Annotated in this window: 42 protein-coding genes and 1 tRNA gene (1 of these 43 only partly in view); 33 read left to right on the top strand and 10 right to left on the bottom strand. The window is 42.6% G+C overall.

Features of this window, described 5'->3' with window-relative positions; translation table 11 throughout:
• Window positions 1-1,434: golvesin C-terminal-like domain-containing protein (locus PGR74_RS10575; protein ID WP_270517110.1), on the top strand; the 1,434-nt coding region annotated here is incomplete at its 5' end.
• Window positions 1,435-1,645: 211 nt separating this feature from the next.
• Here the strand turns inward: PGR74_RS10575 and PGR74_RS10570 are convergent.
• From PGR74_RS10570 to PGR74_RS10540, 7 genes are all read right to left on the bottom strand, one after another.
• Window positions 1,646-1,717, bottom strand: a tRNA-Arg gene (locus tag PGR74_RS10570).
• Between the two features lie 125 nt (window positions 1,718-1,842).
• Window positions 1,843-2,307 (bottom strand): ExbD/TolR family protein, encoded by a 465-nt coding sequence (locus PGR74_RS10565; RefSeq protein WP_041503098.1) that lies wholly within the window; start codon window positions 2,305-2,307, stop codon window positions 1,843-1,845.
• On the bottom strand, window positions 2,307-2,888 hold the full coding sequence (locus PGR74_RS10560; protein ID WP_041503097.1) for an ExbD/TolR family protein: 582 nt from the start codon (window positions 2,886-2,888) through the stop codon (window positions 2,307-2,309). Before PGR74_RS10560 ends, PGR74_RS10565 begins: the two co-directional genes overlap by 1 nt.
• A 31-nt stretch (window positions 2,889-2,919) precedes the next feature.
• Window positions 2,920-3,366 (bottom strand): hypothetical protein, encoded by a 447-nt coding sequence (locus PGR74_RS10555; RefSeq protein ID WP_041503096.1) that lies wholly within the window; start codon window positions 3,364-3,366, stop codon window positions 2,920-2,922.
• Between the two features lie 6 nt (window positions 3,367-3,372).
• Complete coding sequence (locus tag PGR74_RS10550; RefSeq protein ID WP_041503095.1) at window positions 3,373-4,185, bottom strand: MotA/TolQ/ExbB proton channel family protein; 813 nt, start codon at window positions 4,183-4,185, stop codon at window positions 3,373-3,375.
• Window positions 4,186-4,313: 128 nt separating this feature from the next.
• On the bottom strand, window positions 4,314-5,354 hold the full coding sequence (locus tag PGR74_RS10545; protein ID WP_041503460.1) for an asparaginase: 1,041 nt from the start codon (window positions 5,352-5,354) through the stop codon (window positions 4,314-4,316).
• 34 nt (window positions 5,355-5,388) lie between these two features.
• Entirely contained in the window at window positions 5,389-6,168 is a 780-nt protein-coding gene (locus PGR74_RS10540) for a TatD family hydrolase (RefSeq protein WP_041503094.1), read from the bottom strand.
• A 127-nt stretch (window positions 6,169-6,295) separates the two neighbouring features.
• On the opposite strand from PGR74_RS10540, the gene PGR74_RS10535 reads away from it, so the two are divergent.
• The 13 genes from PGR74_RS10535 to PGR74_RS10475 all read left to right on the top strand — a co-directional run bounded on the left by PGR74_RS10535 (window position 6,296) and on the right by PGR74_RS10475 (window position 28,890).
• On the top strand, window positions 6,296-6,832 hold the full coding sequence (locus PGR74_RS10535) for an RNA polymerase sigma factor (RefSeq protein WP_041505468.1): 537 nt from the start codon (window positions 6,296-6,298) through the stop codon (window positions 6,830-6,832).
• A 225-nt stretch (window positions 6,833-7,057) separates the two neighbouring features.
• Window positions 7,058-8,278, top strand: a complete 1,221-nt coding sequence (locus tag PGR74_RS10530) for a FecR family protein (protein ID WP_052649431.1) — start codon at window positions 7,058-7,060, stop codon at window positions 8,276-8,278.
• Between the two features lie 87 nt (window positions 8,279-8,365).
• The gene (locus PGR74_RS10525) at window positions 8,366-11,824 is read left to right on the top strand and encodes a SusC/RagA family TonB-linked outer membrane protein (protein WP_041505469.1); all 3,459 of its coding nucleotides are present in this window, start codon (window positions 8,366-8,368) and stop codon (window positions 11,822-11,824) included.
• A 14-nt stretch (window positions 11,825-11,838) separates the two neighbouring features.
• Window positions 11,839-13,389 carry a RagB/SusD family nutrient uptake outer membrane protein gene (locus PGR74_RS10520; RefSeq protein ID WP_041505470.1) on the top strand — a complete coding sequence of 517 codons (1,551 nt, stop codon included), beginning with the start codon at window positions 11,839-11,841 and terminating at the stop codon, window positions 13,387-13,389.
• Window positions 13,390-13,415: 26 nt separating this feature from the next.
• Window positions 13,416-14,177, top strand: a complete 762-nt coding sequence (locus tag PGR74_RS10515; RefSeq protein ID WP_041505471.1) for a DUF4843 domain-containing protein — start codon at window positions 13,416-13,418, stop codon at window positions 14,175-14,177.
• Window positions 14,178-14,196: 19 nt separating this feature from the next.
• Window positions 14,197-15,930, top strand: coding sequence for a PKD-like family lipoprotein (locus PGR74_RS10510; RefSeq protein ID WP_041505472.1), 1,734 nt, complete (start codon window positions 14,197-14,199; stop codon window positions 15,928-15,930).
• A 36-nt stretch (window positions 15,931-15,966) separates the two neighbouring features.
• Window positions 15,967-16,887: an ABC transporter ATP-binding protein gene (locus PGR74_RS10505; protein WP_041503088.1), complete on the top strand. Its 921-nt coding sequence runs from the start codon at window positions 15,967-15,969 to the stop codon at window positions 16,885-16,887.
• A 24-nt stretch (window positions 16,888-16,911) separates the two neighbouring features.
• Window positions 16,912-19,275, top strand: a complete 2,364-nt coding sequence (locus PGR74_RS10500) for a Gldg family protein (protein WP_041505473.1) — start codon at window positions 16,912-16,914, stop codon at window positions 19,273-19,275.
• Between the two features lie 622 nt (window positions 19,276-19,897).
• Complete coding sequence (locus tag PGR74_RS10495) at window positions 19,898-20,371, top strand: hypothetical protein (RefSeq protein ID WP_041505474.1); 474 nt, start codon at window positions 19,898-19,900, stop codon at window positions 20,369-20,371.
• 385 nt (window positions 20,372-20,756) lie between these two features.
• The gene (locus tag PGR74_RS10490) at window positions 20,757-21,230 is read left to right on the top strand and encodes a hypothetical protein (RefSeq protein ID WP_041505475.1); all 474 of its coding nucleotides are present in this window, start codon (window positions 20,757-20,759) and stop codon (window positions 21,228-21,230) included.
• 200 nt (window positions 21,231-21,430) lie between these two features.
• A complete protein-coding gene (locus PGR74_RS10485) occupies window positions 21,431-24,760 on the top strand; it encodes an ABC transporter permease/M1 family aminopeptidase (RefSeq protein ID WP_041505476.1) in 3,330 nt (1,109 codons plus the stop codon).
• Between the two features lie 244 nt (window positions 24,761-25,004).
• Window positions 25,005-25,541, top strand: coding sequence for a hypothetical protein (locus tag PGR74_RS10480; RefSeq protein ID WP_041503083.1), 537 nt, complete (start codon window positions 25,005-25,007; stop codon window positions 25,539-25,541).
• 19 nt (window positions 25,542-25,560) lie between these two features.
• On the top strand, window positions 25,561-28,890 hold the full coding sequence (locus PGR74_RS10475) for a golvesin C-terminal-like domain-containing protein (protein ID WP_152614114.1): 3,330 nt from the start codon (window positions 25,561-25,563) through the stop codon (window positions 28,888-28,890).
• A 225-nt stretch (window positions 28,891-29,115) separates the two neighbouring features.
• On the opposite strand, the gene gdhA is transcribed toward PGR74_RS10475, so the two are convergent.
• The 3 genes from gdhA to PGR74_RS10460 all read right to left on the bottom strand — a co-directional run bounded on the left by gdhA (window position 29,116) and on the right by PGR74_RS10460 (window position 35,096).
• Window positions 29,116-30,450, bottom strand: coding sequence for an NADP-specific glutamate dehydrogenase (gdhA, locus tag PGR74_RS10470; protein WP_041503081.1), 1,335 nt, complete (start codon window positions 30,448-30,450; stop codon window positions 29,116-29,118).
• A 193-nt stretch (window positions 30,451-30,643) separates the two neighbouring features.
• On the bottom strand, window positions 30,644-31,756 hold the full coding sequence (gene dprA / locus PGR74_RS10465) for a DNA-processing protein DprA (RefSeq protein WP_041503080.1): 1,113 nt from the start codon (window positions 31,754-31,756) through the stop codon (window positions 30,644-30,646).
• 109 nt (window positions 31,757-31,865) lie between these two features.
• Window positions 31,866-35,096: an ATP-binding protein gene (locus tag PGR74_RS10460; RefSeq protein ID WP_236685013.1), complete on the bottom strand. Its 3,231-nt coding sequence runs from the start codon at window positions 35,094-35,096 to the stop codon at window positions 31,866-31,868.
• A 505-nt stretch (window positions 35,097-35,601) separates the two neighbouring features.
• On the opposite strand from PGR74_RS10460, the gene rpsL reads away from it, so the two are divergent.
• The 19 genes from rpsL to rpsH form a co-directional block, all read left to right on the top strand.
• Window positions 35,602-36,003 (top strand): 30S ribosomal protein S12, encoded by a 402-nt coding sequence (gene rpsL / locus PGR74_RS10455; protein ID WP_041503079.1) that lies wholly within the window; start codon window positions 35,602-35,604, stop codon window positions 36,001-36,003.
• 111 nt (window positions 36,004-36,114) lie between these two features.
• A complete protein-coding gene (gene rpsG / locus PGR74_RS10450; protein WP_041503078.1) occupies window positions 36,115-36,594 on the top strand; it encodes a 30S ribosomal protein S7 in 480 nt (159 codons plus the stop codon).
• 20 nt (window positions 36,595-36,614) lie between these two features.
• Window positions 36,615-38,717 carry an elongation factor G gene (gene fusA, locus PGR74_RS10445; protein WP_041503077.1) on the top strand — a complete coding sequence of 701 codons (2,103 nt, stop codon included), beginning with the start codon at window positions 36,615-36,617 and terminating at the stop codon, window positions 38,715-38,717.
• 81 nt (window positions 38,718-38,798) lie between these two features.
• Window positions 38,799-39,104 carry a 30S ribosomal protein S10 gene (gene rpsJ, locus PGR74_RS10440; RefSeq protein WP_041503076.1) on the top strand — a complete coding sequence of 102 codons (306 nt, stop codon included), beginning with the start codon at window positions 38,799-38,801 and terminating at the stop codon, window positions 39,102-39,104.
• A 64-nt stretch (window positions 39,105-39,168) separates the two neighbouring features.
• On the top strand, window positions 39,169-39,786 hold the full coding sequence (gene rplC / locus PGR74_RS10435) for a 50S ribosomal protein L3 (RefSeq protein WP_041503075.1): 618 nt from the start codon (window positions 39,169-39,171) through the stop codon (window positions 39,784-39,786).
• Window positions 39,786-40,424 carry a 50S ribosomal protein L4 gene (rplD, locus tag PGR74_RS10430; RefSeq protein WP_041503074.1) on the top strand — a complete coding sequence of 213 codons (639 nt, stop codon included), beginning with the start codon at window positions 39,786-39,788 and terminating at the stop codon, window positions 40,422-40,424. Before rplC ends, rplD begins: the two co-directional genes overlap by 1 nt.
• A gap of 3 nt (window positions 40,425-40,427) precedes the next feature.
• Window positions 40,428-40,718 carry a 50S ribosomal protein L23 gene (gene rplW, locus PGR74_RS10425; RefSeq protein WP_041503073.1) on the top strand — a complete coding sequence of 97 codons (291 nt, stop codon included), beginning with the start codon at window positions 40,428-40,430 and terminating at the stop codon, window positions 40,716-40,718.
• A 5-nt stretch (window positions 40,719-40,723) separates the two neighbouring features.
• Window positions 40,724-41,548 carry a 50S ribosomal protein L2 gene (gene rplB, locus PGR74_RS10420; RefSeq protein ID WP_041503072.1) on the top strand — a complete coding sequence of 275 codons (825 nt, stop codon included), beginning with the start codon at window positions 40,724-40,726 and terminating at the stop codon, window positions 41,546-41,548.
• Window positions 41,549-41,567: 19 nt separating this feature from the next.
• Window positions 41,568-41,837: a 30S ribosomal protein S19 gene (gene rpsS / locus PGR74_RS10415; protein WP_041503071.1), complete on the top strand. Its 270-nt coding sequence runs from the start codon at window positions 41,568-41,570 to the stop codon at window positions 41,835-41,837.
• Window positions 41,838-41,873: 36 nt separating this feature from the next.
• Window positions 41,874-42,293: a 50S ribosomal protein L22 gene (gene rplV / locus PGR74_RS10410; protein ID WP_041503070.1), complete on the top strand. Its 420-nt coding sequence runs from the start codon at window positions 41,874-41,876 to the stop codon at window positions 42,291-42,293.
• Window positions 42,294-42,298: 5 nt separating this feature from the next.
• Entirely contained in the window at window positions 42,299-43,027 is a 729-nt protein-coding gene (gene rpsC, locus PGR74_RS10405) for a 30S ribosomal protein S3 (protein WP_041503069.1), read from the top strand.
• 28 nt (window positions 43,028-43,055) lie between these two features.
• Window positions 43,056-43,475 (top strand): 50S ribosomal protein L16, encoded by a 420-nt coding sequence (gene rplP, locus PGR74_RS10400; RefSeq protein ID WP_041503068.1) that lies wholly within the window; start codon window positions 43,056-43,058, stop codon window positions 43,473-43,475.
• A gap of 44 nt (window positions 43,476-43,519) precedes the next feature.
• Window positions 43,520-43,717 (top strand): 50S ribosomal protein L29, encoded by a 198-nt coding sequence (gene rpmC / locus PGR74_RS10395; RefSeq protein WP_041503067.1) that lies wholly within the window; start codon window positions 43,520-43,522, stop codon window positions 43,715-43,717.
• 6 nt (window positions 43,718-43,723) lie between these two features.
• On the top strand, window positions 43,724-43,978 hold the full coding sequence (rpsQ, locus tag PGR74_RS10390; protein WP_041503066.1) for a 30S ribosomal protein S17: 255 nt from the start codon (window positions 43,724-43,726) through the stop codon (window positions 43,976-43,978).
• A 2-nt stretch (window positions 43,979-43,980) separates the two neighbouring features.
• Complete coding sequence (rplN, locus tag PGR74_RS10385) at window positions 43,981-44,346, top strand: 50S ribosomal protein L14 (RefSeq protein ID WP_041503065.1); 366 nt, start codon at window positions 43,981-43,983, stop codon at window positions 44,344-44,346.
• 89 nt (window positions 44,347-44,435) lie between these two features.
• A complete protein-coding gene (gene rplX, locus PGR74_RS10380; protein WP_041503064.1) occupies window positions 44,436-44,792 on the top strand; it encodes a 50S ribosomal protein L24 in 357 nt (118 codons plus the stop codon).
• A 209-nt stretch (window positions 44,793-45,001) separates the two neighbouring features.
• On the top strand, window positions 45,002-45,550 hold the full coding sequence (gene rplE, locus PGR74_RS10375) for a 50S ribosomal protein L5 (RefSeq protein WP_041503063.1): 549 nt from the start codon (window positions 45,002-45,004) through the stop codon (window positions 45,548-45,550).
• Window positions 45,551-45,562: 12 nt separating this feature from the next.
• Window positions 45,563-45,832, top strand: a complete 270-nt coding sequence (gene rpsN / locus PGR74_RS10370) for a 30S ribosomal protein S14 (protein ID WP_018337673.1) — start codon at window positions 45,563-45,565, stop codon at window positions 45,830-45,832.
• Between the two features lie 19 nt (window positions 45,833-45,851).
• Window positions 45,852-45,914, top strand: the start of a protein-coding gene (gene rpsH / locus PGR74_RS10365) for a 30S ribosomal protein S8 (protein ID WP_041503062.1). It continues 333 nt past the right edge of the window; the window shows 63 of its 396 coding nt (coding positions 1-63); it begins with the start codon at window positions 45,852-45,854; the stop codon falls past the right edge of the window.

Here is a 45,914-nt window from a genome sequence, read left to right as displayed (position 1 = left end):
GGGGATGAATTTTTCGCGGTGTTTAACCCCTTGTACCAGTCCTTGTTCAGCGGCAATTGCCCGGTTGATAATAGTCACCCGTTACGGGGAATCGGGTATGAAGTGAAAGAACCGTATTACACGGGTAGCCGGGTGAAGTCTCTCGATAACGATAGGAATGTTTGGGTACATTCTTTAAAATACCCGTTTATAGGAAGGGTTTTCGAACTTTTACAAAACAGGAGACCTCCTGTTAACAGTTTCTCGTTCTCGGAACAGGCGTTCATGCTTGATTACTTTTTGGAGCATACCCTGGAAGATATATTATCGGATCCCGGTTTGCGGGAAGATTTGCGGGAGTGGATCTTGTATCTTAAAACAGAAGACTTGCGGTCTCGTTTCTCGATACACGTCCCCCGGCAGGTGTGGCGTGGCAGTCTCGATAGCCTTCGCGGTCACGGGGAGGTCGATTATGACTCTTTAGCGGGAGCGTGGAGCGCTCGCTGGGGTGTGGACGTGGATAGTATCGTGATGGAGTGGGTACACGCTAAACACCAGCAGTTTTTCAGGGTAAAAAATGATGGGGTGTATTACGATCCCGTGATGAAACTCTCGAAAGTGGAGGGACGGGTCATGAACGCGGGCAAGACGGGAGGGGTGGTCTCCATGGAGTACAACTTGACGAGTGAATATGGCGACGTGGAAGATTTTGCTTGTTACGTGGGCCCCGGGGAAGCGAAGGCGTACACCCTCGTGTCGAAAGGGGGATCCGGTATTCTCACGAGACTATCCGCTAACCGCCCGACTGGTTTTGTTTTTGATAATAGTGAAGAGAGAGACGGGAGAAGTTTCGGTGAAATAGGCGGGGAATGGCGTTCAATTTCGGTAGAAGAATTTCTGGCAGGCGAGAACAAAAACGAGTTCGTGGTGGACGACCAGGATGCCGGTTTCGAGCTGGCGGACGGTAACCTCACCTTGTTTCAAAAATGGTTCAGGAAGGACCCTCCCTTGAGGCGTAGTTTTCGCCAGGGCGGCAATACCTCCCGCTGGGGATTCGTGATCACGCCGGAGGCGGAGGGGGACTCGATTCGAGGCTGTTACTGTATCGAGGGAGGAGAGGGAAAATCGACGGCCACGTGGCGGGTGAATCTCCCGGAGGCAGGGCGTTACCGGGTCATGGCTAAAGTGCATGTACAATCTCTTGCTATCGGGATTGGTCGTCCGGGAGGAGTGGTTAATCGCTACACGGTTTTCCACGGGGATAAGAAAGAGGAAGTGGCGGTGGATCTGGATATTGCGATACCCAAGCGCATGGGCTCCCGTGGCTGGGTTTCTCTTGGCGAATACGATTTCCCGGCGGGGGAGGCCAAGGTGGTACTTTCCGACAAGGATCCCCGGCGGAGAAAAGACGTGGCGATCGTGGCTGACGCGGTGAAGTGGATAAAAATAGAGTAGCACCCTGGTAGCACCCTGGTAGCACCCTGGGACGGGGTAAAAGTGCTATATGCTAAAGATTCGGTGATTAAAAGGTCCCGTGATCCCGGATTTACGATTTGGGGATGCCAGGATCAGCATTTAATCATGAGTTGAATAGATTAATATACCTTGTGTGTATTATTCTGCAAAAAAATAAAACCAACTGGTTAAGGTTGGTTTTATTTTTGGGTGATTCCGTGGGGACTCGAACCCCAATCAAAGGAACCGGAATCCTTCATTCTATCCATTGAACTACGGAACCGTGAGTCGGATGGTCAGTTTGACTTTCCGGGGACAAATCTAATCATTTTTTTTTAGATTCGGAAAGGATGTTGAGAATAAAAAAGGGGACGAATGTCCCCTTTACTTCTATTCGTCATAGAGATATTATAACTTTTTACGAGTGGCATAACTCACGCGCAAAGAATTTACTTTACGTAATTCCTGTTTTACGTCTGTTACGATACCCATTTTAGTATCAGCTTGGATCTTCAAGTTATTGGTAATCCTGTTTTTATCTTCTTCTTTTCGGGTTTCCTGTTCCGCGTAAACAAATTCAGCTATATCTCCGACCGTGGCCAGTTTATCATTTAACTGAATGCGAGGTTCACTTCCGTAAGCACCGACAAACTGTGCTTTGGGTTTCCCGATATAGATATTACTGATCAAGGATTTCTTCTCCAACTTGGTAATCTCCCTGGCTTCTGGCATCGCATTTTCAATCATAAGAGTTACTTCCCGCATCGTCGTACTTACCATGAAGAAAAATAACAACATGAATACGATATCCGGAAGAGATGCTGTTGAGATAGCAGGGGTCTCTTTTTTTCCTCCTTTGTTAAACTTAGCCATTATTTCTTCCCTCCTTTCTTTGCGATGTTTCTCGGTTCAGCTTCGGATATGGCCGTCGGGACGATCTGCCTTACAGCCTCCTGTTGTTCTTCTGATAATTCGGTATATTTTTTTCCCCATTGCTTCATGGCCATTACGTCTCTTACTTCATTATACGCGGCAGCAAGTTCGTCTTGCACGGCAATATACATTTTGTAAGAAGTGCCTCGGTCACTTTGCAAAGAAATAATACCTTTTGAGACTTCCACCTTTCCGAAGAAAGGAACATCCTTGCTCACTTTTTCCGGTAGATTGTCTTTGTTTTGGGGGTTCAGAATGAATTCTTTCGCCTTTTCTTTTAATTCGGATATATCAATTATCTTTGACTCTACGGATAAGAGATCATCTCTATTTACCAATATCTCCAGAATATTTCTTTTGGCGTATTTCGGAGGAGCTTGATTCTCCGGTGCCATGGGCGGTAACCGTCTGAACAATCCCGAGTCAACATCCATTGTCGTTGATACCAAGAAGAAAATCAACAACAAAAAGGCAATATCTGCCGTTGACGTGGCATTAATTTCCGGTGTTTTTTTTGCCATATTCTTTTTATTATTTATTCGGAAGAACGAGTTATCTCAATCTTCTGATAATTTCTGTTACAAAAATAGACCCGATCGCTCCAATTCCCAAGAAATACATGGTAAATAGGATGGTATCGGCAAACTTTAATGCACTCGGATTGTTATCCGGTCCATCGTAACCCTTCATGTCTAATAATGTACCGTCGGACAATGAATAAGCAATTAACACGAGAACAACGATCCCCACGAGAGCGATAAGACTCTTGATTGCTTGTTTCGGTCTGGTAAACAGTCTGGCAATAGGGAATACCAATGCTGCCACAGCACTAAGTCCGAACAGAATATAAGCCCACCATATCAATTGGTCCGTATAGACAGGAGTGGTGTATTGGGCATTTGGAAGATCTCCTCCTCCAAAAAACAATCCAATCAACACAACTGTAATTACGAGCATTACAATGGTTAGGATATTCAATAACTTATTAATCTTCTGCATGGTGATTTAGTGTTTTTGATTATATTTTACAAGGATGTCTAATAAAGTTACGGAAGCATCTTCCATGTCGTTCACGATTCCTTCGATTTTTGCAACACAATAGTTGTAGAACACTTGAAGAATCATGGCAACGATCAAACCGGCAACGGTCGTAATCAATGCAACTTTAATACCTCCTGCAACCAAAGACGGTTGAATATCACCAGCAGCCTGGATTTTATCGAAAGCGTCGATCATACCGATTACAGTTCCCAAGAACCCTAACATCGGGGCCAACGCGATAAACAAGGCAATCCAAGACATACCTTTTTCCAATAATCCCATTTGAACGGATCCGTAAGATACAACCGATTTCTCAACCATATCTATACCTTGGTCGTAACGGGAAAGTCCTTGATAGAAAATACTTGCAATAGGGCCTCTTGTCGTTCTACAAACTTCTTTGGCAGCCTCAACTCCTCCATTTTCCAAAGCATCTTCTACTTTGTCGATCAATTTTTTAGAGTTGGTAGAAGCCAAGTTCAAATAAATTACTCTCTCGATAGAAATAGCCAAACCGAAGATTAGAGCCAAGATAACGAAGCTCATGAAAGCGGCACCACCTTCGATGAATTTTTGTTTTACTACCGCGTGGAATGAAGAACTCTCGATGTTTTCTTCGTCATCCATGGATTGGGACGGGGTGCTTGTTGCAGGTTGTTCTGTTTCCGTGGTTTGGATGTCGACACTTACTGTCTCATTTTCCTGTGCCATTAGCATAGATGATGCTCCAATAGTAAGCATTCCAAAAACTGCTATTAGTGCAAATAATTTTCTCATGATCTATTTAACTGATTTTTAGTTTATAAATAATTAAAATTTAACTCTATATTTTGTTTTCTTCTCCATTTCGTTCTCTTCTTCTTCCTTTTCACCACAAATTAGAGCGGCAAGGTATAAAAAAAATGTTAAAAGCCAATGCGTTTTGGGGATATTTCTCCTTTAAGCGTGTTATTTAAACATTTTTTTATTTCGTTAGGGTCTTTATATTTGCCTAACACGTACATCATCTTGGTTACCGCCGCTTCAGTCGTGATGTCATAACCGCTTATTACCCCGCAATTTAATAATTCCCTACTGGTCTCGTATTTTCCCATTTCCACGCTTCCGCCCTGGCATTGGGTCACGTTATAAACATATATTCCCCGGTGTAATATTTTCTCTATTTTGTTAAGAAAAACTTTATTCGTGGGAGCGTTTCCGGAACCGTAGCTTTCTAAAATGAGCCCTTTTAATCCGGGAATATTCATAATGGCGTCCATGATTTCGGGACGCATACCCGGAAATATTTTAAGGATGGCGATATTCGTGTCTACATCGCAGAAAGCGGAAACGGATTCCGTGCGGGGGGTGTAATCGATAGCACCGTAATTGTAATGTATATGAATCCCGATTTTTGCTAAAGGGGGATAATTAAACGATTGGAAGGCGTCGAAGCTTTCGGCATTGATCTTCGTGGTACGATTTCCCCGGAATAGTTTGTCGCCGAATAACACGGAAACTTCAGGTACAATCGCTTTGCCTTCGTCGTATGCCGCGGCAATTTCTACGGCGGCGATCAGGTTCTCTTTTCCGTCCGTTCTGATTTTTCCAATAGGTAGTTGTGAACCTGTAAAAACCACCGGTTTGTCTAAGTTGTTCAGCATAAAACTCAGGGCCGAGGCCGAATAAGCCATCGTGTCGGTACCGTGTAGAATTACGAATCCCTGGTATTTATCGTAATTTGTCAGGATAATTTGGCATAATTGTTTCCATAGTCCGGGTTGAAGGTCGGAAGAATCGATAATCTCGGGTAAGGTGTAGCTGTCGATCAGAAAGCCGAACTCTTTGATTTCCGGAACTTCCAATGCAATCTGGTCGAAATTGAACGGACACAATGCCCCGGTTTCAGGATCATTTACCATACCGATGGTTCCCCCGGTATATATGATTAATACTGGTTTTTCCATAAACGAGGTTTTGGATTTTAAAACAGGAATAATTTTATTCGCACCTTTCACTATGCAAATTAAATAAATTAGTTGCATTGTTTGACGTGGTCGTCTCTATTTTTTTTACGTCAACCCCTAATATTTCAGCAATTTTAGCGGCTATATACGGAATATAACTGCTTTCATTCCTTTTTCCACGGTAAGGAACCGGGGTAAGATAAGGAGCATCCGTTTCCAATACGAGGTGATCCGTTCCGATTTCTTTGACCACTTCGGCCATAAGCGAATTCTTGTAGGTAACAACTCCCCCGATTCCTAAAAGGAATCCGAGGTCAACGGCACGTTTCGCATCTTCCGTGTTGCCGGGAAAGCAATGGAGTATCCCTTTCATATTGTAATGTTGGCGTTTTAACACTGTAAAAATTTCGGACAAGGATTCTCTTGAGTGAATGATGACCGGCAAGTTCATTTCCCGGGCGATATTCAGTTGTCTTTCGAATACCTCGATTTGTTCCTTGTAGTAAGTTTTATCCCAATAAAGATCGATACCGCATTCGCCGATACCGTAAATCGTATATTTCCCGAGAAGTTTTTCAAATGCCGCGTACTCTTCCTTGTAGGAAGCGTTAACGGAAGTCGGGTGAACTCCGAGTAAGGGAAGCATTATACGCGGGTATTGTTCCGCGAGTGTCAGCATGGAAGAACGGGTCGTTCGGTCTATATCCGGTAGTATGATGTATTTTACATCGGCGGACAATGCTCTTTCCACGACTTGATCCCGGTCTGCTTCGAATTCTTCGGCATAAATGTGTGAATGCGTATCTATAAACATATGGAATATATTTACTGTTTTAGTCGGAAACAAAGATAATGAATCATCGGTGGAATCTCAATATTTAAAGAAAATTTGGATTTCATTCGATTTTTGCTAATTTTGACCCAATTCCTCCGGCGTAATTATGAATATTGTAATAGATAGGATACAACAAGGCAATGAGCTTGCTTTTAAAGAACTGTTTGATGAATTTTATCAGGCCTTGTGTGTATTTGCGCTGACGTATGTAAAAGATCAGGTACAGGCTGCCGATATCGTGCAGGAGGTTTTTATAAAGTATTGGAACCGTCGAGGGGATTTTGATAATCTTTTCAAAGTCAAATCTTTTCTTTATACGGTTGTCCGTAACGACTGTCTTAATACGATTCGCAATAATAAGGAGATAAGAGAAGATATTTCGCTCATCGAATCGGATGCGTTTTTTGTAGATAATCTGGTAGAGGAGGAAGCTTATCGTATCTTTTATAATGCCGTGGAGGCTTTACCGCTCCAGACCCGGGAAGTGATTCAATTGACTTTGGACGGGTTGAAAAATGCAGAGATCGCGGTACATATGGGAATAGCCGAAAGTTCCGTGCATACCTTGAAGAAGCTCGCTTATAAAAAATTGAAGGTGACATTGAAAGATTATTATTATCTCGTGTTTATTTTCCTACCCTGATTTTTTTTCTTTGCATGTAATCGTTTGATTATAATCGAATTATCATTTCGTACTAAAAAAATAAGCAAAAAAGTTCATTTTTCGTTCCCCATAAAAACGGGTTTTTGTGTTATATAAGTAATAGGCGAAAAGCGAATGCCAAAAAGGATCGTTTGATAATACAAAAATAGATTAAATATAAGTTTTTGTTAATTTATTGATAACAAGAGAGAAAGACTTTTTTGCATGAAGAAAATAGAGAAAAAAATAAAAGAAAAGAGTGAATCAAAAAACGATCCTTTTTTGATAGCTCGATGGATTTCGGCTTTTCTCACGGGAGAACCTACTGAAGAGGAGAAGGAAGAGTTAGAGGTTTGGCGGGAATCTTCGGAGGAGAATAATGCTTTATTCGAACGTGTTGTGAGTGAGGAGAATATCAAGCTGAAAAGAGAACAATTTTCTTCTTTTAATAATGAAATAGGCTGGGAGAATTACCGTAAAAAACAATTCAGGAGAAGACAAAGAAAGTTTCTTTTGCGGTTCTTGCCTTATGCGGCGTTGCTTGTGATTTCTTTGAGTGGTGTTTTTTATTTTTTCATGAACCGGGAACCGGATAGAAAGCTATCCGTTGCGCCGATGAGCACGATCCTTCCGGGGGCACCTAAAGCCATACTGACGTTGGCTGACGGTCAAAAGATCGATTTGGAGACCGTGAGCGGAACGATCAGAACGGAAAAAGAACGGACCTTTATTTATAATACCGGTCACCAGCTTACTTATAGCGATACTTGCCTCGCTGAGATTTCGGATGCGATGGAGTATAATGAAATCACAGTGCCGAAATGCGGGGAATATCAATTGAGCCTGAGTGACGGTACGTTGATTTATTTGAATTCGATGACTAAAATTCGCTATCCGATCCGGTTTACCGGGGAGATCCGGGAGGTGGAATTGGAGGGCGAGGCTTATTTTAACGTGGCGGAAAACCCGGAGAAACCGTTTGTCGTGAAAACGGCTTCTTACGATGTGACGGTTTTAGGTACGCAATTTAATGTATCGTCCTATGCGGATGAAGCGGATGTGATCACCACCCTGGTACAAGGGGCTGTGGCGGTTTCCGGCGATAAAATTGCCGGAGTTAGACGATTGACCCCCAACGATCAGTTTATTTTAAACAAAAGCACGGGTAAAGCGGAATTGAAGCAAGTGGACGCGAGTTATTTTACGGCATGGAAAGACGGTAAATTCCGATACCGGGACGTTCGGTTGGAAGATATTATGCGAGATGTCGAAAGGTGGTATGACGTGAAAGTCGTCTATGAAGACGAGGAGGTTAAGGAATTCCGTTTCGGGTTTAACATGGGACGTCATGAAATGATCGATCCTCTATTGAGGATATTCGAGCTAAACGGTAAAATAAAAATCCATAAGGAGGGAAAGATTTTAAAAGTAAAGCGGGATCGGTAAGAAAGCAGGAGATGTTACCAGCATCTCCTGCCCGGACTATCTCGCTCGAGCGAAATAATCTATTAATGCAATTTAAAGAACAAATTTATGAAAAAAATTCTGATGTCTCTCCGGGATCCATCCGGAAGATTAAAAAAAGCATGGGTTATGTCAAAATGGACTCTATTATTTGTTCTACTGGGAATGTTTAATGTGCATGGGGCCGTATATTCCCAAAATGAACAGCAAGTAACACTTTCGATGAAGAACGCTTATTTGAAAGATGTGATTTGGGCAATCGAGCGTCAGACGGCTTTTACCTTTATGTACAATCAAGAGGATTTGGACAAGGTCGGAAAGATCGATGTCAAACTAAAAGCTTCCAAGATCGAAGAGATTCTAAAAGCTTGTCTGAAAGGAACGGGATTGACCTACGTGATCCAGGATGCGGTGATCGTGTTGAAGCCTATCGCTCCCGACGACAAGGTAAAGGAGATCCGCATCGTCGGAAAGGTGATCGATGAGAAAAAGCTTCCCTTGCCCGGGGTAACTGTTTTGATAAAAGGGACGAAGTTGGGAACAGCCACCGATTTCAATGGAAAATATTCGTTGAAATTGCCGGAAATGAAAAATATCGTGTTGATCTTTTCATTTATGGGAATGGAAACCCAGGAGATCAAATATACCGGCAAAGACACCATCAACGTGACCCTGAAAGAGGATAAAGTCAAGTTACAGGATGTGGTGGTTACCGGGTATATGAATATTCGGAAAGAGAGTTTTACGGGAAATGCTACTACTGTGACCAAAGAGCAGTTACTGAAGACCAATAACAAAAACGTGATTGCGGCCTTACAGATTTTCGATCCCTCTTTCCGGATCAAGGAAAACAATATCTGGGGATCGGATCCGAATGCTTTGCCTGAATTTAATTTGCGCGGGGAGTCTTCTATTGGCATGAATAAGGGATTGGATATAGAGCAAGAGCGACGTACGCAACGGACGAATTTAAAAGATAATCCTAATTTACCGATCTTTATTTTAGACGGTTTCGAAGTTCCTGTTGATAAAATATATGATATGGATGTAAACCGTATCGAAAGTATGACGATTTTAAAGGATGCTGCAGCTACCGCTTTATACGGTTCACGTGCGGCTAATGGTGTGATTGTTGTTACTTCCGTTCCTCCAAAGCCCGGAGAAATGCAGGTTAGATATAATTTTACAGGAGGTGTTGAACTTCCTGATTTATCGGACTATAATTTGTGTAGTGCAGAGGAAAAACTGGAAGCTGAACGCTTAGCCGGGGTATATACGGCGAGTATCCCTAGTGGACAGGCAGACAAAGACATCCTGTATGTTAAGAAATTGCAGAATATATTGAGAGGAGTCGATACGGATTGGATGTCTAAACCTTTGCGTAATGCATTCAACCATACTCATAGTATAAATATATCCGGTGGAGTTGAAAGTATTCGTTACAGTTTGGACCTGAATTATGATAGCAATAAGGGGGTGATGAAGGGATCTCATCGCACACGGGCAGGAGCCGGTCTGAATCTGGATTATCGTAATAAAGAGTGGTTGCAGTTGATGAATTCTATCACTTATAGTACAACTCGTTCTGAAGATTCTCCTTATGGAAGTTTTAGTCGATATGCCGAGTTGTTACCATACGATGCCGTTTATGATGAAAATGGTGAATTAGTAAAAGATTTGGAATTTTCTAATGCCAGTGGTAGTTATGGTAAAAGTAATCCGTTATGGGATGTGGCGAATTTAGCAAATTATTATAATAGGGGTAAAACAGAGGATATTACCGATAATTTGAGTTTAAATCTCTATTTCAAGCATGGATTTCAGGCTAAAGGACAGTTTAGTATCAGTAAGAGCACATCTAAGAGCGAATCTTTTACAGATCCCAAAGATAAATCGGATGGTAATGAAAAAGGTTCTCTTTCTCGGAGTTTGACTGACGATTACAGGTGGAATCTGAATCTGATGTTGTACTATAACAGTAGCATAGGAAAGCATTTTATAAATGCAACTTTAGGAATGAATGCATCGGAATCTAAATCAGAGAGTACTTCGATGACGTTTAAAGGGTTTCAGATGGGAGGATTGCATTCTCCGGCTTTCGCAGAAAAACAACCTGATAAAACGAATATTAATACTTCGGAAAGCAGATTAGTCGGTTTTTTAGGATCGGTAAACTATTCCTATAATGATGTCTATCTGTTTGACGGGTCTTTCCGTTTTGATGGATCGTCTCAATTTGGTAAGGATAAACGTTTTGCTCCTTTTTGGTCTGTAGGTGTGGGAATAAACTTTCATAATTATGCTTTTTTGAAAGACAATTGGCTGGTTAGTATGCTAAAGATTAGGGCATCATATGGTAGTACCGGAAAGGTGAATTTTCCTCCTTATTCTGCCATTACGACCTATAAAACCGATACCGATGCTTGGTATTTTACCGGACCTGCTTCCGGATTAATGGCTTTGGGTAACCCGAAATTGAAATGGGAGACGACGAATACGTTGGATGCCGGATTTTCAGTTAGTTTTTTACAAGATTTGATTTATTTGGATTTTGCGTATTACCATAAAAAAACAATTGATTTGATCGATGCGATTTCCGTGAGAACTTCGTCTGGATTTAAAGATTATAAGACGAACATGGGTTCCGTACTAAACGAGGGAATTGAAATCAGGATGAATGCAACACTGTTCAAAAATCGGGATTGGATGATCACCTTGAATGGTAATTTGGGGCATAATAAAAACAAGATACTGGAGATCGGTGCGGAGATGAATGCTTACAATCAACAGCTATTAGACGAATATAATAAATACAAGGATCCGACTCAACCCGATAATCCGGGTATGTTGGGACCTCCGATGGATAAGAGTGAATACGCCGGTTTGTTGAGTACGCCATTGATTCAATACTATAAAGGAGCTTCCACTACCGCACTTTATGCCGTTCGTTCCGATGGAATCGATCCGGCTAACGGACGGGAACGATTGATAAAGAAAAATGGGATGCCTACATATACATGGGATGCGAACGATCAGGTTGTTGTGGGAGATAAGAATCCGGATATTCAAGGTGCTTTTGGATTTAATGTAGCTTATAAAAATTTTTATCTGAATGCAGACTTTACGTATCAATACGGTGCTCAGTCCTATAATGCAACTTTATTAAATCGAGTTGAAAATGCTCAGATTGAAACACAAAATGTTGATAAACGGGTTTTAACTCAACGTTGGAAAAATGCCGGAGATAGAGTTCCCTATTATGATTTGAATATTAACGGTAAAAATAATGCTGCAAAAGTAGATCGTCCGACAACACGTTTCGTGCAAGATAATAATTATGTGAATTTTAGTGGCTTATCTGTAGGATATGATTTCAATAAAGAAATGATTTCCAAATGGAGACTTGCGACATTAGGAATTCGTTTTAATGCGAATGATATCTGCCGTTGGGCGAGTATAAAAGAGGAAAGAGGAACAAGTTATCCTTTTGCGCGAACTTATAATTTCACGATAAATCTTGGATTCTAATAAAAAATATCGGTATGAAAATTTATTCGAAAATAATAATAGTAGCTTCCGTGTTATTTTTCACTTCTTGTGAAAAATGGTTGGATCTTCAACCGGAAGGAGAGGCCACCTTTGATGAGTTGTATAAATCGGGTGATGGATATCGTTCCGTGTTGAATGGATTGTATAAGTCTATGGGAACGGGTGCTTTATATGGTTTGGAATTACAATTCGGTTTAATAGACTGCATGTCTCAACAATATGATTTTACAAACGAAGGTTTGATGACGAATGATAAGTATCGGAAAGCCGTAAAATATGATTATGCAAATTCGCCCATTGCTTCTACAATTGATAATATCTGGTTGAGTGCTTACAAAATAATAGCCAATGCGAATGATTTATTGCAGAATATCAAAACAGCATCACCGGAAATATTTAGACAGGACGAAATGGAACGTAAAATGATTATGGGAGAGGCTTATGCTTGTCGGGCTTTGATGCATTTTGATCTGTTGCGTTTATTTGCTCCCGCTGTTATACAAAATCCGGGTAGCGAATCCTATTTGCCTTACGTGGAAACTTATCCGAATATTCAGGCTTCCAGTATCGCCGTAGAACCTTTTTTAAAAAAGGTAATTGCCGATTTGGAGGAAGCTCAAAAATTGACGATAGAATACGATACGACGGAAATCGGTAAAAAATTGAGTAGTACAGGAAAGAATCGTTTTGACTTAGACTCTAAGGTGGGCCTTGAAGACGAATTTTATTCGGGAAGGGGATACAGGCTGACCTATTATTCTATTACCGCTTTACTGGCCCGTGTTTATCAGTATGCCGGGATGTACGATAAAGCGTTTGATGCTGCGAGTGAAGTTATTGGATATGGAGGAGAAACGCCTTTTTATAAAGATGATTTTTCAGGAATAAGAATTCCTGCTCCCGGAGTAAACCCGGCGGAAGCTTTTAAAAGCAAGAAAGATTTAAAATTGGCTTCCAGTTTGATTTTTGCAATTTATAACGAGAAAGAGTATGAAAACAACAATCTGTTGAATTTTTTTAAAACAGGAATGGATCAAGATGATAGGACGTCTAACCAATGGTTTGTAGTGAGCAAAGATCTTTTTAAAAACAATGATGTGGATGAATCTTCTTTGGATTATCGTTGGGTTGATTTGATTTTTCCGGCCGCTAATTCACATCCGATTTCAGGGAAATGGTATTTGTTTGATAACGCGGCGACTCGTGATAAATATGCCACAATACTTCCGGTTATTAGAGCGACAGAAATGCATTATATTTTAGCAGAATGTTATGCTCGTAAAGGGCAGTATGAGACAGCTTATGATATTCTGGATGCACTTCGTGCTAAAAGGGGATTGGAAAATAGACCTTTAGCCCGAACTGCGACATGGGATGCTTTTGTCGAGACTTTGGTGGGCGATGCCAGAAGAGAATGGATATCCGAGGGTCAGTTATTTTACTTGTACAAACGTCTGGATGCAAAATTTACCATTGGTAAGGAATATCGTTCTTTGACAAAGTCTGAATATATGTTTCCTATACCTATAGATCAAAGAAAATAGTTTAGATAACCATTGAATATTTTATTATGAAAACATGTATATTATCGATATTGTTGATTTCCATGGGTTGGCTTATATCTTGTGAAAAACAGAATATAGAAGCTTTCCATGGTAGGCGTCAGATATATTTTGAGAAGTTTTATATGGATGCTGTTTACCCGGGTACGGCGGAAGCTGATTCTACAGTCACTTCATTTTTTTTGTATCCGGAAGGGACTTCTCAAATAAAAGCTAAGGTTGTCGTGAATTTATCCGGGGATTCTTTGACTTCGGATTTGACATTTGGCTTAAGAGTGATAAAAGAAGGTACTACGGCCAATCCAAATGAATACGTTTTGGATGACTTTTACACGTTTCATGCAAAACCGTTAAATAAGGCCAAAGAGATAAAAGATACCATAGAGATAAAATTGAACAGTAGCGATCGTTTGGAAGGATTGGGTGCTACCGGTTTAAGATTGATGGTGGAATTGGTGCCTAACGAACAACTCGATCTTGGGCAGTATGAACGTCGTCGTGCAATAATTATTTGGAGTTACGTGGAAGCACAACCGGATTGGTGGGATAAGGAAGTTAGTTTTGAATTATTGGGAGATTATTCTCCCCGTAAATATCAGTTATTCTTGAAACATGCGGATAAGAATGGTGAAATGGAGGAGTTTATTAAAAATTCTCCGGATAAAGCGATCGCTTTGGTTGTAACGTTTAAACAATGGTTGGCAGATAACGCGAATGATCCTGAATATGGAGCTGAGTATCAGGAGATATTAGAATCTTTAAAGATTTAATCAAGTAAAAAGAAAAGCTATGAAACATATATTTTTATACGGAATATTATTTCTTGTTTTTGCATTTGTGGGTTGTCTCGATGATAAAGGGAACTACGATTATGTTAAATTGCAGGAGCCGGAATGGAAAAAGGATATTATTAATCTGTATTTTAGAGAGGGAGATATAGCACGTTTTAAAGGTCATGATTATTTTAATTGGGGGGATGATTCTGTAAAACGGGAGCAGGAAGTTCGATACGAGTGGAAGTTAAACGGAGTTGTAATAAGCGAGGAGGCGGATTTTGAAATCTCCGTGAAAGAGTTAACGGAAAAGATTAATATGACGAAATTTCATTCGAGTGATCAATATGAAAACGGAATATTTAGTATTATAGAAACATCGACAGGAATACCCTACATGAAAAAGTTTACAGTTAATATCGTTTCGAGTAGAGGTATTGGCGATTGGTTGATTCTGTCGGGTGTGAACTCTAATTCGAAATTATCTTTTATGAGACGAGTTTACGACGATAAAACACAAAAAATGGTTTTGGCTTTGGATAAAGATGATTATGAAAGCGTGAATGGTCATCCTATTCCGGGCAAGCCTATAGGTTTACGTTTTTCCTATGTGCTGAAAAATATCTCGCCTGCGGGTTCCAGTACGGTTATAACGGACGAGGGAGCTTACGAGATAAATAATGAGAATTTGAAATTAGTAGGGGAAATTAAAGATCAGTTTCTGGATTATGCTCCTTCCGGATTGAAAGTAACAAGTAGAACGGATGCCCGTGAAAGCGACTATAATGCTTATTCTTTTATCGCGACGGAAGATGGAAAAATATATCAACGGAAGATGAGTCGTAATAATCTGGGAGGTAGTTTTTTATCCCAGCCACTGGTCGTGGACGACAAAGGCTATTTTGTCGATAATTTTGGCGGTCGAGGTAATGGTTATACAAAAATACCTTGTTATGATAAAAAGAATGGCAGGCTGTTGTTCACGAAATTTGATGAGGAGTGGAATGATAATGGAACTCCGGATAAATGGGACGATGATTATTCCAATATCAATTGTAAGATAATGCCTGCTAAAGAACCTTCTACAGGTGGCGGTGGTGGTTTTCCCCCTTTCCCTTCTTTTCCTGGAGGTGGCGGTTTCCCCGGTGGAGGGGGAAGTACTCCTTATACGGGCCCGACAGCGTGGGCGCTACCAGCGGGAATAGAGGTGTTGCATTTGGCTTACGTGGGAGGCGGTGGAATGTTTGTGTACGTACAATATTACGCGTTTATTTATAATGAAGGAGGAAAAACCAAGTTGGGTATTTGTGGAATAGATAATAATACTTTTGCCTGTACCCAAAGTCATCAGAATTTTGGAATTAGTGTGAATTATATGTCATCCCGTCTTGTTGATTTTCCGGAAAAATTAGTTAAGGGAGAGTCTTGTATTTTAACGACAACTGAAGATGGCAGGTCTGCAGATGGAATCTGTTATTATATTCTGTATTCAAAAGGGAGCAGTGTATACAGTGTTGCTATTAATGATAATTACAAGAAAGTGACACTTTTAGCTGATTTCGGGGAAAAAATAACTTCTCTTGCTTATTCACGTGCTTTCGATAATTGTAAGAAAATAGTTGTAGGCGGAGAAAATGGAAAGATTGGAATTTATGATATCTCTGACAAGAAGACAGCTAAGAAAGAACAAGAATTCAAGGTGGAAGGAAAAATAGTTGCTATGCAGCAATATAGAACCAATGAAGATTAAAAAGAACGAGTTTGTAAAAATGATAAATCATATTGTATGGAAGAACCGATTTTAAAGTTAGAACATTTATCCCATCGTTATAGCGTGCAGTGGGCGATACGGGATATCGATTTCGAGATTACGAAGAATGGTATTTACGGATTACTCGGCTCCAACGGAGCCGGGAAGTCCACGACCATGAATATCATGTGCGGGGTGTTGAAGCAGACGGAGGGGGATGTGTATATCAAGGGGGTGAGCATACGGGAAAATCCGGTAGAGGCCAAACGCCATATCGGCTTTCTACCGCAGGTGCCGCCTTTGCATCCGGACCTGACGGTATGGGAATACCTGGAGTTTTGCGCGGAAATCCGGCATATCCGGGATCGGGAGGTGCCCAAAGCGATAAAAGAGGCGATGGGACGTTGCGGAATCTCTCATTTTGCCAAGCGGGTGATCCGGAATCTCTCCGGGGGTTATCAGCAACGGGTCGGGATTGCCCAGGCGATTATTCATAACCCCGAATTCGTGGTGTTGGACGAACCGACAAACGGGTTGGACCCGAACCAGATCGTGGAGATCCGCCACCTGATCAAGGAGATTGCCGAAGATCGTACGGTGATCCTCTCCACGCATATCTTGCCCGAGGTTCAGGCCACTTGCGATTATATCCGGATGATCGAGCAAGGGAGTATGGTTTTCGCCGGAACGGTAGATGAATTTGATAATTATATTAAACCGAGTACGATTTTGGTTTCATTGGGGGCCATGCCTCCGGTAGAGGAGATCGAGGCACTTCCGGGAGTGGTTCGGGTTGAGGAGTTGGGAGGTCCCCGCTTCCGCGTACAATTCTCGGATGCCCGGGAGGCGATGGATCATATCGTGGAGGCCAGTTTTACACGCGGTTGGCAGTTATCGGAACTTCAACAGGAGAAGAGTTCTTTGGATACGATTTTTGCCGAATTGTCTAAAAAATAATTGATTAAATTTATTTCGTTAAAGATGAGAACAATATTCAAGATAGCAAAAACAGAGCTGAGAGATCTATTTTATTCTCCGATAGCCTGGTTAATTTTAATTATATTCACTTTTCAAACCGGAATGCTGTTTTCCGGTATGATTCATAATTTTGCGGTAGCGCAGGAACAAGGGGCAGAATATGGGAATTTGACTTATTTTTTATTTGCCTCTTATAATGGTTTATTTGCTAGTGTGCAGTCTTACCTGTATTTGTATATTCCCCTGTTGACCATGGGATTGATGAGCCGGGAATTGGGCAGCGGTTCCATTAAATTGCTCTACTCTTCCCCGATCACGAACACGCAAATTATTTTAGGTAAGTATCTGGCCATGATGATTTACGGGTTGGTGCTGATCGGCGTGTTGGTGGTATATGTTGCTTATGCAGCTTATACGGTTCAAAATGTGGATATCACACTTATTCTTTCGGGATTGTTGGGAGTCTATCTGTTATTATGTGTTTACGTGTCGATCGGATTGTTTATGTCCAGTTTGACCTCTTACCAGATCGTGGCAGCCGTGGGTACGTTGGCTGTTTTGGCCGCTTTAACATACGTAAAAGGCATGTGGCAAGGTATTCCTTTGGTTCGAGAAATTGCATATTGGTTCGGGCTTTCCGGTAGAGCCTGGGCTTTCGTGGGAGGTTTGGTTTCCACGGAAGACCTACTTTATTTCTTCGTGGTAGTCGCCTTGTTCCTTTTTATGACCATTATTCGTATGCAAACAAGGCGTCAAAAAGTGAGTTGGATGGTTTCTTTGGGTAAGTATATGGGAATTTGGATTCTGGCTATTGTGCTGGCTTACGTTTCTTCTCGTCCGGTATTTAAGTTCTATTATGATGCCACTCAAATGAAAATGAACACTTTGACACCGAATAGCCAGGAAATTATTAAACGTGCAACGGGAGGGTTAACTCTCACGACTTACGTTAATATTTTGGATAGACTTGCTTATATCGGTGATGATGAGAATTATATAGCTGATCGTGGTGCATTTGAACAGTATATTCGCTTTAAACCGGAGATTAAGATGAAGTATGTTTACTATTACGATACGATTAAAAATGATCAGTTGGAGAGTCAATATCCGGGAATGACATACGAGGAGAAAGCAAAAAAAGAGATCGAGCGAAAAAAGATGAACCCGAAAAAAGTATTGAGTCCGGAACAGATTCGTGCACAAATTGATTTGGTTAGCACCGAGGGAAACCGTACGACTCGTTTATTGGAACGGGAGAGCGGAGAGCGAACATTCTTGAGAATGTTTGATGAAAATCAGCCTTATCCCAGTGAAGCGGAAATTTCTGCTGCATTTAAACGTTTGGTAATGGATAAGTTGCCCGTGATCGGTTTTTTGACCGGACATGGAGAACGGGAGACCGACCGACCGGGAGATCGGAATTATTGCATGTTTACACACGCACCCTCCATTCGAGCCGCGTTGATTAATCAAGGATTCGATTATAAGGATATTCGTTTGGATAAAGAGGTGCCGGCAGACGTGAATATCATGGTGATCGCCGAAATGAGACTGCCCATGACAGAGGCCGAGAAAGTAAATTTTGATAAATATATTGCCCGGGGTGGAAATTTGATGATCATTGGAGAGCCGAAGCGTCAGGGGGTGATGAATCCGTTGGTAGAACAATTCGGCGTAAAGTTTATGGATGGCTTTTTGATTCAACCTTCGAAAGACAAGAAATTGGTCGAAGAGGGTAAAGATAACGGCAATTTAGGATTCTTGGCCGGGATGGTCGCCCCTGCAAATCCGCTCGACTTGATTATCACCCGACCGACAGAGGCAGCTAAAAAACTGAGTTACGTGTTTAAACAAATGCATCCCGCTTATGTGGTTACTATGCCTAGTGCTTGCGGTTTAGAATATTCCGAGGACAAAGGTTTTAACGTGACTCCTTTGTTTATGTCGGATTCCACGTGTTGGAATGAATTGGAATCTACAGATATAGTAGACGAGGAGGTGGAATGTAATCCGAATGTGGGAGAGGTTCGTAAACCTTATACGCTTGGTTTGGGTTTATCGCGCCCAATGGCAGATCGGGAACAAAGAATTATCATCTTGGGGGATGCCGATTGTTTGAGTGACGGAGAGTTTAATCATAAACGGGCAATGATATGGGCTACCAATTATGTTCTTGTTCAGGGGGGATTCGATTGGTTGTCCAATGGAGAAGCCCCGATTAATGTTACTCGTCCAGCGTCAATAGATAGAAAACTTTATGTATCCGCAAGCGGAGCGGAAGTATTGCAATATATGTTGATTGGGGTATTTCCGGGACTTTTGCTCTTACTGTATTTGTTTATGTGGATCAGGAGAAGAGGGCGTTAATGGCGCCTTATGATTAGAGGTGTATTTTAAGTTAGATGATAGATTTTGAGATTAGTGATGAAATGTTAGGTGATGAAGGGATTGGGAGACTGTATGAGTCTCCTGATCTCTAAACACCAAAACCTGAATAAAAAGATTTATGATTTAAAGATAGCAAGATCAGTTTTAATCTACATCAAAAGTTGGAGTTTCGGCTAAAACAGATAAAGGGAAATCCTATAAAATATGGATATTATTTAGAGTAGGATCAAAAATGAATTATAAGTTAGGTTAAATGGTGTTGGGTAGGAATCGTAGTGTGAAGGGCGAAAGAGGCGAAAGTTCTTTCGCCCTTTTTGGTTCCCGGCGAAAAAAATGACGATGAAAATGATTCAAAGATTCTGAGATTCAAAGATTCTGAGATTAAGGGATTGGGTGATTAGGATGATTGACGATTAAGAGATTAAAAAGAGAGAAGGAGGTGGTATTTTGTAAAAGAATCGGCTTGTTAAATGTGATCTGAAAATAATTCGAAGGAGGATAATGACGGGGAATATAGTCTTCGTTATCATGAACATGGAGATGATAGAGAATAGTTCATCTTCGAAATTAAATTTCTATTAAACATTTAAATTTTAAGGTCATGAAAAAGATTATGATGTTATTAATGGTATCGGTATTTTTCTTAATGGGAGGAATGTCTATGGGGCTTGCGCAAAAAATCGGAAGTGAATCTGAAATACAGGTGATTACTTCTCCGACTTTTATTCAGGTAGAACCAGGACAAACTGTTAGGATTACATTTAGTTTGAGAGGGAACGACTTAGATAGTAAATCTTATGTCATTAGCTTTTGGATTAGGCGTCCAGGTCAACGTCCTATTGAACTTGTTTGTATTAGCAAAGAGGGAGGGATTCTTTTTCGGCATTTTTCTGCTGGTAGAATTACAGTTTCTTATAATAAATATAGTAAGACAGGAACTGTAACTATTCGTAATGTTATATCTGAAGATGAAGCCGACTATTTTATAGGTGTGACGGAGTCTGCGGGTAGATGGTATTGGTCTTATGGGACACAATTAACTGTTTCTTATCCATGGTCTTACTTGCTTAAGTAGCACTTAGGGACGGGGTAAAAGTGCTATAAATAGACGAAGATAAATAGTCGATGAAGAGATTGGGTGATTAAAGAGATTGACGATTGTAGATAAAAATAATTTGTAGATTAAAAGATTTAGGTGATTCAAATTAAATCTCTTAGTCACGAAATCATTAAATCACGGAATTCTCATAGTTTACAATTTACAATAAAGTGATGGGGAGTAGGTGATTTAGAATGAAATGGTACCATTTTCAAAAATCTGCTTTTTAAATGTGATCTGAAAATAGTTCGAAGGAGGATAATGACGGGGAAAATAGTCCCTGATTGTATGAACATGGAGATGACAGAGAACAGTTCATCTTCGAAATTAAATTTCTATTAAACATTTAAATTTTAAGGTCATGAAAAAGATTATGATGTTATTAATGGTATCGGTATTCTTCTTAATGGGAGGAATGTCTGAAGGTATGGTGCAAAAGAATGAAAACCAATCTGGTATACAGGTGTTTCTTTTCCCGACTTCTATTTTGAAACACCCGGGGGAATCCGTTAGAATGACATTTTCTATTAATGGAATAGGTTTAGGAGATTTTTATTTGATTTATGTAGTTGTTCAAAAACCTGGTAAGGGTTTAGATTTACTTCTTACAATTGGTACGGATGGAGTGATTCGTTACCGGAAAGACGAGATTAAGGATAGAATTACAGCTTTCTATTCTTCTTCAAATAATAGTGGTGCAATATCAATTAGTAATCTTCTGGTTGAAGATACAGGAGACTATTATGTTGCGATAGGAGATTCAAATACACCTTTGTATTGGTCTAATGCATCGAGATTAACAGTAAGTGCAGAAATTCCTTGGAGGCGGAAGTAATATTAGCACTTAGGTAGCACTTAGGTAGCACTTAGGGACGGGGTAAAAGTGCTATAAATAGACGAAGGTAAATAGTCGATGAAGAGATTCCGTTACAGGTAAATCCTTTAATCACAGAATCTCGTCATCACTAAATAATCGTCAATCTTCAATCTACAATTTACAATAGATGTGTGGTGTAAAATTAAAAATAGAATAGTATGAGTTGGAGTGATTTGGTTTTGGTAGCCGGTTACGAGCTGAAGCAGCAAAGCCGGAGCCGGGTGTTTTTGTTTTTCGTGCTGGTGGCCTTGGCGGGAGTGGTCGGGTGTCACGCTTATTGGCAGGGGTGGGGGCATAGCGGCAACTGGAAGATGGTGGCTTTGCCTTGTTCGATGCCGTTGGTGAATGCTTACCTGTTGGGTGTGGTGCAGTCGTTGTTTTTGGTGGTGGTGATGGCGGATGTGCCCCGGCGATTGGCACGGAAGGGAGCTGTGGAAAGTCTTTACGCCCGTCCGGTGGGAAACGCGACGTATTACTGGGGTGTGATCCTGGGTAATCTCGTGCTTTTCCTGCTCGTGGATCTTGCGGTGATCGGGGTCTCCGTGTTGGCGGTGAACCTGGCGAGTGTAGCCCCGTTGAGTTTAAACTATTATCTTTTTTACTTGTTGACGTTGACGATTCCCTCGTGGGTGTTTATCGGCGGGTTGACGTTGTGGTTGAGTTACTTGTTCCGTTCCCGTGTGCTGGCGATGGTGATTCCCGTGTGCTGGTTGGCGGGATCGATCTTCTGGCTGCCTTATCAGGTTCACGGTACGCTGGATTACATGGCGAGCGGGATCCCGAATTTGTTCTCGGATATCACGGGGCACGCGAACCCTTGCGCCTATTTGTTGCACCGGTTGACGTATCTTTTGGCGGGGGCGGGGTTGTTGGCGTTGTGTGCGGGAAAGATGGAGCGATTGTCGGATGGCGCGGCCGGTTTAAGGCTGAATCGTTGTTTAGGTCTTTTTTTGGTGATGGCCGGTTTGCTTTGCGGCGTGGCGTTGGAATATTCCTATTACCGGGATCGGCAGGTACGGGCGGTTTACCGGGATAGTTTCAAGCGGAATTGGCAAGAGAGAACTTGCCGGGTGAGGAGTAACGCGATCACTTTAAGACAGGAGGGTAAGGAGTTGAGGGCGAAGAGCGAGCTGACGGTTTATAACCCGGGGCGTGAGTCGCTGGAACGGATCGTTCTCTTCCTGAATCCCGGTTTACGGGTGACGGGTTTACAGTCGGGCGGGAAGGATCTGTCGTACCGGAGGGATCAGCAGTTTATCCTGATCGATCGTCCCTTGGGGGCGGGCGATTCTACGCGTATACTTTTGGCTTACGGGGGAAAAATCGACGAGCGTTTTTGCGATCTGCACTTGAGGGACACGGCCTACGAGAATCCTTTTTATAACGATCGATTCTTTGCCACGGGTCGCCGGGGAGCTTTCGCGGAGCGGGATTTTCTTTTATTGACCCCTGCCTCGGCGTGGTACCCGGTGGCGATACCGCCGGTGAATCCCTTGATGCCCATGGCCACGGGTCGGGATTTTACCCGCTTCCGGTTGGTGGTGGACCGCCCGTTGCAAAAGGTGGTCGTTTCTCAGGGACAGGTATTCGAAAGGGGAGATTCCGTCGTTTTCGTATGTCATCATGCTTTGAACGGGATCTCTTTGTCCGGGGCCAATTACAAGTATTACAAGCTTCCGGAGGATGAAACTTTCAGTTTGCAATTCGGTTCCGTGACTTGGGACAAACGATTTGTGAAGTGTTTCTCAAAAGTAAAGCAAGCCGATATAATCTCTTTGCGGACGGGAGAGCGGGGATCGAATTTGAATTCGATTCGAAATTATCGCTCGGGAGATTGGTATGAGCCGGAAAATCCTTACCTGTATTTATTGGAGGTTCCGGTGTTGTTCCGTTCGGATTCTCACGCCGGAAAGCCGGAAGCCGGGTTGGTGGAGCCGGGAATGGTCTTTTGGCGGGAACGGGGATTCGATATGAGGCTTGCCGGGGCGATGTCGATCGGGGCGATTGAAAATGAAGAGCAGCTCTTCAAGGTTCTTACAGTGCTTCAGCCCGAGTTTTTCTATTCTATGCGGAGAAAACAGAATAGTCACCCCCTGCTTGGATTGGGAAAAAGAGATGTAACTTTCTCCTGGAATTTCGAAAAAAACGATAATGATGCTTCTTCCTTGGATGACGTGCAACGGGTTTGGGTACACTCTTCCGAATATCCTTTTATGGGGAGAATATTTAACGCGTTGGCGACAACGGATTTTAGCGTGGCGAGAGGTGCCGCGAACGCCATGATAGGGAATCAAGAGGAGAATATTCCTTTTATCGGATATTCTTTAAAAGATATATGGACGAACAACGGGGAGGTTATGTTATGGAATAAGCTCAACGATTTATGGACTCGTCTGGTTTTGTCCGGTATTCCGGGACAGGAGCTGAAACAAAGTCTGGATAGTTTATACCGTTACCGGAAAGGCGAGGTGGATTACGATTCTTTGATGCAGGTATGGGATACGCGTTGGGGGACAAATGTGGCGGATGTCATAGCGGATTGGATTACCACGAGGCACGAACAATATTTTAGGGTGAAAGATGCCGCGATTTATTTTGATCGTGGTTCTCGGCGTTACAAAATCGAGGGAAAAGTGATGAATGTTGGAAACAGTAGCGGAATTGTTTCCATTGAATGCGGGGGTTTTCTCGGTCAGGTGCAACGCTTCGTTTGTCGTATCGAACCGGGAGAGGCAAAGACATTCACGTTGGTAACGGAGCAATCAGCTTCATGTATAAACACGGGATTGTCGGCCAACATTCCGGCGGCTTTTTTCTTCGAGCATAGAGATCCGGGAACGTTGGAAAAACCCTGGGAGTTGATGGATGAGTGGCGTTCGATACCGGTGTCCGAATTCATGAAAAATGAAAACCCGAACGAGTTTATCGTCGATGATCAGGACGCGGGGTTCGAGGTAAAGAACGGCAATCTCTCGTGGTTCCAAAAAGGGCGGAAGGAACCTCCCCGGGTTGTCGGGACTCGGCTTCAAATGCAAGGAGATGCCAAAGTTTGGCAACGCGTGATAGATGCCTCTGCTTGCGGCGATGCCATCCGGGGATATCATTATATCTGCGGCGGGTCCGGTAAATCTACCGCGACATGGCGAGCGAATATTCCGGAGCCGGGACGTTACCGGGTTATGGGAAAAGTATACCGTATCCACCTCAGACCGCAGAAAATAGTTATGGCTACCGACTTGCCGATGCCGGAAACACCTTTCGACGATTCCGGAATCATCTACTATTACACGCTCTCTTTCGGGGAGCGGGAGGAGAAAGCGGAGGTCAGTTTGGATGCAGAGTTATCCGGGTCTTCGGGCTGGGTACTTATAGGGGAATACGATCTTCCGGCAGGAGAGGTGAGCGTAACCCTCTCGGACAAGGAGGTGCGTCGGCGGAAAGAGGTGGCCATCGCGGCGGATGCGGTGAAATGGATAAAAGTGGAATGAAATAATTGTAAATTGTAGATTAAAAGATTCTGTGATTAGGAGATATAATGATTGGGTGATTAAAAGGATTGACGATTTTAGATTAAAAGATTCAGAGATTGGGTGATTGGAGTGATTATAATGTGATCTGGAAATAGCTAAAGGAGGATAATGGCGGGTAGTAAATGCCCGGGGATCATGGGGATAATTGAAAGGAAATTATTCCCGAAGCTAATTATTTTTCAAAGCTTTAAATTTTGAGATCATGAAAAAGACAATTCAATTCGTATTGGTAATGTTGATTCTTCTTGCGGGAGGAGTTTTAACAGGAATGGCGCAAAATTCAAATGTTGTATCACCTGAGTTTGAAATGATGTTGACAAATACAGCAAGGAGTGGAATAATTTATCGTACTCAAACATGTAGTCCTGGAGGAACTTTTCATGTTAGTTTTTTAGGAATTTTTAGTGGAGTACCTGATGTTATTCTTTGTTTTGTTCTACCTGGTGCGATTCCAAGATATAGAAATTTGGGACAAGTATCTGCATTTGTAAAAGCCGGAGTATGTGTGGAAGATGAAGGAGATTACTGGTTCGGGTGTTATGTTATAGATGAGCATGCAAATCCATATTTTGAATATAGATTATGTGTTACCCTTACCGTCTCTGGTCCTCCTATGGCGGTTATTACGGGGCAAACAGATCATTTAAAAATGAACAAGGTAAGTAATCCTTTCGCTCAATTGATTTGTACCCGAACAAAAAGTTTGATTTGGAGATCTAAAATGCTTGTATTGGCCTAAGTAAAATTTAAAACGAAAGATGATGGAGTTGCATGAACTGTTTTTGGTAGCGGTATACGAGGTAAAGCAACAGGGGCGGAGTTGGGTTTTTCGGTTTTTCGCTTTTTTGTCGTTGGTCGGAATAGTGGCTTGCCACATGTATTGGCAGGGACAGGGAGCCGACAACTGGAAGATGATGGCGTTGTCGTGCTCGATGCCGCTGGTAAACGCTTACCTGTATAGCGTGATGCAGTCGTTGTTTTTAGCGGTGATGATGGCGGATATTCCCCGGCGGCTGGGCCGTCCGGGGGCTCTCGATAGTCCGCGGGCTCGCCCGGCCGATAACGCGACTTTCTACTGGGGGACGATCGCGGGTAACTTGTTGCTTTTCGGGTTGGTGAATGTCACGGTGATAGTGGTTTCGGTTTTTATCGTTAACCTGACGAGCTTGGCCCCGGTAAGCTGGTCGTGTTATCTTTTTTACCTGTTGACGTTAAATCTTCCCTCGTGGTTATTTGTGGCTGGTTTTTCTTTATGGGTCAGCAGTATTTCGGGAGGTCGTTTCCCGGCGATCGTTCTTTCCGCAACCTGGTTGGCGGGCTGCTTGTTCTGGTTGCCTTATCACCAGCACGGGACACTCGATTACACGGGAAGCGGGTTGCCGAATCTTTTCTCGGAAATCACGGGACATATCAATCTTCCCCGTTACCTTTTGCATCGTTCGGCTTACGCGTTGATAGGTATGGGATTGTTAGCGTGGAGCGCGGGGAGGATGAAACGCTTGCCGAATCGCCGGGGAACCGGAAGAATTCACGTGCTGGGCGGGATCGCTCTTTTGCTTGTGGGCTTGACATGTGGCGTTTTGCTGGAGTCTTCCTACTACCGGGCTCGTTCGGTACGCTCGGCTTACCGGTCGAGCTTCGAGCGGAACTGGGAGGAGGCGACCTGCCGGGTAAAGAGGCACGTTATCCGGTTGCGTCAGTCGGGGCGTGTTTTGAAGGCAGAGAGCGATCTACTGGTTTATAACCCGGAAAAAGAGTCTTTACGCCAAATCGTGCTTTTCCTGAACCCGGGATTGCGGGTGGTTTCGGTTCAATCTGGCGGCGGGGATTTGCCGTACCGGCGGGATCAACAATTCGTCTTGATCGACCGGGCTTTGGGGCCGGGAGATACCTTGTCCTTGCGGTTGAAATACGAGGGTCGGGTCGACGATCGTTATTGCGACCTGCATTTGCCGGACAAAGCGTACGAGGACACGTTTCACGGGGATCGTTTTTTCCCGACGGGTCGTCGGGGGGCTTTCACCGGGAAGAATTTTCTCCTGTTAACCCCCGCGTGCACGTGGTACCCGGTGGCCATTCCCCCGGTGAATCCCTTTATGCCGTTAGCGACGGGCCGGGATTTCACCCTTTTCACGCTGGTCGTGGAAAATCCCTCGCAAAAAACGATTCTCTCGCAGGGCGTTCCCGAGCGCCTGAAAAACGGTGTTCGTTTTACCTGCCGGAACCCGTTGAACGGTATCTCGTTGTACGGGGCTAACCCGAGGGACTATCGTTTGGCGGTGGATGAAACGTTCGGTTTTGAAATTCACTCTTTCAGTCTCGTGAAAGAGTTGGCGCCTATTTTTTCGGGGGTTAGCCGGCAGGCTTTCGCCTCTTTGTGGAAGAATCCCCCTGTCATGTACTGGTGTAATTATAGAAACTTCCGGACGATGAGCTGGTACGAGGCAGGCTCTCCTTACCTGCACGTGTCGGAGGTCCCCGTTTCGTTTCGTTTAGCCTCCCACGTGGGAAAAACGTCGGCGGGACTCGTGGAGCCGGGAATGACTTTTATTCGGGAACGGGGATTCGACCTGGATATGGCGGGGGTGATGACTGCCGGAAAAATCAAAAACGGGAACGAATTTTTCGCGGTGACCGACGCTTTACACGGTCGATTGTTTAACGGCACGGTTCGAGAGAGGAGTAGCCACCCGCTTTGGGGTATGGGGCGGAAAGGAGAATATTATGAAAATAGACCTGTCGATTGGAGTATAGGTTCCTTAGGAGGAGACCGGAAGGTCTGGATACATTCTTTGGAAAATCCTTTTTTAGGGCATGTATTCGAGCAATTGCAAAACAGCGTGAATTCGTTTAACATGGACCAAAGTGTTTACGGGTTTATGTTCAGTCGGAATAAATCGAAATACGATTACCTGTGCGGTCACTCGTTACGGGATGTTTTATCCGATCAAAAATTGGACGATCGTTTTAAAAACAGTTTATTCTACACGAAGGTACAAGATTTATGGATCCGGTTAACGTTAAATATTCCCCAACGCCCGTTGAAAGATTGTTTGGATAGTTTGTACCGTTATCGTAAAGGGGAGATCGATTACGATTCGTTGGCAGATGTATGGACCGCCCGTTGGGGAGTGGATATGGATAGTATGGTTTCGGACTGGATCACGACCCGACACGAGCAATTTTTCCGAATGAAGGGGGGAATAATGTATTATAATCCGAAGACGAGGATGTTTAAGGCGGAAGGCAAAATCATGAACATGGGTAAGACGGGTGGTGTGGTTTCTATCGAGTACGGGAGTATGATATCCGTGGAACGTTTCAGTTGTTATATACGTCCCGGTGAGGCTAAGGCTTTTACCTTTGTCCTGCAAGATTCGCCGAAGGGGAGATCTCCTGTGGATAGAGTAACGATCAATAATATGAACACGGGCTTGTCTGCTAATCGGCCGAATATTTTCCTTTTTAAAGGGGTGACCGTAAGGAACGATTCGGTTTGGGAGCCCGGTAGAGAGTGGCGGCCCATTCCCGCGGAGGAGTTTTTGGCCGACCGGAACGAGGGGGAGTTTATCGTGGATGATCAGGATCCCGGTTTCGAGTTGGTAGACGGCAATCTTACCTGGCTTCAAAAGTGGTTTCAAAAGGCTCCCGAAGTCCGGGATTTTTACGAAGGAGAGACTTCTCGTTGGGTTCCGGTGGTCACGATAGAAGCGGAAGGGGATTCGATTCAAGGATGTCATTGTATTAGCGGAGGGCGAGGGAAATCGACGGCTACATGGCGAGTCAACCTGCCGGAAGCGGGACGTTACCGGGTGATGGGGAAAGTGTACAGACAATCTCTTGTCCCCGGGCCTGGCAGACCGGGAGGTGTAGTTTATTACTACACGGTTTTTCACGGGGATAAGCCGGAAAAGGTAGAGGTCAATCTTGATGCTTTTCTCTGGGGAAATCCTTCCGGCTGGGCCTCTCTCGGGGAGTACGATTTTCCGGCGGGGGAAGCGAAAGTGGTGCTTTCCGATAAGGAGGTTCAGAGAAGGAAGGATGTGGCTATTGTGGCGGATGCGGTAAAGTGGATAAAAATAGAATGATTAAAGATATAATGATTTTGTGATTGAATAATTCGGAGATTAGATGATTGGAGTGATTGACGATTATAGATTTTAGATTGTAAATTACAAAAAAACAGTATCCAATCTACAATTTACAATGAATGTGGGTGATTGTCGGATGTATGATTGAAAGACGGCAAGGAGTGGAGGAATAAAAAAACCGCTTCGGGAAGAAGCGGTTTTTTTTTATATAAAGACAGTTGATTATACGTGTCCTTGAGCGCACATAGCTTCAGCAACTTTAATAAAGCCACCGATGTTGGCACCTTTAACGTAGTTGATCTTGTTACCTTCTTTACCGAATTTAACGCAAGTATCGTGGATGTCTTTCATGATCTGAGACAATTTAGCGTCTACTTCTTCAGCAGTCCAGCTATATCTCATAGAGTTCTGGCTCATTTCAAGACCGGAAACGGCAACACCACCGGCGTTAGCTGCTTTACCCGGAGCGAACGTGATATGCTCGTTCAAGTAGTTAACAGCTTCTGCAGTACAACCCATGTTAGAAGTTTCAACTACCATTTGGCAACCATTAGCTACCAATTGTTTAGCATCTTCTTCGTTCAATTCGTTTTGGATAGCGCAAGGGAATGCGATGTCGCATTTTACTTCCCACGGTTTACGTTTCGGGAAGAATTTAGCACCGAATTTTTCAGCATACGGAGCAACTACGTCGTTGTTGCTTGCACGAAGTTCCAACATGTAGTCTACACCTTCCTGAGTAAGACCTTTCTCGTCGTAGATATATCCGTCAGGACCAGAAATGGTAACCAATTTAGCTCCTAATTGAACTAATTTTTGAGCGGCACCCCAAGCAACGTTACCGAAACCGGAGATAGCAACCGTTTTACCGGCAATTTTCTCGCCTTTTTCTGCCAACATGTGTTGAGCGAAATATACGGTACCGTAACCGGTAGCTTCCGGACGTACTCTTGATCCACCGAATTCACGATTCTTTCCGGTTAAAACACCGACGAATTCGTTGCGAATTCTCTTGTATTGTCCGAACAAGAAACCGATTTCACGACCACCTACACCGATATCACCAGCGGGAACGTCGGTGTCAGCTCCGATGTGTTTGCAAAGTTCAGTCATGAAGCTTTGGCAGAAACGCATGATTTCGTTGTCAGATTTACCTTTCGGGTTGAAGTCCGAACCTCCTTTACCTCCACCCATAGGAAGAGTAGTCAAAGAGTTTTTGAAAGTTTGTTCGAATCCTAAGAATTTCAAACCGCCGAGGGTTACTGACGGGTGGAAACGCAAACCTCCTTTGTAGGGTCCAATAGCACTGTTGAATTGTACTCTGTAGCCACGGTTGATTTGTACTTCACCTTTGTCGTCAATCCAAGGTACTCTGAACATGATTACTCTTTCAGGTTCTACCATTTTCTCAAGGATCTTATTGGCTTTGTATTTGGGGTTTGCCTGATAGGTATCCCAAACAGTTTCGATCACTTCTTGTACTGCCTGATGAAATTCGGTTTCACCCACAGTTTTAGCCTTTAAGGCGTCCATGAATTCTTTAATTTCTGTTCTCATTTTGAATATTGTTTAAGCAAAACTTTAAAAAAACATCTTTGTATATTCGAATTTTATAAATTCGCATCAAAGGTATGTTTTTGTTTATGATTCCAAAAGTTTTTTCTATTATTTTTTATCAGGTGCAAACGTTATAATAATTAAATATTAATATGTCATTCGTCCGAATACTATGAATCTGTAAGAAAATCATTTATAGGAGCATATAATTTTTTCCGGGTAATCGGGAGATAATTCCCTCTAACTCCAATTTCAGGAGCAGGGAGGAGAGGGTAGGGATCGGTATGCCGGTCGATACGTGAAGTTGGTCGATATCCTGCGGGCCTTCTCCTGCCAGATGTCGTTTGATGGTCTTTTCCATGTCGGTTTCTCCTAAAAACGGAAGAGACATTTGTCGGGATAACGAAGGTCGATTTTCCCAGTGAATAATTTTAAGAATATCATCGACGTGCTCGACGAGAGCCGCGATATTTTCTTTGATCAGCAAATTGCAACCGGAAGAGAGAAGATCTTCCGGTCTCCCGGGCAGGGCCATTACCTCTCGGTTGTAAGAGAGCGCTTGCCTGGCGGTAGCCATAGCTCCTCCTTTAATGGCGGATTCCGCAACCAGAACGGCTTCGCTCATCCCGGCAATAATTCGATTCCGTTGTAAAAAATTGATAGGTAATATGGGGGCACAGGTGGGAAATTCACTAATGAGTGCTCCTCCCTGAGAAATAATTCTGTCGGCGATCTCTTTGTGGCGGGCGGGATAGACCATGTGTAAACCGTGTCCCAAAACGGCCCGGGTAATGAGGTTATGCCGCAGACAGGCTTTATGTGCGGTTATATCGATTCCGTAAGCAAGTCCGCTAACAACGAGGGGGCGATATCCCATTCCGGCAATTTGTTCTATGATGAAATCTATCCGGTTTTTGCAGCGTTCGGATGCTTTACGGGTTCCCACGATAGCGATGGTTTTATCTCCGGATATTGTCAGTCGACCTTTGTAAAAAAGGACTAAAGGGGCGTCTTCGCAATGTTTTAACAGAGGGGGATATTCCATGTCTTCGATGAAACAACACGCTATCTCTTCTTTTTGCATGATATCTAATTCTTTTTTAGCCAGATCCAACCATTCTTTCTGTTTTATTTCAATGTTTTTCCAATGAAATTCTTCCATAAGTATTTGCAGGGCGTTTTTGCTTTCATGGAAAAATCCTTCTACGCCTCCGCATCTTTCGAACAGGGGGAAAGCGAGTTTATTGTTTAACTTCGAGGTCATTGTGATGGCTACTTGACATAACAATGAATTTGTCGCATCCATAATAAATTGAGTTTAGATACCAAAGATGTCGTGTACGGGTGAATTTGACATACTTAACAAAATTAAGTATTTAATAGAAGAAAATCAATAGTTTTCATGAGTATCGGTTTTAGGGGGTCTTTTTGAAACGAAGGCGGATCATTTCACGCAACTTTTGATGCAACTCCGGCCCGGTTATGGGTTTGGACATATAGTCGTTACAGCCCGCATCCAGAACTCGTTGTCGATCACTATCGAAAGCGAAAGCCGTCACGGCGACGATAGGAACGTTTTTATCTGTTTTCCTGATCTCTTTTGTAGCTTCAATTCCGTCCATGTGAGGCATTTTGATGTCCATGAGGATGAGATCGGGATGAATCTCTGCGGCCAGTTTAACGGCTTCTACTCCATCGACGGCGCGGAATAAACGGTAATCTTTTTTTAAGATGGCTGAAACAAGTAAAAAATTGCTATCCGTGTCTTCGGCTACTAATATGGTCGGTTGGGAAGGATTTGGAAAAAGATGTGCAGGTTCGATTGCTTTTATTTCTGTGGTTTCAAAAGATAATTTAAGTTGTACATCGGGGTGGAACGGGTGTGTAAACCAGAAACAGGAACCTTTCCCTTCCTGTGATTCCACTCCGATTTCTCCTCCCATTTGTTCTGCGAGGCTTTTGCAAATGGAAAGGCCTAATCCTGTTCCCTGAGCGAAAGAGTTTAATTTGATAAAGCGTTCGAATACGTTGTTTATTTTGTCTTTGGGAATACCTGTTCCGGTATCTTTGACATAAAATTTAATCTCTTCCGGTCCGCTTTGGTAGTAACCGAGGGTGATGCTGCCTTTAGACGTGAATTTCAGAGCATTATTGATGAAATTCGTGATGATTTGTGTCAGGCGATTTTTGTCGCTATTGATATGACACGCGGGTAAATGTTGCTCGAAAAGAATTTCGATATTGTTTTCTTCTGCTTTCAAGCTGAAAGAGCGGATGATTTCTTCACATAACTGGTTTACGTTGACATCGCTGTTTGTAATATCCAATGTTCCGGCTTCTATTTTTGACAAGTCCAAAATATCGGAGATCAATTGCAATAACAATTCGTTGTTTTCCTGTACAATATCGAAATAGGCAGCCCGTTCGTCCCGGTCATCCGTTTCCGTCAAAAGATTTGAGAAGCCTACGATAGCGTTTAAAGGAGTTCGTATTTCATGACTCATATTAGCTAAAAAAGCGGATTTCAGCCGATCGCTTATTTCAGCCCTGTTTTTCGCTTCGATAAGTTTTTTCTCCGTTTCTTTTAATTCGGTGATATCGTAATTCACACACAGCATTTCGAGTTTGCCGGTATCGTTGTTCATGGTATTGCGCATCACATTGATTCTTGTCCATTTCCAGCCCTCTTCCGTATGAACTCGTAAATCCCGGCTAAAATTATCGGTCTCGTGTGCTTTTACTTTTCGTATGGAGTCCAAAATATAAGCTTTGTCTTCTTCATGGACATGATTGTAAACGCCGATGATCTGTGGCAATGGAGTTGTTTCGTGTTCTCCTAAATTTCGATACCATTGGGCAACTCCGTATCCGTTTTTCGTGAATAAGTCGAATTTGCAATAGCCGATTTTACCGAATTTGCTGATGGCGGAAAAAGAACTTTCGAATTCCGCTATTTTACTGTAAGCGTTGCTGATTTCCGTATTATCGATGTTAATAAACAGATAATGTATAAGATTGCCTTGTTTATCGTATAACGCACTTACCGTCGTGTATATCTCGATATTTCCTTTTTTTGTCGAGGAGTAATAATGTTCGATAGATTTGAAGGAATAGTTGAGCCGGAAAGAGACGGGTTCTTCTTTTCTAATTTTTTCTATGATTTCCGCCGGAATGTTGGGATTTTCAAAAATACTGACACCCAAAGCATCTTCTTTCCGTTTGAGGCCGAATATTTCCAGATCTTTTATATTCATATCAACCAATTTTCCGGTTTTGTCATACAGTTCGATTCCTGCCGGCAGGTTATCGTATATGTTTCGGAGAATTTTTTCGCTTCGATCCAGAGCCTCGTGCGTGTTGTATGATTCCGTTATGTCGGAGATGAGGCAGATGACTTCATCTTCTACCGTCGAATAGATAATGGCGTGGCAATGTTTTTTGAGAGGTTCTATATAATAATTTACATCGGCGTGTTTCTTGGTATGTAGGATATCCTGGAGGTAGACGAGTTCTTCTTTCAGGTTTACTCTCAATTCGCTGGCTTTATGTCCGATGTATTTTTCGACGTTATAACCATTGATTTCTCCCGCGGCATAATTAGCGTCTACGAATAGATAATCTATCGGTTGGCGATTGGAATCGTACAAGAGTTTTAACCTCGTGTAACCCAATGGCATGTGTTTGTAAAGGTTTTGCAAGTAAGTTCGATCGATTTGAGCTTCATGCTCCGATCTTTGCAATCCGATACATATATTGATAATGTTGGCGAGAGAGGTGAACCACTGACAATCTTCGTTACTCCATTCGTGATGTTCTTCCACGACGTCGATACCCACGTAACCCCATACTCCCTCATGAGAGATTAAGGGGGCGACAATGATGGATTTGATTTCCTGAAGGGCTAAAAATTCTTTTTCGATATAAGCCTCTTCCGGGAGCTCATTTAAATCGGAAAGTATGATATGTTTTTGTCGGGTAATTTGTCGCGTCCACCATGGAGATTCCTCCATGGGCATATCGTTGATTCGTGACTGTTCTTTATTCACGTTGGAGTCTGTGACTTCATAAGTACAAGTTTGTGTCTTTTTTTCCCAGTTATACTCAATGATGTAAGCCCTTCCGCCTTTGAATTGTTCCAGGATATTTTCAAGAATCTTGTTGATAACGGTATCGGCCGTATCGGATTGGAGAAAAGAGAGCAGCGTGTGTGAAATGGTATTTAACTGGTATAATAAATTGTTTATTCTTAAAAGGGATGCTTTTTCCGGTTGAGTTACTTCCGGATTAGGGATGATCTGGATAAATCCGGAAATGGAGGAGTTACCTTTTTCGTCCGTTTCTTTATGGATTATTTTGGAACGTAACCATATCTCTCCCGAAGGAGTCTGGATCGGAAAGGTTTGGTCGTAGAGGTATTGATTCTCGATGTTTTCAATTTCTTTCATGATACGGGCACGGTAATCTTCCCGTATCATCTCGGTAAAGGTTTTGAAGCGGATGATGTTACTATCTAATTTTAACATTTTTACCGCGATGTCGGAGAGAACGTATCCTTTTTTTTCGTGGTCTACTTTCCACCATCCTATTTTCAGGTCTGTCAGAATACGGTCTATCGTCTTTTTTTCTTCAAATAGTTGTAGATCCACAGTATTTAAATTTATCATTATGAATGATGTATGTTATTATCGAGTCGATATTTTCTCCTCTTCGTATTATTCAAGCAAAGGAAAAAGGGGTCTATGCTTGTCCGTATGCCTTCACTTTGAATTATCAAATATGGAAAAAATATTTTTCATTTTGTCGATTTATTTTTTCACTTTTTAGAAGATAATGGAAATAGATCTATATTGTTATATTTTCGCCGTATTATTTGTCATTGTTGAGTGGTAAAATGTTTCTTGGAAAGGTGCTGCTTGCTTTATTTAGTAAACATTAACAATCTTCGTTTTTGGCTTTAACCCGTCTTCATTTTAAAAAATCCTTAAGCTGTTTTTTATTTTGTCGTTTGGTTTAATCCCGGGGGGAGTGCTAACTTTCTCACAATCTTATACTTTTTTGCGAAAAAATAGATAGAATGTTTGGTGATGTGGTTTTTAGTTACTACATTTGCGGGCCAAATTGAATAAAAGTAACTAATTTAAAAGTACTTGTATGCCAACTATTCAACAGTTAGTAAGAAAAGGAAGAAAAAGAATTGAGGATAAGAGTAAAGCTCCGGCTTTAGATTCTTGTCCGCAAAAACGCGGGGTATGTGTACGTGTTTACACGACGACTCCGAAAAAACCGAACTCTGCAATGAGAAAGGTAGCCAGGGTTAGATTAACTAACGGAAAAGAAGTGAATGCTTATATTCCGGGAGAAGGACACAATCTGCAAGAGCACTCTATCGTGTTAATCCGCGGTGGTCGTGTGAAAGACCTTCCGGGTGTACGTTATCACCTTGTTCGTGGAACCTTGGATGCTGCCGGTGTAAACGGTCGTTTGCAAAGTCGTTCCAAGTACGGAGCTAAAAAACCGAAAGCAGGTAAAACTCCGGAAAAAGGTAAAAAGTAGTTATTAACAGGAATTGTTTATGGGTTGTTCCCGAGAGTTGAGTAAATGGTCGGGAGACCGTTGAAGACCAAAACGGGCAGCTGACGAACGAATTCGTAAACGTAGGAAGAAATGAGAAAATCAAAACCAAAAAAGAGAATCCTGTTACCGGACCCGAAGTTTAATGATGTATTAGTAACGCGGTTCGTTAATGATTTAATGGTGGATGGTAAGAAAAGCATCGCCTTAAGTATTTTTTATGATGCTATCGATATCGTAGAGGAGAAGATGGCGAAAAAAGAAGAGAAACCGGCTTTGGATATTTGGAAGCAGGCTTTGGAGAACATCACTCCTCAGGTAGAGGTGAAAAGTCGCCGGGTGGGAGGTGCTACTTTCCAGGTGCCGATGGAAATTAATCCAATAAGAAAAAGATCAATCTCTGTAAAAAACATGATCTTATTCGCTCGTAAGAGAAGCGGTAAGGGAATGGCTGAGAAGTTGGCTGCCGAAATCATGGCTGCTTACAAGGAAGAAGGTGCGGCCTTCAAGAAGAAGGAGGATATTCATCGTATGGCAGAGGCCAATCGTGCTTTTGCTCATTTCAGATTTTAAGGAGGGGATAAAGTAAGAAAATGGCAAAAAGAGATTTACATTTTACGAGAAATATCGGTATCATGGCTCATATTGATGCCGGTAAGACAACAACGACAGAACGAATCCTGTATTTCACGGGGGTATCTCACAAGATAGGGGAGACTCACGATGGTACGGCTACCATGGACTGGATGGTTCAGGAGCAAGAGAGAGGTATTACCATCACTTCTGCCGCGACCACTTGTTTTTGGAAATATCAGGATAAAGAATATAAAATCAATATTATCGACACTCCGGGACACGTTGACTTTACCGTGGAGGTAGAGCGTTCCTTGCGTGTATTGGATGGAGCTGTGGCTCTATTCTGTGCCGTGGGTGGAGTAGAGGCTCAATCGGAAACCGTTTGGCGTCAGGCAAACAAGTACGGAGTTCCAAGAATCGCTTTCGTGAATAAAATGGACCGTTCAGGTGCTGACTTCTTTAAGGCAGTACGCGAGATCCGTGAAAAGTTGAAAGCTAATCCGATTCCGCTTCAACTTCCGATCGGTGCTGAAGAAAACTTCCAGGGTGTGATCGATTTGATTGAAATGAAGGCTTACGTGTGGGAGAATGGAGAGATGACGGCAACGGTAAAAGAGATTCCTGCCAATATGTTGGCTGAAGCTCAAGAGTGGAGAGAGAAGTTGGTAGAGGCTGCTGCTGTTCAGGACGAAGCATTGATGGAACGTTTCTTTGAAGATCCGGATTCGATTACCGTGGAGGAATTAAAGGCTGTGGTTCGTAAAGCCGTGATAGCGATGGATTTCTGTCCGGTAATGTGCGGTTCTTCTTTTAAAAATAAAGGAGTTCAGAACCTGTTGGATGCGGTAATTGCTTATTTGCCTCATCCGTTGGATATTCCGGCTGCTGCAGGTACGGATCCGAAAACGGGAGAAGAGAAAATTTTCGAGATCGATCCCGAGGCTCCGCTTTCCGCGTTGGCATTTAAGATCGCCACGGATCCTTTCGTGGGACGTTTGTGCTATACGCGTATTTATTCCGGTAAGATCGAAGCGGGTTCGTATGTATATAATCCGCGTACAGATAAAAAAGAGCGTATTTCGCGTTTATTCCAGATGCATTCAAACAAACAACAGCCGAGAGATGTTCTTGAGGCCGGTGATATTTGCGCTTGCGTCGGGTTTAAGGATATTCGTACGGGGGATACCTTATGTACCGAGGAGAATCAGATCGTACTGGAGAGTATGACCTTCCCGGAACCGGTGATCGGTATCGCCGTGGAACCGCTTACGCAAAAAGATACGGATAAGTTGGGAATGGCTTTGGCCAAGTTGGCTGAAGAGGATCCGACTTTCCGCGTAAAAACGGATGAAGATTCGGGTCAGACCGTTATCAGCGGAATGGGAGAGCTCCACTTGGATATTATTTTGGACCGTCTGAGACGCGAGTTCAAGGTAGAGTGTAATCAGGGTGCTCCTCAGGTTGCTTACAAGGAAGCTATTACCGGTGTATTCGAACATCGTCATGTATTCAAAAAACAGACGGGTGGTCGCGGTAAATTTGCCGATATCATCTTCCGGATGGAGCCGGCTGAAGAAGGTAAAGAAGGTTTGACTTTCGTGAACGAGGTAAAAGGCGGTAATATTCCGAAGGAGTTTATCCCCTCCGTGGAGAAAGGATTCAAAGAGGCTATGGAGAGTGGTGTGCTGGCGGGTTATCCGTTGGAAAGCTTAAAGATCACGTTGATCGACGGATCTTTCCACCCGGTAGACTCCGATGCATTATCTTTTGAAATGGCTGCCAAAATAGGTTATAAAGAGGCCGCGCAAAAGGCTAAACCGGTATTATTGGAACCCGTGATGAAATTGGAAGTAGTTACTCCCGAGGAGTATATGGGTGACATTATCGGAGACTTGAATCGTCGTCGCGGTCAGGTGGAAGGAATGGAATCCAGAGCCGGAGCCCGCGTGATCGAGGCGAAGGTACCTTTGTCCGAGCAGTTCGGTTATGTAACCGTATTGAGGACGTTATCATCCGGTCGTGCCAGTTCTTCTATGGAATTCTCTCATTATGCCGAGGTTCCGAAGGGAATAGCCAAGGAGGTTGTTGAAAAGAATAGCGGAAGAGTAGACTTAGTATAGAATTTTAGATTACCGATTTACGATGTAGATTGTTTTCAATCGAAATCGTAAATCTTAAATCATGAATCATAATTAAATAACATGAGCCAAAAAATCAGAATCAAATTGAAATCTTACGATCACAACTTGGTAGACAAGTCTGCAGAGAAGATTGTTAAGACAGTAAAAGCTACTGGAGCTGTTGTGAGTGGTCCTATTCCACTTCCGACTCACCGGGGAATCTTTACTGTTAACCGCTCTACTTTCGTGAATAAGAAGAGCCGCGAACAATTTTTGGTGTGCACGTTTAAGAGATTGATTGATATTTACAGCTCAACGGCTGGAACAATCGATGCCTTAATGAAGCTTGAGTTACCGAGTGGTGTTGAAGTAGAGATTAAAGTATGATAACGGCGAAAACCTATGTCGTTATTAGAGAATTAGAACCTAATTTTAAAAAAGAAAAAAAGAGATGCCAGGTTTAATTGGAAAAAAAGTCGGAATGACATCCGTATTCAGTGCCGAGGGGAAAAGTATCCCATGCACTGTGATTGAGGCCGGTCCATGTGTTGTAACCCAAATCAAAACAATGGAGACAGACGGTTACGAAGCACTTCAGTTGGGGTTTGACGATGCAAAGGAGAAAAACACGACGAAGCCGCTAAGTGGACATTTTAAGAAGGCAGGCACTACTCCTAAAAGAAAACTTGTAGAGTTTTCCGGGTATGATGTCGAGTACAAGTTAGGAGACGTAATTGACGTAAACCTGTTCGAAGGAGCAGATTTCGTTGATGTAATCGGGACCAGTAAAGGAAAAGGTTTCCAGGGCGTTGTGAAACGTCACGGTTTCGGTGGAGTTGGTCAGGCAACTCACGGTCAGCACAACCGGGCGAGAAAGCCGGGTTCTATCGGAGCTTGTTCTACTCCCGCACGCGTGTTCAAAGGCATGCGTATGGGCGGTCAAATGGGCGGTGATAGAGTGACGGTTCAGAACTTGAAGGTGTTGAAAGTGATACCTGAGAATAATTTGTTATTGGTGAAGGGGTCTATTCCCGGAGCTAAAGGTTCATACGTAATTATCGAGAAGTAATGGAGTTAAGTGTATTAAACATTGCCGGACAAGAGACAGGCAGGAAGATAGAGTTAAATGACGCTATCTTTGGAATTCAGCCTAATGAACACGCTATCTATCTTGATGTAAAGCAGTATTTGGCTAATAATCGTCAGGGAACTCATAAATCTAAACAGAGAAATGAGATTTCAGGTAGTACCCGTAAGCTGAAAAAGCAAAAAGGTACCGGTGGCGCCAGAGCTGGTGGTATTAAGAACCCGTTGTTCAGAGGTGGTGGTAGAGTATTTGGTCCCGTTCCCAGAGATTACAGCTTTAAGCTGAATAAGAAACTGAAGAGATTGGCTCGTAGATCCGCTTTATCAGTAAAAGCAGGGGCGAATGCTGTGACTGTCGTTGAAGATTTTAACTTTGAAGCTCCGAAGACCAAGCAGATGATTCAATTGATGAATAATTTGAAGGTAAACGATCGGAACTTGTTGTTGATTTTGAATGAGAGTAACGAGAATATTATTTTGTCGGCTCGTAACTTGCAGAACGTAAGTGTAATGAGAGCTTGTGATTTGGCTACTTACGACATCATGAGAGCTAAAAATCTCGTGTTCGTTGAGAGTTCTGTACAGGGCCTAAATGAAGTGTTCAATCTTAACGAAGAGTAAAAGATGGAAATAATAAAGAAGCCCATATTGTCAGAAAAGATGACTGCTTTGACTGACAAACAGAACAGAGTCGCTTTCGTTGTTGACAAGGCAGCGAACAAGTTTGAGATAAAAAAGGCAATTGAAAAAATGTACGGGGTTACCGTGAAAGAGGTAAACACCATGATTTATCAGGGAGATGTAAAATCTCGCTATACAAAAGCAGGTGTTATTTCCGGTAGGACCGCTTCATTTAAGAAAGCAATTGTGACTTTAGCAGAAGGTGATAGTATTGATTTTTTTAGCAATATTTAATTGAGATGGCTGTAAGAAAATTTAATCCTGTGACTCCTGGTCAAAGACATAAGGTAGGAATTACCTTTGATCAGGTGACTACAGATAGACCTGAGAAATCATTGTTAAGACCGATGAAAAAGACCGGTGGACGTAATAACTCCGGTAAGATGACAATGAGATATATAGGTGGAGGTCATAAACAAAGATACAGAGAGATAGATTTTAAGCGTGACAAGGATAATATTCCGGCGCGTGTAGCTACGATCGAGTATGATCCGAATCGTACCGCTCATATCGCTTTGTTAGTATATGCCGATGGAGAAAAACGTTATATTATAGCTCCCGCGGGCTTGCAAGTAGATCAGACCGTGATGAGCGGTGCTGGCGTGGCGCCCGAGGTAGGAAATTCGTTGTTCTTATCTGAGATCCCACTTGGTACAATTATTCATAACATCGAGTTAAGACCGCAACAGGGAGCCGTGATGGCCCGTAGTGCCGGTTCTTACGCTCAATTGGTTGCAAGGGAAGGAAAATATGCTTCAATTAAGTTACCTTCCGGCGAGGTTCGTATGATTTTGTTAACCTGTCGCGCTACTGTGGGTACGGTATCCAATTCCGACCACGCGTTGGAGCGTTCAGGTAAAGCCGGTCGTACCCGTTGGTTAGGTCGCAGACCACGTGTAAGGGGTGTTGTAATGAACCCGGTTGATCACCCGATGGGTGGTGGTGAAGGCCGCGCTTCAGGAGGACATCCTCGTTCAAGAAAAGGCTTGTTGGCTAAGGGATACAAGACCAGAGCGCCGAAGAAGCTTTCTAATAAGTATATTGTAGAAAGAAGAAAGAAATAACTGATTAATTATTGATGTTATGAGTCGTTCGTTAAAAAAAGGCCCTTTTATAGATTTCAAATTAGAGAGAAAAATTTTGGTAATGAATGAGACCAATAAGAAGTCAGTTATTAAGACTTGGGCTCGTTATTCCATGATCTCTCCGGACTTTGTAGGGCATACTATCGCTGTACATAACGGTAATAAATTTATTCCGGTATACGTGACTGAGAATATGGTAGGTCATAAGCTGGGTGAGTTTGCGCCGACACGTACATTTAGAGGCCATGCTGACAAGAAGAAAAAATAAAGCGTGGTTAAGTTGAACTAATGAAGATGTATTAAAATGGGTGCAAGAAAAAGATTAAGAGCAAATCAGAATAAAGAAGCCAGAAAAGAGAAGGCTTTTGCTATTCTTCGCGACTGTCCTACATCTCCTCAGAAAATGAGATTGGTAGCGGATTTAGTGCGTGGGGTAGAGGTACAGAAAGCTTTGGATATGCTTAAGTTTTGTCCGAAAGAAGCTGCTCGTAAAGTGGAGAAGCTCCTGCTTTCAGCAATTGCGAACTGGGAACAGAAAAACGAGGGAAAACGCGTGGACGATGCTTCCCTGTTTGTACAAGAGATTTTCGTTGACGGTGCTGGTATGTTGAAAAGATTAAGACCGGCTCCTCAAGGAAGAGCACATCGGATTCGTAAACGTTCAAATCACGTGACGATCGTGCTGGGAAGCAAGACAGCTGTTGAAAACATTACTAAAGAATAGTTAGCATGGGACAGAAAGTTAATCCAATAAGCAATAGATTAGGAATCATCAGAGGATGGGATTCTAACTGGTTCGGCGGTAAAAACTATGGTGATAAATTGGTGGAAGATTACAAAATCAGAAAGTATTTGAACGCCCGTCTCGCCAAAGCTGGAATCGCCAAGATTGTTATCGAGAGAACTCTGAAGCTGATCACGATTACCATTAACACCGCGCGTCCGGGTATCATCATCGGTAAAGGCGGTCAAGAAGTGGACAAATTGAAAGAGGAGCTGAAGAAGATCACAGATAAAGAAGTTCAAATTAATATCTTCGAGATCAAACGTCCTGAATTGGATGCGGTGATCGTGGGTAATAACATAGCTCGTCAGCTGGAAGGTCGTGTCGCTTACCGCAGAGCCATCAAGATGGCTATCGCTTCAACCATGAGAATGGGAGCGGAGGGTATCAAGATCCTGATTTCAGGTCGTTTGAACGGTGCGGAAATGGCAAGAGCTGAGATCTACAAGGAAGGTAGAATTCCATTACACACTTTCCGGGCAGATATTGATTACGCCCAGGCCGAAGCATTGACTACATATGGCCAATTGGGTATCAAGGTTTGGATCTGTAAAGGAGAAGTTTACGGCAAGCGCGAGCTTGTTCCGAACTCGTTGATTAGTGCCCCGAAAGATGGCGGTCGTCCGAACGCTGGAGCCGGCAAAAAGGGTGGATTCAAGAAAAGAAAAAAGTAGTCTTTTAACTTATAAATAGATTAGAGCTATGTTACAGCCAAAAAGGACTAAATACAGAAGATCGCAGAAAGGTAGAATGAAGGGGAATGCCCAGAGGGGACATGAACTGGCATTCGGATCTTTCGGAATTAAGGCGTTGGAAAGTACGTGGATCGAACAACGTCAGATTGAAGCAGCCCGTGTTGCAGTGACACGTTACATGCAGAGACAAGGTCAAATATGGATACGTATATTTCCAGATAAACCTATTACTAAAAAACCCGCTGAGGTTCGTATGGGTAAAGGTAAGGGATCTCCAGAAGGATTCGTTGCTCCTGTTACTCCAGGTCGTATTCTCTTTGAAGCGGACGGAGTACCGTATGCGATAGCTAAGGAGGCTTTGCGTTTAGCAGCCCAGAAGCTACCCATCGCTACTAAGTTCGTGGTTAGACGTGATTATACGGAATAGTCGAGAGGCTATTTTAAGTTTCAAAACAAAAAATTGTTAGTGAGATGAAAAATTCAGAAATTAGAGAGTTAACCACCGAAGACCTGAAAGAGAGAATTTTGGCAGAGAGAACCAATCTGACTAAAATGACGATGAACCATGTTGTTTCTCCTTTGGAAAATCCGATGCAAATTCGGGCAGTCAGAAGAGATATCGCAAGAATGTTAACGGAATTGCGTAAGCGAGAATTAACGGTAAAGTAATAAAGTATGGAAAGAAATCTTAGAAAAGAGCGTGTCGGTCTTGTCGTAAGTAACAAGATGGAGAAATCTATCACTGTTGCCGTTCGCTTCAAAGAGAAACACCCGATTTACGGGAAGTTTGTCAGCAAGACCAAGAAATTCACTGCTCACGATGAAAAGAATGAATGTAACATCGGCGATACAGTGAGAATTATGGAAACTCGTCCCTTGAGTAAAACCAAGAGATGGAGATTAGTTGAAATCATTGAAAGAGCTAAGTAATCATGATACAACAGGAAAGTAGATTGACCGTAGCAGACAACAGCGGTGCCAAAGAAGTGCTTTGTATTCGCGTACTTGGAGGAACCAAGAAAAGATACGCACGCGTAGGCGATAAAATCGTTGTTGCCGTGAAGAACGCACTCCCGAACGGTGAAGTAAAAAAAGGTTCAGTTAGTAAGGCAGTAGTAGTTCGTGTAAGCAAGGAATACAGACGTCCGGACGGATCTTATATCCGCTTTGATGACAACGCTTGCGTGTTGTTGAATAACGCGGGTGAAATGAGAGGAACCCGTATTTTCGGACCTGTAGCCAGAGAAGTTCGTGAAGGTTATACGAAAATTGTTTCGTTGGCCCCGGAAGTACTTTAATTATTTACGATTTATGATTTTAGATTTACGATTGGTAGTTAGTTGCTTTATCTGAAATCTAAAATCTGAAATCTAAAATTTTATAGGTGATGAATAGAAAATTTCATATAAAAAAAGGTGATTTAGTTCAGGTAAATGCCGGCGAAGATAAAGGAAAGCAGGGCAAGGTACTTGAAGTGGATCCGGGGAAAGAGAGAGCCATTGTTGAGGGAATCAATATGATCAGCAAGCATACGAAACCCAATGCCGCTCATCCACAAGGTGGAATCGTGAAAAAAGAAGCTCCGATCCATATTTCAAACTTGAACGTGGTTGATCCTACTACCGGAAAGCCGACGCGTGTCGGAAGAAAACGGGTAGAGGTGGAGATTGTAAAGGACGGAAAGAAGGTAACGAAGATGAGATCTGTTCGTTACGCGAAGAAATCCGGAACCGAATTGAAATAATTGTAAGGATTGCCGGGAGGCGATGTCCAGATTTGAAATTTTAATTTTTGGTTTACGATAAACGGAATGTTTGATCGTAAATCAAAAATTATAAATTAACTATGGATTTCTGATTTTAAATTATATCTTTGCAACCTTGAAATTTTGCGGAATTTCGACTTGTGGAGTGTTAATGATAAAACGACGAATCGAAAATCATAAATATTTAGATGAATTACGTACCAAATTACAAAAAGAAGTATAACGAAGAAATTGTACCGGCTTTGATGAAAGAGTTCGGATACAAGTCAGTTATGCAAGCACCCAGATTGGAGAAGATAGTAATCAATCAGGGCGTAGGAGCATCCATTCAGGATAAGAAAATTCTTGAGTTTTCCGTGAACGAGTTAACGGCGATAACCGGTCAGAAACCGGTTACTTGTAAGTCAACCAAGGATGTTTCTAATTTTAAATTGCGTAAAGGCATGCCGATCGGCGTGAGAGTGACTTTACGTAAAGAACGTATGTATGAATTTTTGGAAAGACTTATTGTTTCCGCCCTTCCGCGTATTCGCGATTTCAAAGGAATCAACAATAAGTTGGACGGAAGAGGAAACTATACTTTAGGAATAGAAGAGCAAATCATATTTCCGGAAATCGTGCTGGACAATGTCCACAAGATCATGGGTATGAATATCACGTTTGTAACTTCGGCTAATACCGACGAAGAAGGTTTTGCACTTCTAAGAGAGTTTGGATTACCATTTAAAAAGAATTAAAAGAAAAGCGAAATGGCAAAAGAATCAATGAAGGCCCGTGAGGTAAAGCGTGCAAAATTGGTAGAAAAGTACGCCGCAAAGCGAGCCAAATTAAAAGAGGAAGGAGACTACGTTGGATTGAGCCTTCTACCTAAGAACTCCAGTCGCGTTCGTTTGCATAACAGATGCAAGTTGACGGGAAGACCGAGAGGGTACATGAGACAATTTGGTATAAGCCGGATTCAGTTCCGGGAGATGGCTTCTGCCGGACTTATACCTGGAGTTAAGAAGGCTAGTTGGTAAATTTTAAAATTTAGAAGAGATGACAGATCCAATAGCAGATTTCCTTACGCGCATTAGAAATGCAGTAAGAGCAGGTCATAAG

It is taken from the genome of Sanguibacteroides sp. AM78-02pH3A (assembly GCF_027666085.1).
In the GTDB taxonomy this organism is placed as follows: Bacteria; Bacteroidota; Bacteroidia; order Bacteroidales; family Marinifilaceae; genus Gabonibacter; species Gabonibacter massiliensis.
The sequence above is the reverse complement of the archived record's forward strand: the minus strand, read 5'-3'. Positions and strand labels throughout refer to the sequence as shown.

Bases quoted from the DNA above. Each gene is read 5' to 3' on its own strand.
- PGR74_RS10565 (WP_041503098.1), bottom strand. From the start codon at position 2,307: ATGGCTAAGTTTAACAAAGGAGGAAAAAAAGAGACCCCTGCTATCTCA.
- PGR74_RS10560 (WP_041503097.1), bottom strand. From the start codon at position 2,888: ATGGCAAAAAAAACACCGGAAATTAATGCCACGTCAACGGCAGATATT.
- PGR74_RS10555 (WP_041503096.1), bottom strand. From the start codon at position 3,366: ATGCAGAAGATTAATAAGTTATTGAATATCCTAACCATTGTAATGCTC.
- PGR74_RS10550 (WP_041503095.1), bottom strand. From the start codon at position 4,185: ATGAGAAAATTATTTGCACTAATAGCAGTTTTTGGAATGCTTACTATT.
- PGR74_RS10545 (WP_041503460.1), bottom strand. From the start codon at position 5,354: ATGGAAAAACCAGTATTAATCATATATACCGGGGGAACCATCGGTATG.
- PGR74_RS10540 (WP_041503094.1), bottom strand. From the start codon at position 6,168: ATGTTTATAGATACGCATTCACACATTTATGCCGAAGAATTCGAAGCA.
- PGR74_RS10535 (WP_041505468.1), top strand. From the start codon at position 6,296: ATGAATATTGTAATAGATAGGATACAACAAGGCAATGAGCTTGCTTTT.
- PGR74_RS10530 (WP_052649431.1), top strand. From the start codon at position 7,058: ATGAAGAAAATAGAGAAAAAAATAAAAGAAAAGAGTGAATCAAAAAAC.
- PGR74_RS10525 (WP_041505469.1), top strand. From the start codon at position 8,366: ATGAAAAAAATTCTGATGTCTCTCCGGGATCCATCCGGAAGATTAAAA.
- PGR74_RS10520 (WP_041505470.1), top strand. From the start codon at position 11,839: ATGAAAATTTATTCGAAAATAATAATAGTAGCTTCCGTGTTATTTTTC.
- PGR74_RS10515 (WP_041505471.1), top strand. From the start codon at position 13,416: ATGAAAACATGTATATTATCGATATTGTTGATTTCCATGGGTTGGCTT.
- PGR74_RS10510 (WP_041505472.1), top strand. From the start codon at position 14,197: ATGAAACATATATTTTTATACGGAATATTATTTCTTGTTTTTGCATTT.
- PGR74_RS10505 (WP_041503088.1), top strand. From the start codon at position 15,967: ATGGAAGAACCGATTTTAAAGTTAGAACATTTATCCCATCGTTATAGC.
- PGR74_RS10500 (WP_041505473.1), top strand. From the start codon at position 16,912: ATGAGAACAATATTCAAGATAGCAAAAACAGAGCTGAGAGATCTATTT.
- PGR74_RS10495 (WP_041505474.1), top strand. From the start codon at position 19,898: ATGAAAAAGATTATGATGTTATTAATGGTATCGGTATTTTTCTTAATG.
- PGR74_RS10490 (WP_041505475.1), top strand. From the start codon at position 20,757: ATGAAAAAGATTATGATGTTATTAATGGTATCGGTATTCTTCTTAATG.
- PGR74_RS10485 (WP_041505476.1), top strand. From the start codon at position 21,431: ATGAGTTGGAGTGATTTGGTTTTGGTAGCCGGTTACGAGCTGAAGCAG.
- PGR74_RS10480 (WP_041503083.1), top strand. From the start codon at position 25,005: ATGAAAAAGACAATTCAATTCGTATTGGTAATGTTGATTCTTCTTGCG.
- PGR74_RS10475 (WP_152614114.1), top strand. From the start codon at position 25,561: ATGATGGAGTTGCATGAACTGTTTTTGGTAGCGGTATACGAGGTAAAG.
- gdhA (WP_041503081.1), bottom strand. From the start codon at position 30,450: ATGAGAACAGAAATTAAAGAATTCATGGACGCCTTAAAGGCTAAAACT.
- dprA (WP_041503080.1), bottom strand. From the start codon at position 31,756: ATGGATGCGACAAATTCATTGTTATGTCAAGTAGCCATCACAATGACC.
- rpsL (WP_041503079.1), top strand. From the start codon at position 35,602: ATGCCAACTATTCAACAGTTAGTAAGAAAAGGAAGAAAAAGAATTGAG.
- rpsG (WP_041503078.1), top strand. From the start codon at position 36,115: ATGAGAAAATCAAAACCAAAAAAGAGAATCCTGTTACCGGACCCGAAG.
- fusA (WP_041503077.1), top strand. From the start codon at position 36,615: ATGGCAAAAAGAGATTTACATTTTACGAGAAATATCGGTATCATGGCT.
- rpsJ (WP_041503076.1), top strand. From the start codon at position 38,799: ATGAGCCAAAAAATCAGAATCAAATTGAAATCTTACGATCACAACTTG.
- rplC (WP_041503075.1), top strand. From the start codon at position 39,169: ATGCCAGGTTTAATTGGAAAAAAAGTCGGAATGACATCCGTATTCAGT.
- rplD (WP_041503074.1), top strand. From the start codon at position 39,786: ATGGAGTTAAGTGTATTAAACATTGCCGGACAAGAGACAGGCAGGAAG.
- rplW (WP_041503073.1), top strand. From the start codon at position 40,428: ATGGAAATAATAAAGAAGCCCATATTGTCAGAAAAGATGACTGCTTTG.
- rplB (WP_041503072.1), top strand. From the start codon at position 40,724: ATGGCTGTAAGAAAATTTAATCCTGTGACTCCTGGTCAAAGACATAAG.
- rpsS (WP_041503071.1), top strand. From the start codon at position 41,568: ATGAGTCGTTCGTTAAAAAAAGGCCCTTTTATAGATTTCAAATTAGAG.
- rplV (WP_041503070.1), top strand. From the start codon at position 41,874: ATGGGTGCAAGAAAAAGATTAAGAGCAAATCAGAATAAAGAAGCCAGA.
- rpsC (WP_041503069.1), top strand. From the start codon at position 42,299: ATGGGACAGAAAGTTAATCCAATAAGCAATAGATTAGGAATCATCAGA.
- rplP (WP_041503068.1), top strand. From the start codon at position 43,056: ATGTTACAGCCAAAAAGGACTAAATACAGAAGATCGCAGAAAGGTAGA.
- rpmC (WP_041503067.1), top strand. From the start codon at position 43,520: ATGAAAAATTCAGAAATTAGAGAGTTAACCACCGAAGACCTGAAAGAG.
- rpsQ (WP_041503066.1), top strand. From the start codon at position 43,724: ATGGAAAGAAATCTTAGAAAAGAGCGTGTCGGTCTTGTCGTAAGTAAC.
- rplN (WP_041503065.1), top strand. From the start codon at position 43,981: ATGATACAACAGGAAAGTAGATTGACCGTAGCAGACAACAGCGGTGCC.
- rplX (WP_041503064.1), top strand. From the start codon at position 44,436: ATGAATAGAAAATTTCATATAAAAAAAGGTGATTTAGTTCAGGTAAAT.
- rplE (WP_041503063.1), top strand. From the start codon at position 45,002: ATGAATTACGTACCAAATTACAAAAAGAAGTATAACGAAGAAATTGTA.
- rpsN (WP_018337673.1), top strand. From the start codon at position 45,563: ATGGCAAAAGAATCAATGAAGGCCCGTGAGGTAAAGCGTGCAAAATTG.